Genomic DNA, 57,671 nt, shown 5'->3' on the forward strand with positions numbered 1-57,671 from the left:
TTTCAAATTTCTTCGTTTTTCAGAAGCAATTCCAAGTTCAGGCATATGCATATATTCAATATCAATATTGCTCACAGCTTTTTCTAATTGTCTTTTCGAAAATCCGTGTTTTCTACTTATTGGATTTTTACGAACATCACATAAAGTTTTGATATTGTTTTCTATGAGACAACTAAGATAATCCTCAAGGGACTTACCTTCATAGCCAATGGTAAAAAAACAAAATTCCTCATCTTTAGCAGGCTGTATGATAATATGTTTGGTGTTACACACGTTTAATTTCCTTGGTAAATGGGTGGGGGTGCTGGGAGGAGAGAGCACCCCCATAGGTTTAAGCGGCTTTTGCCAAAATCTTTTGCATCTCTTGTTCTATTTCCCCTAAAAAGATTTCGACCGCTTTATTGATCTCTTCAATGTGTTTCTCATCACGGTGGACGCGTTTGACTTTCATTCTCAAACCAGTAGATTTGCCTACAAAGTTTGGATTATAGCTCATGAAATCACACCATTTGCGTCCAGTGCATGCCATTTGGAATTGCACCTGTGCGATATATTCAGGCTTGATTTCGTCATAAATAAAAAAACGAAGATGGTTTGTTGATTGTGGACATTTGACTTCGATTAAACCGTCCTCTCCAATGAACCCATCAGGACTTGCACCAGCCATTTTCATTTTTGGGTGTGGGATAAACCCGCATCTTGTGACTTCTGCGTCATAAATGAATTCATATTCTCTTAAGGCATTCTCTTCATGTTCAATGCCCCATTGCATAGCAGGTGTTGTATAAGATTGGCTTATTTCCTCTATTAAGCGTTCTGTCATGAGTTTCGTTTTGTAGTCTTCATATTTGCTTGTAGGCAAACCTTTTGCTGTCTTACTGAGTATATTGTAAACGTTTGAAGCAGTGACTTTACCTAAGCGCGCTTGAAACCATTCTGCTGTTCTTTGTTCCATCTCACACCGCCGTTCCCTGTTCGTGTGGCGTTTCTATATCGGCATCTTGTATAGTAGAATCTGTTTCTGCCTTTTGCCTGTTTTGTTTATCTTTCAAAAGATGTAATACCGTTTGTGCTTGTCCTTCAGACATATCGTCGAGCTTTTTGACGTTGACATAAGCAAGTATTTTTTCTTCTTCTGTTTGGGTTTGTACGACAAGTCTTCTGATTTCATTGATCTGTTGTGGAAAAGCCTTTTTAATAGGTGTGTTCCCATCCGTATCGTCATCTTCACTCACGACATTAAGAAGCATACCTAACAGATATCTGCGTGCGTATGTGATTGCAGAACCAACTGATTGTATATTTGATTTGCATCCTTTAGTGTCATAAGGAAACTTTCCTTCTGTTGAGATTTTATTTCCAGACGGATGCGTCAAAGTCATTTCTATAATTATATTGTCTGAACTCTGTTCTTTGATACGAGAAAACAAAGCAAATCGGTGTTTTGCAAGAGTGTTTTTTACAGCATCAATGTACTGGTCAAGGGTTGCATATTGGCTGTTTGTATGGGTGTTTGTAGAGTTTTTTTGTATTTTTTGATATTCTATTTGCATATTCGAAAGATCACTGGCAAATCTTTCGTAGTTTTGTCGTTCTATTTCTTTTTCTCGTAAGGCAATGAGACGCTCGAGACGGTCCATATCGACGTCATTTCCTAAGGCTCTATTTAAAATGCGTTCCATAGCAGTTTGTTCGACGGCTAAATGATGTGTTTCTTCAATTTCTGTTAGGTTAGTGTTTTGTTCACTCATCTTGATTTCCTCCTATTTGAGCGCAATTCCCCCGTGGCGTGAATCACGCTTGTGTTTAAAAGTTGTTTGTGTGGTTAGAAACGGCTTATAGAGATACTATAAGATTAGTCGTTCGTATTTTTTCATCTGGTTTGTTCTCTAGTTGAGGTGAGGTCAGTATTATCAACATACCCATAAGCACCTGCATCATTGGTAATGTATATAGCATCGCAGTTACCAAAAACACGTACATCACCGTAAACTTCTATATATCCATAAAAATGTATACCCTCGTAAACTTCTGCATTACCAAAAACTTGAACATTATCAGAAATTTGTGCATCATCATAAACACGGGCGCCTTCATAAACCCATGCATTATCACCAACCCAGCAATCCCCTTCGTGACTTAAATTGCCCTCATGCTCTATAAACCCCCCTAAATCGCCTTTCTCGACGTTTCCAAAGTCTCGTAAGGCGCGAATGCGGTGGAGAGTTCTGCCATTAACTTCGATTGTTGCGTCTGTCAGTTCGTATTTCTTTTTTATCATAATAACCTCCTCTTAATGCATGCTTTGTCTTTTAAGCTCTTGAGACAGCACACCAATTCCTTTTGCTGTGACTTTTGCGCAAGGAATGACTTTTTCTATTCCATTTGCGGTTTTAAGTGTAATGGTTGGGCAATCCATAAGTTTCTTTTGGATTTTGTCTTGATAAGGAAGCAAATTTTCACCTGCTGCACGTCTATAAATCCACCCTTTTTGCTGTAAGAAGAGAATGAACTGTTTTGGTTGCATCTCGAGTATTTTAGCGGCTTCTGTAAGACCGAAGAGTCCATCATGGCGCTGTAAGCTTTCAAGAGCAGCTGCTTTTGGTTTAAGGATACTCACTTCACTTTTTAAGGTCTCTAATTGTGTGACGCTTTCTAAAAGAAGTTTCTTAACAAAGAGAGGATCTTCTAAAGCATTTGCAAGGTCTAAAGGTTTCTTTGCACGCCGTTCACATTCAATAAAATATTGACGGGCTTGTTTACCTTTTTCATTACGCTCTACCATGGCGAGCTCTTTTGCCATGTCTAATGTGAGGTGATAGTCTATAGCTGTAACAGCTCTAGATTTTGCGCTCCCCAATTTTGGGGACCGCAAATCTTGTGTTTTTATGAAATCATTTCCCTCTTCAAATTCATATTGATGAATACGGTCCTTAATCCAAGTAGAGAAATCTTTCCCAATTTCCAAAAATTCATGCAATTCACGAGCGTTGACCGTTTGAACGGTTTCGTGTTTGATTGTATTGTGCTGGATAGCAATAGGCTTTTCCATTACGAACCTCATGTTGATGGGATTGATGAATGAAAGGGGGCGCTTTTAAATGCGCCCTTCAGAATTTAAAGCACATCACAAGGACGCAAACGGTGTTGTTGTTCGTAAGTACCGTAAATCTCATCATTATATTTTTCGTCTGCGATCTCATCTAAAAGTCTATTGTAAACATCACTTTCACGTATAAAGTAATGAACCTCACTATCTTCATCGAGACGTTCAATATTTTCTTTTACATATGCCTCTGCGATCTCTTCAGAGATATCTTCACAGTTCTTTTCAGAAGGATTGATGCGAAAGATTTGGATTGCATCATCTGCCTCGTCAATAATTTTTAGAACTTGGCTTTCATCCAGTGGTCCAGACCGACCAATGTTTTGATCATCATCATAGACAACTAATAAAATTTCATTGGAATTTATAAGAATTGGCTTATCCATAATTTTTCCTCCCTAACGCCTCTTGGCGATTGTTTGTGCGTGGTTTATGGATACCAATGTAGCGATTTTAAAAACAAAGTCAACAAAAAAATGTAGCGATTTTAAAAATTTTTTAAAAGTAATAAACTAAAGGCTTGCTTGAAGAGAAGTATAAAAATATTAACTCATATTCTGGCTGGCTTAATCCAGTCGATAGGTGCACACCATTCTAATTCTACATCTACGATATCAGCATATTTTCCATTTATACTGGATAAAACCCATTTCCCTTTTTCTTTCCCTAGACGTAATACTTTGATGTAAACTTTTCCACATTTAGTTTTTATGATGGCGCGGTTGTTAATAAGATCCTCTGGTGGCAAATGATAGGAATAAAAAAGAAGGCTTCCTTCTTCAATGGCTGGAAACATAGAATCACCTACCACGCGAACAGCAACAGTTCCTTTAGGAGCAGATGGCGGGGCTTCTACTTCTTCTAGACAACCAGAATCTATTGCGATTATTTCTCCTCCGGCTCCTACAGATCCAATCAAAGGAACTAAGTGATTAGTAGGAATAGAAGCACCTGTAAGCTTTGATATTTCTAATAATTCTCGAGCAGAAATATCTCTTGTTCCTTTTAGCATTTTATTGACGGCAGCACGATCTATCGAGCGACCTAAAGAAGCGGTTAGCTGTCTTGAAAGCTCTGATTGGCTTAATCCAGCTTCAGATAAGGCATTTTGCAACCATTGTGAGATACTTATTGTCATATCTTTATTGTAGGTACGTTGTATACAATCGTCATTTTCTAATTTAGCAACATGTGGTTTCATTATTAATTTTCCTTCTTGACATTGTTTTTATAATCGCTACATAATGTGCTATGAAACAATTTTCGGAAATAATAAATCTATTAGGTGGGGTTCGTAGGGTATCTCAGTTGCTTGGGGTGCATAGAACACGCGTATATGTCTGGCTCCGTCCTATATCAAAAGGTGGAACTGGTGGGAGAATTCCAACAAAACATATCCCAATTCTTTTGAATGAAGCCAAAAGAATTGGAGCACCGATTAAGGCAGAAGACTTTTTCTCGTTTTTTTATAGGACGCAATCATGTGATTCTAAATTATCTTCACAATCTGCTTTTACTGCTGCTTCTACAGAAAAGAATGAACATCAACAGCATCATTCACACTCTTAAACAGGCAAAAATAAAGAGATCAAATAAATAGATTACGCGTCACCATGCGCACGCATAAATACGCAACAGCTTTAAGGGGGGATTATGATCACTAATTTATATTTAATGAAAGAAGGGGATGCGCATGTCTAATGGTATGCCATGGATAAGATTCCATTTGTATGACTGGATAAGTGGTACAAATGGAATGACATCTGAACAACGGGGGGTTTATATAACCCTTCTCGTTTGCATGTATGAAAAAAAAGAACCACTTAAAACAGATTTTCAAACGCTTGCACGCGTTTGTCATTGTTCGCAGAAAAAATTTGTAGCTATTGTCGAATATCTCATGAGAAATAATAAACTTGTTGAGACAGATAATGGATTGTGGAATACGCGCGTTGAAGAAGAGCTGAACGATTTTGCTGATAAAAAAGAGCACATATCGCAAGTTCGTAGTGAGGCTGGTAAAAAAGGTGCACAAGCAAAAAATAATACAAAACAACATGTTAATAATTTTGCTGAAGCAAATGACAAGCAAAACGTTTTTTTTGCTGAAGCAAACGCTAAGCAAAATCAAGCTATAAAGAATAAGAATAAGAATATATATAAAAAAACTAAAACTAACGTTTTAGCAAAAAAAGAAATTGGTTCTGAAAGTTTAGCAACAATCGATTTGGTTGACGAACCAACAGAGGTTGCTGCTGTTGAGACCACATCAGAGCAAATCACAACGGGTGTAGAAAACCAACCTCCCTTTCACGAGCAAGAGAACGTTTCCCAAAAAGCAAAACGAGCGCAAGCTAATCGCGGTTGTCGATTGCCTACGGATTTTGAACCCGATTACGATTTTGCAATCGAAGAGGGCTTGCCTCCAGAGCGCGTCAAAGTCGAAATTGCAAAGTTTCGAGATTATTGGCGTTCAAAAGCCGGAGCAAATGCAACCAAAATCGATTGGCAAGCAACATGGCGTAACTGGGTACGCAGGGCTATCGAGGGTTTAGAAAAAACGAAAAACACGAACAACAATGGTGGAAACAATGGAAACTTTTCAAAAGATCAAAGAACTCGTGGTGGTACCGGAGAGACAATCCGTAATCTTATCGGTGCAACACAGCTTAGTGACGCCTCTACAAGATACCGTGCAACAGATAGAGCAATGTGTAACTCTGGAGTTCCCATGGACCTTGAGAAATGGCATTCAATTGACAGCAACCCTAGAGAAACAAGCTTTAGAAGCCTATCAGACTGTTCAAAACTTACTTACCTTGAAAGCGTCTGTTGAAGATATTGCAGAGGCGCTTGATGTGCTTGAAGGCGGTTTGACAATGCAAAAAGTTTTGAATGTAGAAGCGCGTGCAAAGGCTTATATCGCAGCTCTTAACGGCATTTCACTCTGGTCTTTGTTGCAAGCTGTTAAAAATCTTATACGTGGAGAAGCTAAAGGCATGTCAACAACCTTTGTCCCCTCTTGTGCTGATCTTGCGCAGTATTGTCGTGATTTAGAAAGCAGGCTTTATGGTGTTGCTGAGAGAGTTTTTACAGCAGTTGAAAATACGCGTAACCTAGCCTTAGGAGGCAAGCGCATTTCATTCATGAGAATAGGCAAGCCTAGTGAAGAGTGTCATGACAGTAGCAATTCTAAAGCGGCTTAAAACAGCAAACTAGTGAAAAGTGCTGATCATTTTACGATTAGGTATGTGTTTAAATCGACAAAAAGGTACCGTACAAAGCGATTTAAAGATTTTACGATGAAAACCATATCCGCAATATAAAACGCTCTGTACGGTCAAATTTTAGGTAAATAGACCAATTGGTAAAATTATGGACTAAAAACATGAGAATATTAAAAGACCTGTTCTTAAAAAAGCGTAAACAACCCATGCAAAAAGAGTTTGTTGCAACAGCTGTTGGTTATGTTCCTTGGGGGGACGGAGCAGAGGAGTATTTTTACAACCTCTACGAATATGAAGATGGCACAAGAGAGTGTGAAAAGTTTGATGGCGGACAGTATTATACCACACCAGAAAATGCGGATTTTAGTACCAAAGCGCAAGTAAAAGCATGGGTTTACGGTGGGAATATTCCGAAAAGCGTTCTCAATTACGAACCTCTTATAGATGAGATCAATAAAGAGATCAAAAAATTATCGAAAACCGCAGGAAATAAATATGTTTACAGGTAAACAGCTAAGAGCCTTGTTTGGCATTATAACTTTTATATTTTTATGTTTTTTAGGAATTAAAAAAAATCCCTACTTTATTCAAAGTATTTTGATATTTGCATCTGTTTCTTTGGTAATAGTCACAGCGGTTTTTGCAATTTTATGCAATTCTCATATTCCTTTTGAGTTGCAGAACAATCCAAAATACAAACGCGGCAATACAACAGGTTGGAAAACATTAACACGTGATTTACAACAGTATATGCACAGACTTTTAAAGCTAATAAGTTTAGCGCTTGTCGTTTTAATTTTCCCAAATAGTTATAAGGAAACTGTTTCTTTACCTTTCATTTCTAAGTACGTGGAGTACAAGCTTTCTTTTCCATTGGATACTGTACTTTGGTACTCAGATATTGCTCTTTGGTATTCCTTTTTAGTCTGTGTATTTTTCCTTATGTTACGTACACGCAGTTTAATAAACATATCTATTTACACACTACAGTGCTCAGTTAAAAAGCTATAGTAAAATTTCCGATTTTATAAAACTGTTTAGATTAAATGGCGTTGTCTCTTCTTAACGTTCATAGATGAAATCAACAAGAGCATAAAAAACTATCGTGGGCTGCTTGATTTTAAAGAACATGACCTCTAGGTGTGAAGAAAGATGGGCTAAGTCTTTCTAAAGATGCCCTACTTGCTCTAAAGGTGAAATATGTGGGATTGGGCTGTTATGCCGAGCTTGCCACAAATCATGCTTTTGTTGCAATTTAAGCCAGAATTCCGCATCATTTAAACCCGCTTTTTCTAACCGTAAAGCTAAGTTAATACTAATCGCCGCATGGCAGTTTAAGACGCGGGATAAAGTTAAACGTGCAACGCCAAGACGATTTGCAGCTTCTGTTACTGTTAACCCTAATTCATCAAGCAATTCTTCTTTCAAAATGCCGCCAGGGTGTGGAGGATTGTACATCATAATAACACCTCAAAACTCAATGGTAATCTTGATAATCAACCAGTTCAACGTCTGTCCCAATGAAACGAAAAGTAACACGCCAATTTCCATTGACACGCATTGACCAGTAACCTTTTAAATCGCCCGTAAGCGCATGTAGACGATACGATTTAAGAGTAACTTGTTCAGGCGCGGATATTGTATCTAAAATTACTAAAATGTTTGCTAATTTTTTAGCATGCGCGGGTTGTATGCCTTTGCAGACTCCTCTTTCAAAGAATAATTTCAACCCTTTATGCTTAAAACTAACGATTGCCATATATACCCTCTTGATACTTGATACTATACACCATGCATTTATGTCAATTGATTATTTATCAAAGAGCATATTAAACATAATTTTATATGTTAAAAAACAATAATATCCTTTTGAAATAATTGTATAAATATGCAAATTATGCTAGGATTTTGTATGTATTAAAATACAAATTTAAGGTAAGAAAAAACATGCTAAATAAAGTGATGTTAATCGGGCGTTTAGGTGCTGATCCCGAAAGCAAAACAATGAATTCTGGAACAGAAGTAGTCAATTTTCGTATGGCAACTTCTGAGAGCTATACAGATAAAAATACTCATCAAAAAGTAGAGAAAACTGAATGGCATTCAGTTGTGATTTTTAATCCACATTTGGCAAAAATTGCACTTCAATATCTCAACAAAGGTTCAAAAGTTTACGTAGAAGGAAAATTACAGACACGCAAATGGCAAGATAAAAATGGGCATGACCGTTACACAACAGAGATTATTTTACCGCAATTCAAAGGCGAGTTAAAGCTCTTAGACGGAAAAAATAACGATAATCAAGAGCCATTATCTTCTTATGACAGAAGTTTCCAGCAACCTCTTGATACGCCTCATACTGTTATAAATGATGAGGTTCCTTTTTGATGTTAATGAGTCAATCCAATTCTTTGCAAATAATTATACAGAATAATATGCTTATGCAACAAGCGTTGTTAGGGAATAAGGGTAATGATGTACCTGCTACTGGTTTTGAAATAGCAATAATCATTGTATTTATGTTGACATTGGTTGTATTCGTTTGGGGGCTGGCTAATGATAAAATAAAGATAAGTGTATTAACTATAATTATAGGTCTCTCTTTATCCACGTGGTTATTTATTTTGGATAAAGAAACATGTTTAGCATCAGATGAAATTGGGCAAGATATTAGACAGACATTTGGGGGTATAAGTGAAAAAAAATAAAAAGAAAGATGCTTACATTTCACAAGTGAAAGTACGTCAAGATCCTGTTAATCAATTGGCAATTGAAATGCGTGCTAAACGCTTTGGTTTGACTATTGAAGAGGCTAAAAATCCGCTTGCTGGTACTTATGTTGGGCGGCTGTGTTTGCAAGGTGTGCTTACTCAAGACCAGTATGATGCTGCACAAAAATATCTTGAAGTGAAAAATGACTATTTGTGTGCAAAAGGTTTACCAAGCGCTGTTTATGATGAAATACCATCATCTTCTGATGACAAAGCAAGAGAAAAATGGGTTGAATTTGCAACAGGACAGTTTTCTAATATGCAAGAGGCGATAAAAGAAACACAACATCTCTATAGACAGTATAATCTTTATGCAGCAATACAATATATTGTTGTCGAAGACCGAACATTAGCACATCTTGTGAATTCATTGCGGGTCGCTCTTAACGCGCTTCATAAATATTTTGACAGAAAAACTAAATGGTAAATGTTTTATTGTTCTTTTTCCATACAATATGGAAAGTTATTGAAGGATAAGTTCTAGAGAGAGCATTTTATGTATATAACAAAATTACGTAAAGTTAGAGGGTCAGTTATGCTCTCTATACCGCCGGCATTGCTTGATGTTCTTCATCTTTCTGAAAACACGCAAGTGGGTTTGGTTGTTGACAATGGACGCTTAATTGTAAAGCCACAGGTATCGCCAAATGACACTCTTGAAGAATTGTTAGCACAATGTAACCCTTCAGATGATTTTGCGGATGATGATATGGAGTGGTTTGATGCCAAGCCTGTTGACAGAGAGCTCTTGTAATGAAGAGCGGGAAAGAGAATTGCGTTATGACGATATCTATTCGATTGCCTAGTGAACCCTATGATAAGGAGCTTGTCGTGTTAGTTTTGGCTGTTGGACATAGAAAAAATATATGTAAAGGCTAAGGAAAATCTTTTATAAAATATTTTGATTCTTAATCAAGGATTAAAAGGAGTAATACCGCGCAACTAATTAGAGCAGTTGTTAATAAAAAGAAATAAGCAGGAATTTTCAATTTAAAGCGCCAAAGTAAGTTAATGATGATGGACATTATACTAATAAATATGAATATTCCTGTTATAATGATGAATATAATGATGAAATCATCAAATGTTATGCGCCTCTGAGGTTTTTCATAATCAGAAACAGTGGAAAACGAAATGTTATATTGATTAATTCCACTATCTGATAAAATCTTGTTTGGGTGCTGTTCTACTACGTATTGCTTTTGCAAAACTTTAATTTTTTCATGTAAATTTTCATCAGTATTAGAAGACTTGTAATGAGTAAGAATCTGTTCACTGTTAGCATAATCAGAAAGAAAAAGCCCACTGATCACTATGATTAATAAGTAAATTATTTTTTTTGCTGATAAGTAATTCATTATTTCTTTTGTGGTTGGAGTTTAAGTATATATTAAAGATTAGGGAAAACGCTTAATAAATATTTTGATCGTTAGACAATTTTCCAAATAAATTTGATCAACGCTACCAGCGCTATAAGACAAATTAATATCAATGCTATAATCGCTACGATTCCTACAATTTTATCTAAATTTTCTATTATAGTAATAAAAATACCAATAAAAATTAACACTCCTAAAAATGCTATTCCTATTACAGGATAAAATACAAAAGCTGCCGACCCAGCCGCCCAAGCCGCTGTTTGGAATTGGAGGGACAAGAGCTCATAAAATGCGCTGTCAATATTTTCATCTTTTAAACTTAGCTTTTCTTCTCTTGCACATGCACTTAGTATCAAAAGATACGATACAAATGCTACAAATATTGGTACAATTAATTTATCTTGTTGTTGATTGTCTAATCCGAAGGGATTAAAAGCAAGTATCATAAGACTAATTATAGCAAAGAACGGTAAAAACAAAATTAGTGTAAATGTCTTTTTAATTCTGCATAAAGCAGCTTTTTTGAAAAATAACATTAATTCCCCCCCACTTTTTGCTAATCAATAATTTAGTGCTTCCGTATAATTGATTCGTTGAGATAATACAATTGTGAGTTATTGGGTGCTAAAGACACTAGATTTAGGTGAAAAAAATAAAAAATACACAATATCGTGATTTTTTTTGTTGACAGGATATGAAAAATAGTGTTTTATGGTGCTGCTGTACTAGTCGAATTGTGTCTAGAATTACGGTAAAGGTATAACCTTTCTTATAAGTTTATATGATTGTTCAGAACCCTGCTTTTGCGGGGTTTTTTTATTGTCTTGTTTACAAAAAGAAACACACATGAAAACCACTGAAAAACTTGCAAAAAGAACGCCCCCAAAGGCAGGTCAAGGGCGGGTAAAAGGTGTGCCAAATAAAACGACACGTATTTTGAAAGAAGCAGTGCTTAAGGCAGCAGAGCGCGCTGGTAAGAAATATGGTGATGATGGTTTGGTCTCTTATCTAGAAAAACAGGCAATCAAATGCCCCGCTGCTTATTTGGCATTGTTGGGGAAGATTTTGCCTCTTCAAGTGACAGGGGAAGATGGCGGGGCGATTAAGATGATAACGCGTGTGGAAATCGCGCCTTTAGTTCATGACAACACGACAGATTAATATTGTTCCAAAGCTTATACCGATTTTTACAGATAAGGCTTTGGTGCGTGCGGCTTGGGGTGGACGAGGGTCTGGAAAGACAAGATCATTTGCCTTGATGGCTGCTTTAAAAGGCTATCAATTTGGTAGGGAAGGAATATCAGGCACTATTCTTTGTGCACGTCAGTTTCAGAATTCTTTGGCAGAAAGTTCATTGGAGGAGATTAAACGCGCCATTGAAGCGCACGACTTTTTAAAGGACTATTACAAGGTTGGGGAGTCGTCGATTAAGTCGATTGATGGTCGTATAGCCTTTCAGTTTTCTGGTCTGGACCGGAATATAGCTAGTATCAAGTCTATGGGGCGTATTTTGCTTTGTTGGGTTGATGAGGCAGAGCCCGTTACAGAGACGGCTTGGCAGACGCTTATACCGACGTTGCGAGAAGAAGGAGAGGGATGGCGGGCAGAATTATGGGTGACATGGAACCCGTTGCGAGAGAATGCCCCCGTTGAGAAGCGGTTTCGCTTTTCAGACAATGCGGCAATTAAGCGTGTTGAGATCAACTGGTCAGACAACCCGAAGTTTCCCAAGATTTTGAATGAAGCGCGATTGGATGATCTGAGAAACCGTCCAGAGACCTATAAGCATATCTGGGAAGGGGATTATCTGAAAGCGGTTCAAGGCGCTTATTATCAAAAGGAAATGTTGGCAGCCGAGCAGGAGGGGCGGATAGGGCGCGTTGCTCGTGACCCCTTGATGCAAATACGTGCTTTTTGGGACATTGGGGGTACGGGCGCCAAGGCAGATGCAACAGCGATATGGATAGCACAGTTTGTGGGGCGAGAGATCAGAGTGCTTAATTATTACGAAGCACAGGGACAGCCGTTATCCGAACATATCGGTTGGTTACGTCAAAATGGTTATGAGAAGGCATTGATGGTTCTCCCCCATGACGGTGCGACCAGAGACCGTGTGCACAATGTGAGTTTTGAGAGTGCTTTAAATGATGCGGGCTTTGAAACACAGGTTGTTCCTAATCAAGGGGCTGGTGCGGTTAAGATGCGTATAGAGGCGGTGCGGCGTATTTTTCCTTCTGTTTGGTTTAATGAAGAGATGACGGTAGCAGGGCGCAAAGCACTGAATTGGTATCATGAGAAATGGGATGAGAAGCGCGGCATTGGTTTGGGTGCAGAGCATGATTGGTCGAGCCATGGGGCGGATGCCTTTGGTTTAATGTGCATTGTCTATGAAGCACCCAGTGTCAAACCCAAGCAAGAGCGTTATTGCACTATGGAAAGAGAAGCGGCATCATGGATGGCATTCTAGATCAAGACTTTCAAAAAACGACAATCCTTGATGAATATGAAATCTATAAGCGTTTAAAGTCTTGGTATGCAGAAGATATTGAACATGTTAATGAATGGCGTGAACAGGCGCGTGAAGATTTTGATTTTTATAATGGTCGTCAATGGGCAGAGGAAGATCTTGCGGTTTTAAAAGAGCAACGCCGTCCTGTCATGACTTTTAACCGCATTGCACCCCTTGTGAATGCTATTGTTGGAGCGGAGCGTAATAATAAGCGCGAAGTACAGTTTCAACCACGGCAAATGGGAGCAGCAATACCCAATGAATTGCTTACTGGAGCAGCAGAATGGTTTCGTGATGAGGCGGAGGCGGAATATGCCGATTCCGATGCTTTTCAGGATATGGTCATTTGCGGTATGGGCTGGACAGATACGCGGCTTGATTATGATACAGATCCCGAAGGGATACCTGCTGTTCAACGTTTAGATCCCTTAAAAATGGTTTGGGATGCCAATGCTGTAAGACCAAATCTCATTGACGCACAGCGTATGTGGTATGTTGATCGCAAATCCGTTGAGGATGCTAAAAGTCTTTTTCCTGATGTTGCTGTTGAAGATCTTAACGCCGATTGGGCTATCGATAGTACAACCGCTTCTGAGGATTCTCATGTGTCGCTTGATGCGTATCAAGATGACTCCAATGCGACTTCTCTCTCAGATCCGTATTCTGGGAAACGCTATGTTACGCTGGTTGAATGCCGTTGGTTTGAATATGAGACCACTTACAAGGCGCCTGATCTTCAAACCGGACAGATGCGCAACTATAGCAAACAGGAGTTTGAACAGCTTCAAAGGGTAATGCCACAATTACAAGGGGTGTGTTTTAATAAAAAAGTGGTGAGACGCGCTTTTCTGGGACGACGTCTTTTAGCAAAGCCCGATAAGCCATTAGCACCTGATGGGCAACTTGGGTGGGAGTGTATCACGGGCACGCTGGATAAGCTTAAAAACCAGTTTTACGGGATTGTTCGCCCCGCAAAAGATCCACAAAAATGGTCGAATAAATATTTTAGCCAAGTGATGTATATCCTTAATAGCCAGTCTAAGGGCGGCTTGATGGCAGAACGAGGCGCTTTCGATGATGATCGCCAAGCCATGGAAAGCTGGGCGCGAACGGATACGATTACTTGGGTTAAAAATGGCGCGCTTACAGGAGGGAAAATTCAACCAAAGCCAAGTGCACAATTTCCCAATGGATTTTTCCAGCTGTTTAATGAATCGCGTGAAGCGATAACGCATGTAACAGGGTTATCGGCTGAGTTTATCGGAACACGGGAGGTCAACCAAGCCAATGTGCTGGAAAATACACGCCGGCAATCAACGCTTAATTTGCTTGCGGGGCTGTTTGATAATCTCAAGCTTTATCGGTGTAGGCAGGGAAAGATTATCCTTTATCTTATCCAGAATTATCTCTCTGATGGGCGTTTGGTGCGTATTTCTGGACAAGAGAATGCGCAGTATGTTCCATTAACACGTGAAGCTGTCACAACGCTTGAATACGACATTATTGTTGATGATTCACCGACAAGCCCCAATGAAAAAGAGAAAACTTTTGCGACAATTACGCAGATGTTGCCATTGCTTGGTGGTTTCTTAACACCGGAGATGATTCCAGATCTTTTAAAGCTTTCCCCACTACCGGCAACATTGGTAGCAAATTTAACGGCAAAAGCACAGCAGGCACAACAAGAACAACAGCAACAGCAGATGATGCAACAAAGCCAAGGGGCGCAATTAACTCCAGAGCAACAAGCAAAGATTGCTGTTTTACAGCAAGAAGCGCAAGAAAAGAGCACACTCTATCAACTTGATGCGCAGCAGAAACAAGCGGCATTGCAGCAGAAAAATATCGAACTTTTCTTGAAACAAGAACAAGCGCGCATGCAGCTCGAACTTCAACAGGCAAAAAATGAGATAGCGCAGCGTGATTTAGAACGCAAAGCTTTACAGACACAGTTGGAACACTATCGAGTTTTGACAAAAAATATAATAGCACATTGAAGGGACAGAATATGGAAGAAGAGTTTACGCCTGAAGAACAAGCAATCTATGATGAACATTTTGCCAGTGATAATGCTGTTGAGTTGGTCGAGCCAGAACAAGTTGAGGAAGTTTTTGATGCAGAGGAAAGTTCTGAACAGCCAGCTGTAGAACCACTTCAAGAGCAGCCAAATTCTGATGTAATAGAATCTGATAAACTAGAGCAAGAGCGGCAAGCACGACAAAAGGCAGAACAAAGCGTCATTGAAGCGCGTGAATTGGCTATTGAACTTGCGCAAAAATATGCCGCAATGCAGGAAGAAATCACGCGCCGCCGTGAGGAAAATATTCCCTCCCTAGAAGACGACCCAAAAGCACATTTTGCATGGCTTAGTCATAAGGTACAAGAACAACAGAAATTGCTTGATGAGTTTTCTCATATGAGAGAGAGCCAAGAGCGCATGAGTCAAGAGGAATATGAACGCCAAAAGTTGGGGGATTATTTCGAGGAAGCTAAAGCGCAAGTACAAGATAAATATCCAGATTTAGACAGTATCACGGACTATCTCTATGAAAGAGCAGACAGTGTCTTACAAGCGCAAGCAAGCCTTTATCCGCAATGGAAAGATCCAGAGGCACGGCAACAACAAATTGGTGCTGAATTGCGCCAAATATGCCAGCAGTGTCAGAAAGCCGGTATAAACCCAATTGAGGTGCTGGTGCAAAAAGCAAAAGCTTTTGGCTATAGTGGAGCGCCCGTTAAGGACGAAGTAGGAGCCCTTCAAGAGCGCTCTCAAGCAGCGCGGACACTTACAGCGCGCGGCGGACAAGTTCCAACAGGCGGTATGGATGTGAGAACGCTCTTTTCCATGCCAGAAGCCGAATTTGCTGTATGGGTTGAGAAAAATCCCGAAAAATTTGAACAAATTATGAGCAGAGCGTGAGATGTGCGTGGTGACGCAACAGAGAGAACCAAGTGATTTTTATCGTTTGGTTATGCCGCAAGGCGAGTTTTAAAAACCAAGAAAGGCATTGATTGAAATGGCAGTAACACAGGTAAATCTTAATGACCCATTAGCCGTTGGCGTTTGGGCTAAGATGCTAAACACAGAAACTTCAAAAGCGTTGCCCATTGCACCGCTGATGGGAAAAGGAAAAAACAGCATTATTCAAGTATTGGATATGCTAGGAAAATCCGCTGGTGACTCTGTGACGAGCGGATTAAGAGTCCAACTTATGGGGGATGGCGTTAGCGAGGGACAAACGCTGGAAGGCAATGAAGAAGCACTCCAATTTATGAATGAAACGGTGCGTATTAACGAGCTTTCTCATGCTGTACGCGTAAAATATGAAGGCACCATTGATCAACAACGTGTTTTATTTAATTTACGAACAGAAGCAAAGGATGGGCTTGTTGATTGGTATGCAGATCGCTTAAGTTTGATGTTCTTCATTCAGGCAGCAGGTTATACAGCACCATGGATTCACTTCGAAGGACGCACCATAACCCTTAAACCCGTACATTATGGCTTTAATGCTCCATTAGAGCCAAGCAAATTGCGTATTATTCGCCCAGCTAAGAAAAAGACTGATGAAGAACTTACAAAAGACGATGTTTTTACATTAGATCTTATAGATCAGGCTGTTGAACGCGCTAAACTTGCTAATCCACGTTTGCGCCCTGTTCGTGTTGATGGAAAATCGGCATATGTGATGTATCTCCACCCAACACAGGTGACCCAATTGCGTACCAATACAAAGAGCGGGCAATGGTTAGACATTACCAAGGCAGCTTATGATGGCTCTGGAGCTAAGAACCCAATTTTTAATGGTTCTTTGGGGATGTATAACGGTGTCATTTTGCGTGAAGCTGAACATGTCCCCAATGGTATCAATTCAAAGACACAAGAGCCTGTAACATCTGTTCGCCGTGCTGTGTTGCTTGGTGCGCAAAGTGTTATCATGGCTTATGGGCGCGTTGGCAATGGAGCAACAGGAGGCGATGGGAAAGGGGGAACACGCTATAAACTTGTTGAAGAACTGTTTGATTATCAACGTGAATTTGGGGTTGCAGCTAAAACCATTATCGGCATGAAAAAATCACGCTATACCTTGCCGCATTCTGATCAAGGGGGGCAGGATTTTGGTACGATTGTTATCCCTTCTTTTGCCGAAGCAAGCTAATTATTAAAGGATGACAATTATGGCAGAAAAATCGCTAATTACACAGGAACCTGATGAAATCGTTGAAACCATTGAGACTATTGGCATGACAGATGAGGGATTGCCACCTGTTTTGCAGGGACGCAACAACTCTACGCAGCAGGTTAGTTTTTTACGGGCGCGTGTTAAATGTACAGACCAAGGGTTGATAACGAAAATTGGCGTTCTACCCCGAGGGGCTTTTATCAAAAGCATTACAGCTTATACTATGGAGGATTTTGAAGATGTAAAAGCTACATTTGGAAAAGAGCCTCATGGTAATGATTATGGAGATGTATGGCTTCGGCAATCTACCGATGGCAATGTGTACATACCCATGGAGGAACGAGATGTTCCATTAGAGGCTGAAAATACGATTTACATGACACGAGACAAGAAAAGCACCAAAGGTGATGCTGAGGTGATTGTTGAGTTTTACACTAATCGTTAAAGGCAAGGGGGCGTTTATTGCTTGCGTCCCCCTCCTATACAAGATGCCCCAATACATTTGGAAGAGGCTGATATGACAATAATAGTACAGACAGGTGGTCCGATTGGAGACAAACAGACCATTGCTCCTTGGGATAAAAATTTTATCCAGATGTTAAACGATATTCAGGATGAAATAGATGATCAAACAGATGAGTATGTTGATCAAGTGCAAAGGGCGATATTTTCGGCTATTCGCTTTTGTGAACGATTGCCTTTTTATTTCAATGAAAGCCGCGAAGTTGTTTTTACCACTCTAAAGGGCAAAAGCCGTTATGGCGCAGAGGAAAATCCAGTTATTCCGGCTGCTGTTCGCATTGTTGATGCTTACGTTTATGAAGATAATCACAGCAAAGCAAAGCTTTTGCAGGTAGATCCTCTTGTTATTGAGAATCTTGAGGATGATTGTAGCCATGGCATGCCTACACGCTATGCTTATTTTGAACAAAAGCTTGTCTTGTATCCAACACCAGAGCGCGTTTATTCTATCAGGCTTATTCTTGACCCTGTAAGAATAAAAGATATTGAGAGTGCACAAGAAGCGTCCATATGGTTTTTAGAAGCCTATGAACTGATCAAAACGCGTGCAAAATATGAAATTTATACCAATATTATTAAAGAACCACAGATGGCAGCGGCAGCTTTTGCCATGTTTCAAGAGCAACTCGATGCGCTTCAAATTGAAACATCACGGCGCAAGAATTTGTTAAAAATTCAACACACGGATTTCTGATGACCTTTATTCCTATTGCTGAGTATAGACCAGATGTTGCATTTATTAATAGTGGTTATTCTAGTGAGATCGTGAACGTTTTACCTGCACCAAATTCGTATATTCCGTTTCCCATTGTGGCGCCGGTCTCAGATCCTTTTCCGGATGTGATTTTGGGGGTCTATGCGGTGCGCTCATTGGGTGGTGTGCGCATCATTGTGGGGGCACCAACAAAACTTTATGAATATGACAACAGCACGCGCGGCTGGAAAGACATTAGCAAACCTCACACACAATATCACGCCAATGAGACTGCACTTTGGTCTTTTGCCTCCTTTGGTGATCATATCATTGCTGTTAATAGCAATGACCCACCACAAATGCTTTCGTTAAAAACGGATGAAAGGTTTTGTGATTTGAGTGGTAATCCCCCGCGTGCTGGACTTGTGCGTGTGTGGGGTGATTTTGTTTGCCTGATGCAATTAACAGATAAGCCAAACCGTGTTCAGTGGTCCGGTTTGAATGATGCGACACATTGGACGGTTGGGGAGAAAAGTTGCGATTATCAAGATTTTCCCGATGGAGAATATGTTCAAGGGTCTACGGAATCAACAAATCCACTTATTTTCATGCGCTCAGCCATTTATCATGCAACCTTTGTACCAGGCTCTAAAATTATATTCAGTTTTGCAAAAATAAAAGACAAAATAGGTGCGAAAAGCAGCACAGCAATTGCAAGCCGTGGAGACTGTACTTTCTTTGTCTCTGATGATGGTTTTTATCAAATCAACAGTGCTGGTGAAATGCTCCCTATAGGCTTTGGTAAAGTCGATAAAACCATCTTCACACTTTACAATAACTTTGCCATTGATGAGATGAGGGCATGTATTGATCCGGTCTATTCTCGTGTTTATTTTTCTATCAATGATAACACTGAAGGGATGCATATTTATGTTTATGATTGGCTTTTGCAAATATGGAGTGTCATTAAGGGGCAAAACCTTCTCTTATTTCCCCTTTTTGCAGCCGGTTATACATTAGAAGGCTTAGACGAAGTACAAGAGAGCTTGAAAGATTTACCAGCTTCTCTTGATAGTAAGATGTGGCAAAATGGTGCGCCTGTTTTGGGAGCCTTTACGCCAGACAACACATTTGGTTTTTTTGCAGGTCCTCCGATGGAAGCAGTTATTGCTTCACAAATTGTGGGGGATACGGGCAGGCAAATCAACTTGATGAGTGAGGCTTTTGTTCAAGCGGATACAACAAAAGGTTTTTTAAGTGTTGGGGCGGCTTTTATCATTGATAACAAGAACCAATTAAATTGGGCTAAAGAGCGTTATGCCGGCTATAATATTGGGATGTATAATATCCGCTCACGGGCGCGTTATCACGCTTTGCGTCTGAGAATACCAGAAGGCACGCCATGGACACATATAACAGGCTTTGATGTAACGCTGAAACCCGCGGGCATAAGATGAGTTTTAAGATCTATAATACAGAAAAATGGAGCGCTGAACAAATGGCGCCCTATTTTGAGAATGTCATAAAATCGATAGCTTATTTTAATCAAAAATTCCCTGATGATTATAATACAGAGACCATTTTAAACGATATTTTGAAGGGAGAAAAAGTTCTTTGGATTATCGTTGATGCGCATGAAAACTTTATGGCGCATGTCACAACACAGTTACAAGAACTCGTCACTGGAGCATTAAGGGCGGTTGTTGTCACGCTTGGTGGAAAGGGAGGAGCACCCTTAACAAAGCTTATCACTCAGATTGAGGCCTATTACAAGAAAAAAGGGGCAAAAGAGCTTGTCATCATAGGCAGGCGAGGGTGGGAAAAATCTCTTAAAACGCATGGATATCTCGTTAATCTTTTAGAATATAGAAAGCAGCTTTAACATGGGAAAAAGTTCTAAACCAATCCAGAATACCCAAAACACGACGCAAACAAATGAACCCCCTGCATGGGCAAAAGGTATTTTTGAACACGCAGCTCAAGATGCCATGACTTTTTATAACCAAGGCAGCGGAAAAGCCGTTTATGACGGGCAGCGTGTTGCGGATTTAAGTGATCAAACAAAGAATGCGATTAATGGGCTTAGCAATAATACGCATAACTATGATAACAACACTTTAAATGGATTAGCCACAGGGCAAAATTCAACAAGCCAAAACTTAAAGAACATGGCTTCAGGGCAACAAATAGGCAATAACCCTTACTTTAATGAAGCACTTCAAAACGCATTAAATAAAGCAACAAGCTCTATTAATAGTTCATTGGCAGGTGCTGGGCGTTATGGTTCGGGTGCGCATACCGGCGTTTTGGCTGATGAATTGGGGGGCATAGCAACACAAGCTTTATCACAGCAATATAACCAAGATGTCAACAACATGATGAATGCCAATGGTCTCATTGACCAAGCAAACCAAAATCAGTTGGCGGGCGCCAATAACTTCTTTCAAGGTCAAGGTCAGGCAAATCTTAATGCGTTGACGGGAGGGAGTGTGCTTGATGCCAATCATCAACGGCAATTGGATGAAGAGCGGCAAAAATGGGAACAGCAGAACAATCTTGATTGGGACCAGTTAAGTAAGTTGCTTACAGCTGGTGGAGCTGTTGCTGGAAATTATGGAACGCGAACAGGACAAATGACGACATTGACTCCACAGCCAAAACCTAATCCGTGGGAGATTGTTGGAAATGTTGGAACTATCCTTGGTACTTTTGCTGGGCTTAGTGATATCAGAGCAAAAGAAAACATCAGAGAAGCTGGGCAGAGAAATGGCTATAAACTCTATGAATACAACTACAAGGGGCACCCAGAGCGCTATCGCGGGGTGATGGCACAGGATGTTTTGAAGTCAAAGCCAGAAGCTGTTTTCTTGCATAAGGCGACAGGCTTTTTGCATGTGGATTATGGCAAGCTTGGCTTTGAGATGGAAAGGGTGCAGTGATGTTTTGGCGAGAAGAATTAAATGCATTAGAGCGTGAAAAAGCTTATAGAAAGCGTAAAGCGTTGGAACTTGCTGCTTTTAGCACAAACTCTTTTGATGTGAGCAATGGGGATAATACTCCACAAAAATTGAGTCCTACAGAGCTTATTCGTGGTTCTCAAGCAGGGACAGAACAAGCTGGGAAAAAAACGCCAGCAGAATTGATTATGTCTACAGATGATTTAAAGCGCCAAATGCCTCCATTGCCGGATGTTTCAAAGGATACTGTTAAGGTACAAGAGGCGCCAGAGCAACAAAAGTATGACTTCTCAGATCAGGGAGGTGTTGCATCAATGATTCCTCAATCTCCACTTGTTGGGAACATTGATCAGTCTAGTGGGGATGAAGCTGGGCGACAGCAAAAAAATGTGATGGATTATATTGCTCAACTTAATGAGAAATCTATAGCGGAAAACTCTTTGAAAAATGATTCTGGAAATGATGAGGAAAAGCTTTTTGATGCACCTATAGAAGAAGAAAAACATTTGAATGCACACTTACCAGAAGAGGAGCATTTAAAAGCAAGTGGTGATCTTGAACAAAAAACAGATTATATCAAGTCACTTGATAACTTTGTTCAGACAGGAGCAAATCCAAGTAGCTTATGGGAGCGTTTTAGAAAATCAGAATTTTCCGAGCATTTAATGGATTTTTTTGCAGGGCTTGCGTTAGGAAAGACACCACAAGAAAGTTTTTCAAATGCATCTATCCTTATGCGGCAGGGCAACAAGGAACGCGCACAATATAAACAAACTTTGCAATTTTTACGCTCTAAAGGGTATAGCGATGAAGATGCGCAAGCACTCACGCAATATCCAGATCTTGCCATGAAAATCATAGGCAACACGTTAAGCCCTCAAGAAGGCTATAGAACATTGACAGCGGAAGAAAAGGCAGAGCAGGGATTGCCTGAGGATATGACTTTCCAAGTCTCAACAAGCACAGGGAAAATTATACCTGTCCAAGGAGGACAGCGTTCCACTGCTTCTGGATTAGGGGGGAATACCGATGGCATGCTGTCAAAGCCTGAATCAGGTTATATGTATGTTAAGGATGAAAATGCACTTGGTGGCATACGTGCGGTGCCAATTGCAGGCAGTGGTTCAGAACATAAATTAATTCAAGAACAGAAGGAGGAGGAGCGTAAAAACCAACAAATGCAAATGCGAATTCTGGAAACAGCAGACAGGTCAAATCGTATACTCTCAGCATCTAAAGAATTGCTAAAAACTATTGAGGAACACCCGCATGTTGTTGGTTTCACTGGTCCTATAATGTCGTTCCTTCCTAATTCTAAGGCAAAAGATTTTGGGCATATGCTCGATTCATTGAAGGCAAGTATCGGGCTTGATGCCTTGAGAAAAGCAAAAGCATTTTCACCAAATGGCGCATCTGGCTTTGGGAATTTGTCTAATATGGAATTGCAAGCATTGCAAAACTCTGTAGCGGCGTTGTATCAAGATCTTTCTGCAGAGCAAATGAAGAAATCTTTAAAAACAGTTATTGACACTTTCAATAAATCCAATGCAGCAACGCGCGCAATTCTTTTTGGTGGTGCAGAAGCAACAAACGAGCTCGTTCGAGCCGCCTATGGGCAAGATGCTTATAAGGGAAATCATGCACAGTCAAATGATCCACTAGAAAAACAGATAGAAGCATTGCCGGAAGGCATGTTGTTCGTTGATAGTGACGGGCGTATTAAGGAGAAACAAACCAATGGCTGAAGTAATCCCCCCTCTTATTAATCGTAAAAACACAAGAGTCATTGGGCATATAAGTGACTATACACCAGAACAGCTTCAAGAGCTTTTCGCGAAGAATAAGGAAAGGCTAAGTGGTTCTGTTACAGGAAATAATGGTGCAACAGAGGAAGATGGTCCACATCCAAGTGCAGCGGGTGCTTTTGGATGGGGAGCTCTTCATGGGTTAACTATGGGGTATGATGATGAAATAGCTGGAGTATTCGCTTCGGGACCTCTGGGACCTATTAATTATTGGATGGGAGATGAAGAAGCAGTTAAAAAATATAATGAAGTGACAAAGCGATGGCGTGATTATCAAAGAGCGGCGAACCGAGATCATTTTTATGCATCTCTTGCGGGGAATTTAACGGGTGCTGCGGCACCCGTAATTGCTTCTGCCCTCTTTCCACCCGCGGCAGGGGCTACTGCTGCTGCTCGTGCGGCAATTGGGGCTGATGTTGTGCTGGGAGGTAGAGCTGGTGTTGCAGGAGCACAAATAACCAGTAAAGCTTTAGCAGCAGGAGAAAGGGCGGTGCAATCTGCTTTAGCAGAGGGTGCGGAACGGGCAGCGGCAAAAGCTGCAGGTGAAGCAGCAATGAAAGCAGTAGCAAGTAAAGAGGCAGCAAAATTTAGCTTGGGGCGTGCAGCAAAAACTGGAGCCATTTATGGTGGAATAGCAGGCAGTGGTGAAGGGGAAGGGCTTGCAGATACTCTAGTGTCTGCTGGGTTAGGTGCAGGGCTAGGCGTTGCAACACCATTTGTTGCCAGTGGTGTATCAAAAGCAACATCTTTTGCGACAAGATCACTTAAAAAAACGCCTGCTATTGTGAAAAAAACACCTGCGGCTCTCAAAAACACAGTTGGAAAATTGTTTGGTAAAACTGAACCAATAACACAAGGTGTAGAAAAAGAAGCATTTCAGATAAGCGATAGAGCGCTTAGGGATGTAAGCCAAACTTTAGGGGATGAAGGTGTTGATAAACTTGAAAGAGCATTAAAACAGCGAGGTCCTGATTCAATGATTATTGATCTTCATGATGAGCTTGCTAAAAGAGCTTTTAAGGCAGCAAAAAAAGACCATGATACATATTCGCTCATAAGTAATCGTTTGAATGAAAGACAAGATGCGAGTGCACTGCGGGTACAGGATGCGTTGACAGATGTGATGGGTCCAAAAGTAGATACGCTTAATTTAAAGCAAGAGATTATCAAACAAGCACAGAAAAAGGCTGAACCATTTTATGAGAGGGCGAAAGCTTCTCCCATTTCTAATGCTGTCAGTAAAGATTTATCGCGGTTGCAAGAAACTCCTGCCTTCCAAAAAGCCTATAAAAAAGCAATTGCGCAAATGCCAAATGAAGCGGATGCAACAGTTATAGGGAGCAATGGATATCCAAAGCTGAATATGCGAATTTTACATAAGATGAAAGAGGTTTTGGATGATCAAATTAATTCTGCGCGCATCAAAGGAAAATGGGGATATGCTCGAGATTTGACTGATTTCAAACAACGCATTCTGGACGTTTTGGATACGTCCTCTCCAGATTATGCTAAAGCACGGAAAATTTATTATGACGAGCGTACTATTGGTGATGCCCTCGAGCAGGGAGAGCAAGCGCTGAAGAAGAGCGTTAATCTCGACACAATCAACAGACAACTTTCAGATTTGGGGTTGATGGAAAAAGATGCGTTTCAAAAAGGTATACGGTCGCAACTAGAACATGCGGCAGGCAATGCACAGAATTTTGATCACAATCTTTTGAGTTTGTTTGACACAAAAAATGGTCAAGAAAAATTACAGCGTATTTTTGGTGAGGATAAAGCCAAGCAACTTATGAAAGTGTTGCGACCAGAAGTGGAAAGAACAAAGCTTTTTGCACGATTGCCAAACCATATGGGTGAAGTGGAAGAGAGGGGGGAACAACAGACTATGGGTATAGGAAAGATTGCTTTCATCAAGGCAGTTGTAAAAAATTTCGCAAGAGAATTTGGACGCAAACTCTTAGGAGTGCATAGAGAGACTGAGAGAGATATTGCGGCTCTCATCACAGCACGGGAAAAAGGGGAATTTGGGTTAGCAAGAGAAAAAGCTGTTGAATTAATTAAGAAGTTTCATGAAGCAGAAAAGAAACGCTTAATAACCAAAGAAGACCACACAAAATTCTTCAATTTTATTGGCATTCTTTTGAATAGCAGTGCTGATAGAACGGTTATAAACTAATGATCAATTTTCATCCCAATGTGAAGCGTGCTATCTCACAGGCAGCACAAAAATATGGTTTACCAGAAAGCTTTCTTGAACGTGTTGCTATGATAGAAAGTAATGGTAATCCAAATGCAAGAAATAAGAACAGCAGTGCAGGGGGGCTGTATCAATTTCTCGATTCAACAGCAAAACACTATCAACTCAATAACAAGTTTGATCCCTTTCAAGCAACCGATGCTATGGCACGGTTAACGAAGGATAATACACGTTATTTAGTCACAGCATTAGGCAGAGAGCCATCAGAGGCAGAGCTTTACCTCGCACACCAACAAGGACCAGCAGGGGCAGTAAAGCTTATCAAAAATCCACATATTCCAGCGAGCCAGCTTTTAGGTCGACAGGCAGTCACACTCAACGGTGGCAACATGGAAGCTACAGCAGGGGATTTTATGAATCATATTTATGGGCTTTATAATAAAACGGGAGATGCTTTGAAGAGAACGATACAGCAAAACCAAAGCAATGGACAAGCAGCACCAAACGAGGTGGGTCCTTTGCGTGGGTTTGAGAGGATTCAAAAGACACTTCAAGGTAATCAAGTGGGTCAAGGTAATCAAGGGGGCAACCAATTGATGGCATATGACACGCCATTTCCAAACAGAATGATGGCACCTGAAAGCAGAGACAATTTAACAGGACAGATTATGGAAACCACACCATTGCAAGCACAAGGTATTGATGCAGGTGCTCTTAAAAAGGGCTTTTCCGGTTTGCTTCATTTAATGAGAGAGAATGGAGAACGACAAAAACAGCAGGCACAGATGGTACAGCAACAAATGTTACAGCAACCAGTCATGGCGGGTTTCTCACAATCGACTGGGGGACCGACAGATTTAACACCTCTTATTGATCCCTCTAGGCGGCAATCTGTTGGTTCCTATGGGCGGCAAAAAGAAGAGCAATTGCGCGAAGAGCTATTAAGAAGAACGGGGGCTTATCATGTCTGATATTTATGACTGGTCACTCACAGCTGATCAAAATGCCAATTCCGATAGTATCATTAATTGGGCAGAAGGGCAGCCGCCTAGTTCTGTTAATGATAGTGCGCGGGTCATGATGCAGCGTATACGTGAATATCTTGCCGATAATGGTGGTTCTCTTGACTCAAAGTTTATTGTGAATGGAAAGGAACAAACAACATCAATTACGTTGACGACGGTTTCTCCAATAGCAAAATATAAAAACGATATCATTATCCGCTTTAAGGCGTGTGGTATAAATATTGGTACGACAACAATAAACATGAATAATATAGGAGCAAAGCCACTCTATAAAGCCACCAGCACGGGAATAGTATCATTGACAGGTGGTGAGTTACAAACAAATGGTATTTATGAAATAGTCTATAATGATGGCGTATCAACAAAAGGTCTTGATGGCTGGTATCTTTTAAACCCTACCCCCATTCCACCACCGAAGGTCGAAACCTTTCCTTGTGGTTTTATTGCGACCTTTGCTATGCAAGAAGTCCCAAACGGCTGGCTTTTATGTGATGGCGCTACTTATGAACGCAAGGATTATCCGCAATTATTCAAGGCGATAGGGGATAAATGGGGAAAAAACAGTGATACAACCTTTAAAGTTCCAGATTTTAGAGGAGTGTTTTTGCGCGGCTTTGATAATGGTCGCGGTTTAGACAGAAGTAGACAATTTGCCGATATACAGCAAGATTGCCTTAAATCGCATACACATATTTGTAGTGTTGAATCGGCGGGACAGCATACACACGAGTTTCAGTATAATGGAGTGGGATGGAGTGCCAATGATATTGGTAGAAGAAACCCCTCTTATCACTATCAAACCCTTTCAGGGATAACAGAACCTGCTGGAGTGCATACGCACAAGGTAACACTTTCTTCAACGGGTGAGGCAGAAACGCGCCCTATTAATGTACCGGTTGTTTATGCCATAAAATCATAAGGTTTTCAGATGATCAATAATCCGTCTGCTATTGATGATATTGCGGACGCGGAGCAAATCCGCGTCCTTTTTTATGCAAGCAATAGAATGGTTCACGCACCCTTAAATAAGGTGCTTGATCTTGTCAAAAACGATATACAGCATGATCTTTTAAGCGCTTTGGCAGAGTATCAAGAAGCAACAGATAAACGCATAGAGACCATGCAAAAACTTATTGATGAATTACAGTCTCTCATCCCCAAAAATCTCAAAAACAGACTTACTAAGGAATGAAACGCGATGCCATTACCCTATCATACGCACATATTTAAGCTTGAACCAGCAACAAAGAAAGAAGTCAAAGAAGGTATTTTAAATAGTAAGGCTCTTGCACCTGTTTCAGTAGGAAGTGCAGCAGCTTATCAGGTAGAATATTTTGCAACAGCTGCTCAAGGGAAAAAGGCTGATGATGCTGTTGCAAAGAGAGATATTGGAGCTCTTGCTTACAAAGATAAGGTCACAATCCACGATATTGAAGCAAGTGGTGAAGCTCGTGAGAATGCGATTTTATCAGGCGCTGGCTGGGTAAAAATATCGCCTTTAGGGATTGGCGATATGAAGGCTGCTACATATGATCCCGATAATGTGGGGGCAAATGTATTTTCTATGGAAAATATGAACGAGGGTCCTACCAAAAAGATCTTAACCACAGAGGAAAGATCAAAGCTACGATGGTTGAGTTCTACGCAGCCAACGATGGAAAAATGGCGGAGGGGAGATGAAGGTGTTTATTATCCCATATCTCCGGTAGATCTCAAAAATACCATTAGTTATTTTGTAGGATTAAAGTCTGTTGGTATGTCAAGATTAGTCTATGATCCAGATAAAATAGAAAAAGATGCCTTTGATATGGAGAATATGAAAGAGGGGAATACGCATTTTATTTTAACCCCTCAAGAACGTGCACAGGTTGCAAAAATTGATAAAATTGAAGATGTGGCACAACACGCACAGGAAAGCGCACAACAAGGGCTTTATGCAGCAAGTGAGGCAAGGAGTATAGGGAGTGCTGCATTCAATACAGCAAAAGATGCGCAAGATCACGCTGTAGATGCGAAAAATACCGCTGAGTCCGCACAAAAAACAGGAGACAGGGCACAAGCTGTGGCAAGTGTCGCACAAGAAACAGCGGATAGTGTACAGAAAAAAGTTGATCTCATTCAACCTCTTGCAAAAAAAGACTGGATTGATGGCATAAAGACAGTGGATGCACTTATCTCACCAGCCAAACTGATGGCTTCAATCAAAGCAAATAGTAGCAATAGCAGCGGCGCTGGTAGCGGCAACAATGGTGGCGGGGTTAGAAAACCTGTTGAAATTCTGATGACAGAAAGCGGAGATATTCCATTGCCTGATGGTATTACTGCTGACACCGATATCGAAGTATGGGCTTGGGGCGGTGGAGGTGGTGGCGTTAAGGATGGTGGCGGCGGCGGCGGTCAATGTGTGCATGTTAAAATGAAAGGTTCTGATTTAGATAAATTAAAAACAGCTTACATTGGTCGTGGTGGTAAAGGCAATGACAGTAACATTTTGTGCAATGGTGGTAGAACAATGATCAAAGGGCTTGTTACAGCAGAAGGAGGATATTCCGTTTCCATGACTCTCGTTAACTTTGGAGGGAAAGGTGGCGATGGAGGAGGAAACAGAGAGGGCATCAGTGGTGAGAGTTTTATTTTTTCTGGTGGGAATGGTGGAGGAAGTGGAGTCGACGGCAAGAGAGCTGGTACCGGTGGAAGTTCGTTTCTTGGCGGCGGCGGCGGCGGTGGTGGTCAATGCAAGGGTTCTATCATGGGGCAAGGTGGTGAGAGTTACAAAGGTGGTAACGGTGGTAGAGGTGGTAAAGAATGCGGCGGCGGCGGCGGTGGATATTTTGATGGGAAACACGGAAGCGACAAAATTGGCGGCGACGGCGGTGATGGAGCAGTACTCATAAAGGTATATTTATAAGGTGAATTGAACAATGGCACGGAAAATAAGTAAAGACTGTTTATACTGTTTAAAAAAGTGGGAAGGTTTGCGCTTGCAGGCTTATCAAGATGCTTCTGGCGTATGGACGATTGGTTATGGTCATACGAAAAAAGCTGGTCAACCAACAGTGGTTGAGGGCATGGTGATTACGGAAAAAAAAGCCGAAACCATGCTTTTAGCAGATTTGCGGCAATATGAGAGGGCGGTAGAAAAAGCAGTTTGTGTGAATTTAAGCGACGAGCAGTTCGGTGCTCTTGTTTCCTTTTGTTATAATGTGGGTATTGCAGCTTTCCAAAACTCTACACTGCTTAAAAGGCTTAATCGGGGGGATTATGAAGCCGTTCCCTTCGAATTACAAAAGTGGACTAAAGCGGGAGGCAAACGTTTACAAGGTCTTGTACACCGGCGTGTAGCAGAGGCAGGGTTGTGGGCGAAAGGGGCTTATGTTTCTTCTAATTATCAAACAGTAGAATCCAAAGAGCCAACAGGGTTTCTCAAAGCAGAAGCATTGGCACCGATTATTGGTTCTTTCTCAGGTCTTGGTGGGTTTTTAGTGGGCAATGGACCCATTCAATGGGCTTTAGCCGCCATTATGGTTTTAGCCGCATGTACTGGCATTTTCTTTGTTGCTAAACGCTTTCAGGAGCACCGCCTATGATCTTATGGATGAAAAGAAACTTGATGGTAACAGGTGCGGCTTTAGCCGCTTTTTTTATTGCCTTAGCAAGAGCTTTTACTCTTGGTAAAAAAGCAGAGCAACAAAAGCAAACAGAAAAAGCTTTAAAAGCAGCCACAACACGGCTGGAGGTGGAAAGTGAAGTTAATCAAAAAAGTGATGCTGATGTGCATGCTGCTCTCTCTGACTGGTTGCGCAACAAATAAATATGCTTCTTCTTGTGTTGGTTGGTTACCTATTTATTTAAGCCGGCAAGATCTGAACGCCATCAGTTCAAACTTAGCAAGAGAGATCTTAAAGCACAATAATCTAGGTGAACGCTTGTGTGGGTGGAAACATGGTTAGAAAAAAATCCAAAAAACACACAGAGCTTACAGAATCAGAAAAAGAAATGCTTCAAGAAATGATCATCACCTATCAAAGCGTGAAAATGATGTCTCGCTTGATGAAGTGGATAGCATTTTTTCTTTTTTTGTTTATCCTTGATTTTGCACGCCTCATGGATGCGCTAGATAATGTCATTGCACATTTAAAGCAGTGGTTCTCAAAAAATTAAAAAAACCATTATAGTAAAAAATCAGTTAACGAAAGCCTGAGAATTTCTGCTAGAATCACGAGAGAGCTTCTTTTTTAATAGGATTTTTTAGATGCCAACACCATTTGGTAAAACCTTACGCAAACTTCGCATTGATCATTCAGAACGCCTTTTAGATATGGCTAAAAAATTAGATATATCTGTAGCATTTTTATCATCTATAGAAATTGGCAAAAAGTCTGTTCCTGTAGGACTGGAGGAAAAGCTAATTGAACTCTATGCTTTAGATCAAGAGGTAGCAGAAATTTTGAGAAGAGAATCAGATGCTTGTCGTAAAAGTTTCACTATAAAGCCTTCTGATACATTCAGATGTGAAGCTGTTGGTATGTTCTCTAGACTGATAAACATTATTTCACAAGAAGATTTAGAACTATTAAAAAAATTATTAGAGAAAGCTGGCAAAAAGAATGCGCTTTGTAAAGGAAAGTGTGAAAATCCTATTCCCGAACCTAATTATATGGTCCCTAACCGTTAAAAAATATAAATAAAATCAATATCTTATTGCAATTAAATTTAAGATTCGAATTCAGGTACCCCAGCCAATTCTAGTGAAATTAGTTAATCAAAGTTCAGCTTGAGAGTGGATTAGCCCTCTTAACCATCTATTGCTATTCATAGCAAGTCTGGTAAGTTGAGAAACACTTATTTATAGTGGGTTAGCTCTAAATATGGTAAGGTTCTCTTGCTATAGCTATCGCTCAAAGAACTCTTTTAAAAGATTCTTTTCTATAAGACGAGGGGTAAATGATTTATGCGCACTTGCTTTAGAAAAACTATTTGGCTGGATTTTGCGCTCTATAGCAACACCAGCGTGCAATTTTTCGTATTCCACCATCTTCATTACGTCGAACAGCGTAGCAATAACGCTGATCAGGAAATATATTTCGTTGCATATCGCGTACAATATGAGCAGTATGGCCATAGGGTGCTACACAATCAATAAACCATACGTATTTTCCATTCTGCCAATTGACATCGGGTAAAAGCTCTCCCTTTTCAAGCATAGATTGATGATTTTTCTCATCTAAAAAAGCCCAAGTGATAAAGGCACAAAATTCTCCACGTTCATTTTTATAGAGTTTATATTGCCCAGTCTGTAAGGCGGGTCCTATGTTGCGTTCAATATCCCAGATTCGCCAGCGGCGGTATAAGGGAGATGTAAGCATTAAAACAACCATGGCACCCAAAGCCGTAAGAGGATCTATGAGTGATGGTGATGGATTTTCATTTACAGACATCATCTTTCCTTTAGAGATTGTTCTAAAATTTTGGTGATAGGTTCAAAGAAATAAGAAATGAGACGTCGTTTTGAGGTAATGACATCCGTTGTTACAGTCATGCCAGGGATAAATTTAAGTTGTTTGTTATTCAAAGTGATGTGATCTTGGTCAATTTTGATTAAAACAGCGTAGACACCATTAATTTCTTTATTATAGCGCGCTGTAGCGCCTACATTAACGACTGTACCGTGGATAACACCGAAACGTTCAGGAGGAAAGGCAGAAAACTTGATGTAAGCACGTTGGCCCTTTTCTAAAAAACCAATATCTCGATTATCAAAAAATGCTTCAATAATGAGACCACCCGCACCAGGGACAATGCGCATGAGAGTTTTACCAGCCTCTACAAAGCCGCCCAAAGTATGGATACTTAAATCATCGATACGTCCATCAACAGGTGCATAGAGTGATAAGTGGTCAAGATGGTATTGAGTGCTATCAAGCTTTGCTTTTAATCCTTGAAGATTCAGTTCTGTTTCACGCGAAAGTTGCCGATAGCGGGCGATTTCATCGGAAATGAGACTTTTCCGTTGTTGGCGTAGGGTGTTTATTTCGGCGGCATTTTCTTCCAAACGCCTTTGATTGGTTAAAATTTCATGCTCGACATTTTTAAAGTCATGTAAACGCTCTAAATAAACGGCTTGGCTAATGACTTTTGTTTCCATCAGGCTTTTTGCAGCTTTTAATTTTCCTTGGCTTAATTGACGATCATCTTCCAACCTATCTAATTGCGCATGTTGTGTTGCACCGCTGCGCTCGACGCGGTCCGCCTGTGCTTTTAGCGCTCTTAATTTATCTTGGAGAGATTGAAGGGTAGCGCTAATGAGTTTTTCCCCTTCTATTCTTGCAGTTTTATTGCCAGAAGGAGGAGCAGGCAGATAGGCAAGCCCTTTGGTTACAAAATCTTTATCCAAAGGATCACTTTCATGCAAAGCTGTTAAAATAGCTGTTGCAATTTGTGCTTGAAGGGTTTGTTGCGCGATATCTGCTTGAACACGTGCGCACTCATTGAGGGCTTCACGGGGATCTAATTGAATAAGGAGATCACCTTGATGAACAAATTGCCCTTCTTTTACAAGAATTTTCTCAATGCGTCCTGTATTTTGCGCTTGGACCAGCTGAACGTAAGCGGTGGGAATAACACTTCCTTGCCCCCGTGCAACAATCTCTGTTTTTGCGATAAAGCTGCCGATTACAATAAAGAGAAATAAGGTGACCAAAACAGCAACCACCATATGAAGCGTTGGTGACAAAGGGCGCAAATAGGGAGCTTTATCTGCCATTTGTTGCCTCCAAATCAGTACAGTTTAAGACGGTTGCATGCTGAGGAAAGAGGTCGCTTTTGTGGGTAATAACAAGAACAATACGTTCTTGCGAAAGTTTATATAAATGCTCAACAATTTGTGCACTGACAGTGTCATCCAATGCGGAAGTAGGTTCATCCAAAATAAGAAGGCTTGGGTTTATCAGAAAGAAACAAGCCAAAGCCAAGCGTTGGCGCTGACCACCTGATAAAAAACCACCTTGCTCTCCTACTTGAGTATTGAGTCCTAAAGGCAACTGAGCAATCAAATCATGGCAAGCACTAACATATAGTGCAGCGTCGATTTCATCTTTAGTGGCATCTGGTTTAGCAAGAAGCATATTCTCAAGAATGGTTCCGGAAAAAAGGCAAGGATTTTGAGGAAAATACGCGATTGTTTCACGCACGCTACGGACATCAAAATTCTGTAAAGGTTGGGCGTTAATCAATATCTTTCCGCTTGTTGGGGGGTAGAGTCCACAAAGGAGCTTCGCCAAGGTTGTTTTTCCGCACCCTGAAGGACCAAGTAACATAATTGGTTGCCCAGGTTGTAAACAGACATCAAGATGATTGATAATGGATTTATCTCCATAAGAAAAACAGAGATCGTTGGCTTCAAGATGAGGAGGAGCGCTAAGTTGAAGAGGCGGCTTTTCTTCTTCCCATTCTGGAGGGGAATTAAGAATATCGCCCAAACGAAGACGAGAGATTTTCAAATGCTGCCATTCTTCCCATAGGGATGCAAGGCTTAAGATAGGACCAGAAACATTTCCAGCGAGGAGATGAAAGGCAATAAGTTGCCCTAGTGTAATCTGGTTTTGAAGAACTGCCTGAGCACCAAAAAAGATAATAAAAATAGTGAAAAGATCACCAAAAATATGGCTCATGGCTCCATTGAGAAGATGTAATTTACTGGTTGTAAGGCTTTGATCTAAACTACGGGCTAAAGTTTCTTGCATGCGTATTGTATGAGCAGCTTCTTTTACGTGTGCTTTTATGGCTTCAAGATTGGTAAAACTTTCAATAAGGCGCGATTTATGGACAGCTTGCAGAGTAAAAGCACGGCGTAATTGGCGGCGCAAGAAGGGACCGACCAACGCTAAAGAGCCCATTTGTAAAGGTAAAATGATAAGGACAATGAAGGTAAGTTTTGGACTAATGGAAAAGAGTGCAGCAATATAAATAATGGCAAACAGAACATTCAGTACGGTTGTGGCGATGGTTCCTGTTAAAAAACCGCGAATTGTATCAACTTCCCCAATACGTGAAAACAATTCTCCTACTTGCCAACGGCGTAAAGTGGGCAAGGAGAGACTTAAAAGATGGGTGTAAATGCGCCGTCCAAATTCTAGCGTAAGCCGATTGGCTAAATAGGCACCTAAGTAGCCTGATAGAGTGCTAAGAGCTGTGCTAAACAGCATGATAGCAACCATCAAGACAACGATAGCATAGAGACTTTCAATACGCTGAAAAGGGAGAATACGGTCGATAATCGCTTGAAAAATAAAAGGATTCACCAAGCCCAGCAAACGCAAAACAACAGCAACGCAACTGAGTTCGATAACATAATAGATATATTTCTTTGTTGTTCTTGTAAACCAAGAGAATGATACAGGTTTTTCTTGTGAATGACTCATTTGAATTTATGATTTTATTTAATAGAAAGAGCGATTGATGTCGCATATTTAAACAGTATTGTAAATAGTATTATATTCATACAAAATATACATTTTGTATGAATATAATATAAACATAATGTATTTATTGTTTATACAGTATTTTTATTGTTATTTATACAAATTATATTTGACATTTGCTAAAATGAACAATAATCAAATTCCCACTGTATCGTTGTGATACAGTTATTTTTAATAATAAAAGGAGGATTTAAATGGGTAGTTCAAGCTCATCAAATGATTCAAGTAGTAACTCACATCCAAAAAGTTGGCTTTTTCCAGAAGATGATTATAGTACAGACGCTTATGCCCAAGCAGCAGGTACAGGTGGCATTGTAGGAGCAATATTAGGAGGTGGTGCTGGTGCAGCTGGAGGTTCTATTGCTGGACCAGGAGGTGCAGGTGCTGGCTTACTCGGTGGAGCAGTAAGCGGCGGAATAGGAGGAGCTGGTGATTCAAGTAGTAACTCACATCCAAAAAGTTGGCTTTTTCCAGAAGAAGATGATTGTAGCCCAGGCGCTCATGCCCAAGCAGCAGGTGCAGGCGGCATCATAGGAGACGTAATAGGAGGTATTGCTGGTGCAGTTGGAGGTCTTTTTTCTGGACCGGGAGGTGTCAGTTCTGGCTTTGTCAATGGAGCAATAGGAGGTGGACTAGCAGGAGCTGGTGACGCTGTGGTAGATAAATACAATGCATGCTATACGGCACCAAGTTGTGAAACAAGCGATTATGTTGAAGCAGCTGCCATACACGGCGGTATAGGAGCAGCATCTGGTGCATTATTTGGTCTGGGAGGAGCAGCAATAGGCGGATTAGAAGGAGCTGCTGACGGTTTGATAGATAAGTACAATGAATGCCATCCGAATCCAAGTTGTGAAGTAAGCGATTATGTTGTATCAACAGCCATAAAGGGAGGCGCAGGAGCATTAATTGGTTTATTAGGTGGTCCGGAAACAGCAGTAGCAGGCGGATTAGGAGGAGCTATTAACGGTTTTAAAGATAAGTACAATCAATGTCATCCGTAAAGTAGAGGGACACTGTTTCTAATTTATTTAGAAAATAGCTAGTAAGATATTTCTGAGATCAGTGATATTGTAAACATACTTTAAAGCTATGGCTAAACTGATTTCAGGGATATTTTTGTGTGTGATAATAGATATTTTATTTTGGATTTTTTTGTTATGAATACTTTTACTCGCTCCTTAGTAACAGCAATTGGATTTGGATTTTGCATGTTTTTTTACAATAGATTTAAAGGTGAGAACTGGAGTATAAAAAGGACAATATTATCAACAATTATGTTTTTTATATTATATTATTCTGGAAATTTATTAGTTAAATATATGGGAATTTTATAAAAATTATTTATATATAAAATTATAATTATTTGAGTTAAGTTTATTATTTGAATTATACTCTATTGCTCTCTCTATTAAATCATTCATAAAGTAGATGAAATTTCAGTCTGGATTTTTTGTTATGCATACTTTTACTGGCTCCTTATTGGCAACGTTTATATATGGATTTTTAATGTTTTTTTACAATAGATTTAAAGGTAAGAACTGGAGTATAAAAATGGAAATATTATCAACAATTAGGTTTTTTATATTATATTATGCTGCAAATTTATTAATTGAATATATGGGAATTTTAAAATAATATAAATCAAGTTGTTATATTATTTTAAAATATAATTATAAGGTGTTATTTGTAGAGTTATTTATAAAAAATAAGTTATTATTTTTATATAATATTTATCTTTAAAAAAATGTTTACTGATTACATTGGGATAGATACTTTAAAATCAGTATTATCATAAATAATTCTGTTTTTTACTTCCTATTTTAAATCTTTTTAATTATTTCAAGCATGGGTTATTTTGAGATTATTATCTTTTGTATAAGGATTATCAGTTTATAGTTTTTGAAAAGTGATTGTTTGCTTATGTATCATGATTTATTGAAAAATAAGCAATTTTTATGAAATAAAGTGCTTTATCTCTCTTGATTTTTATCCATCATCTTGAGAAAGAGGGAGAGAAGCGATTTCTGTATCAAGTGCATCCATAAAATTGATAATAAAAGCAGCATTCGTTCCCAAATCTCTTGGTAAATAACGAGAAGCAGAACGCATATTAACAAAAGTAGTATCCCCTTCATCAGTTAAGCGTATCACGATATCCGAAATAAACCCAAGGTAAAAAGTTTTAGCTCTCGTTTCAATATACAGTTCATTCTCTTCACCTTTAAACTTTCTTTGAGCCACAACAGGGCAATCATAGGCTGCTAAAACATTAAGAACAGATTCGCGAATACGATCAGGTGAACCATCATAACGGCGCCCCGACATTTCTGGCCATTGTGACATCTGTAATGTTGCTTGTTCAGTCAAAACACTTTTGAGCGGTAAAGCAATGAACAAGCTTGTAGGCATAATTATGTGTCTACAAACTTGACAGGAAGGTTTAGGTGCATAATTCTACAAAATTATATATTTAATTTGGATTTTTTTTATGAATGAGCTTATTAGTATTATTGTAGAATTATTATTTTCTATAGGTGCTTTAGTTATATTTTTCTATACATTGTTTTCATATTATAAATCTAAAGGTTATAGTAAAAAAGAAATTTGGAAAAAAATTTTGTTAAGAATATTTTTTTTCTTTATATTATTTTCTATAATATTTTTTATTTATATACGTTATTTCTATGAACAATGATTATTCATTATTAATTTATAATTATAGATTAATTTGGAAATTTTATTTGTTATATATATTTTTAATATACTTTATGAATTGTTTTTTGCATTTTTTGTTTAATTATATTTATTTAAATTGTATTATGTATCTAAGGTATGTAATGAAAAAAATATTAAAATTAAATCATTAATTAAGAATAAATTCGTTTTTTATATTATTTTAAATTATTAAGTTTTATATGATATAATATATATTAATGTTTATTGTTTTTATATATTTTTAATTTGGATTTTTTATGAGTGATATTATTCGTATTATTGCAAAATTATTATCTTCTACATGTTTTTTCTTTATATTTTTCTATGCAATGTTTTTACGGTATAAATTTAAAGGTTATAGTAACAAAGAAATTGTGAAAAAAATGTTTTTAAGCACATTTTTGTTCATTATATTTGTTATATTACTTTCTATAACATTTTTTATTTGTATACGTTATTTATATGAAAAATGATTATTTATTATCTTTATATAATAATGTTTTTGATATGAGTTTTATAATAATTTATTTAATATTAAACTTTAAAAAATATTTACTGATTACAGTTAGACAGAGACTTTAATATTTTTCATTATTTCAAGAATGGTTAGGTTTGAGAATATTATCTTTTGTATAAGAATTTTTAGTTTATAGCTTTTGAAAAGTGATTGTTTGCTTATGTATCATGTTTATTGAAAAATAAGCAATTTTTGTGAAATAAAGTGTCTTCTCTCTCGCTCTTGATCGTTATTCATCTTCTTGTGAAAGAGGAAGGGAAGCGATTTCCGTATCAAGGGCATCCATAAAATCGATAATAAAAGCAGCATTTGTCCCCAAATCTCTTGGCAAATAACGAGAAGCAGAACGCATATCAACAAAAGTTGTATCCCCTTCATCAGTTAAGCGTATCACGATATCCGAAATAAATCCAAGGTAAAAAGTTTTAGCTCTCGTTTCAATATAAAGCGCATTTTCTTCACCTTTAAACTCTCGTTGAGCCACAACAGGCCAATCATAGGCTGCTAAAACATTGAGAACAGATTCGCGAATACGATCAGGTGAACCATCATAACGGCGCCCCGATATTTCTGGCCATTGTGACATCTGTAATGTTTCTTGTTCAGTCAAAACACTTTTGAGCGGTAAAGCATCGCTGGGACGTATTGTGCGAAAAAAAGCCGGCGGGCTTTGTGTATCGGTAGAAATATCGTAAAGAGCCGGTAAGGTAAACCAAAGTCCAAAAAATAACATCAGTGGTGTAGCCGTTATTACCGAATAAATGATCCCTTTTAAAGCTTTCATTCCCCCTAGGGCTCCATAGACCCATAAGCTGTAAAGTGCTTTTAAAGCAAGAAAAAGAGAAATAATCACACAGCCGGTAGAGATTCCGATCAAAATTATGAAGTCGGTTACGTTAATGACGGAAAAACGTTGTAAAATGAATGAAAATAATAAAACAAAGAACGACAATCCACCAAATCGAGGGGACCATACTGCTGCTCTTGAAATGAACCGAACATATCTCTTCTTCATGAAGTTTTTCCCCTCAATTGTAAACTATAAGCCAAGTTTTTTCAGAGTGCATATCTTACAAAAAGCTTATGCTCATAAAACAAAAATAAAGCACTTATTTTTGAGGTCAAGGATGCATAATGTCTTATAAGTCTCCAGCGATTATTTTTGCACTTCATTGAAGGTAATCAGTATTTCTTCTATAGTTTATCATGTCATTGATGCGAATTTTATGGGAATGTTTGTAAATAAAAAGAAATAAACTCAAATAACAAGTTTTACGGTTGTTAGCAGCATATTTTTCTAGAACTTTACTCTTGATTTTCTCTTCTGATTGCTGGGAGTTTTTTCTGTCAGATAATGCGTAATCAAATAGGATATGATGATGTGCAATAGAGATTTCATTCTATCTCAATAAAAAATTGAGGGATTTATAATCAGATAAATCTGAATTCGAAGATTCAATTAATAGAGAAAAAAGATAACCATTTTGATAGGCTTCATGTATTTTGTATAGAAAGTAAGGTATTGTACAAATGAGAGGTTACTCCGTTTTTATTCATAAAATATGCGGCAGGTCGCAGATGAAAGAAAAGCTTCATTTTCTTTTTTTGCAAGTGAAGAAGGGGCAAAAATACGTAAAATGACAAAACCTTCATTCAAATTTTTAGCAACCAAAACTGAATTGGCATTTTTTTTAGGTTTTGATTTTTTGAGTTCTATGATTTGTATTGGTTTTCCAATAATAAGATCGAGTGTATTATCAGGGGCTGTTCGGTCATTAAGGCTATAGAAAATAATTCCTTTGTGTGTGTAGGCTGCTAGTGACCAAAATTGTCGTGTTTTCAAAGCTTTTAAATGAACAGGTCCATTTTCAAGATTAAATCTGCAGACTTTAAGAAGAAAGAGTGGATCAGCAGATTGTTGAATAGGATTATCGGGAGTAAAAGCAACAAATTGATAAGGGGCTCCGGATTTTTTAAGTGTTGTCCATATATTATTTTGTGCCCAATAGGGGATCAGAAAGAGAACGCAAATATGAACGATAATAGCGCCAATGATTGCAAGAAGTGCGATATAAATGAATCTAGTCACAATTTATTTGTCCTGATGGGATTTGTTCTATTGATGGCATTGTAAGCTTTTGTAATGCCGTTGCAGAGATGATTGAGGTATCGTATAAGGTAAGAATAAGCCCGAATTCTTTTTGACTAACTGTTGCAAGCCAATTGCCGGCTTGCGGTGTAGGTGAAATATTGATGCGCAATGAGCCATCATGCTCATAAATAATAGCGTTCGTGTGGAGTTCAAAAGGTATTTCTTTGGATGAAGTATAGGGTTTTAGGGATTTGTCAGCTGTATAAAGGGTGAAAAGACGAGTTTCAGGGATGGTGCCTTTGAGTAAATAATGACAGTGGGGGTGGAGTGGACGCCCTTGGTTGTCTTGCCAAATCTGGAATTGAAGACCTTCAGTGCGTCCGAGTGAAACAATGCCTCGTTTGGTCGTGCGGGCGCGGGTATAAGGATCCATATTGGCGGTTCCCATTTTTGGATAAGCACTCCATTTTCCAATTCTAAAGCGTTCAAAATGAGGAAAGGAATTGAGCACATAATCGACACTCAGTTTTCCACATAAAATGGAAAAAGCGAAGATAAAAAAGAAAATGGTGATATTAAAAAACATCAGTGAATATCTTGAATTCAAAATGTTGAATCTCCAGTTGTTTTCACCTTCAAAGAAATTGCAGATGGTTTTTTCAGATCTTTGTTAATCAATCGCACAATATTCAATGTTTCAGGAGAAAGCGTAGAGGGTATTGGGGAAAAAAATTCAGAATCTGCATGGGAGGAAAGTATTGGGGGATGATAAGGAAGAAGAGAATCTTTAACACCATAGAGTTGTTTGAGCATAATATTTTGGTGTGCAGCAAGCATGATGCGTTGCCATATCATGGCAGGGACTCCACCCCCAAAAGCACGATTCATCGGTGAAAAGTTATCATTTCCCATCCATACCGCTCCAGTATAATTGCCAGTAAAGCCAACAAACCAAGCATCACGATAGGATTGTGATGTTCCAGTTTTCCCAGCGACAAGAGTCATGGGCAGAGCAGCACGCTTACCAGACCCTCGTGTTGTGACACCCACCATCATTTGGTTCATATAAGCAGCTGATTGTCTGCTGAGAACTCGGTGTAACTTATTTCCGTTATGCTCGAAATCCCATACCACATGTCCATCGATTGTTCTGATTTGCGTGAACCCATGACGATTACCAGCTATCCCGCCATTCGCAAAGACATTAAAGCCAGTTGCTTGATCCATGGGGGTCATGTTGGAAGTGCCCAGAACCATCGTTTTGTGTGATAAAATATGCGCGTTAATCCCCATATTCTTGATGAGATCTATGATAGGTTGGGTATCGCGGTGAAGATATTGATAGGTGAGATACACAGGGACTGTATTAATAGAAAAAGCTAAAGCTGTTGCTAAATCAATTTTCCCCAAATAACGGCCAGAATTATTTTTTGGTGTCCAACCTCCCCAATTGATCGGAGCATCTAAAACGATTGTCGAGGGAGAAAGTCCGTGTTCCAGTGCGGTTGCGTAAACATAAGGTTTGAATGAAGAACCAGTTTGCCGTCCGCCTTGTGTTGCTCTGTTAAATTGACTCTTTTTATAATCTTGTCCTCCAACAATTGCGCATACGGCACCGTTATTATCGAGTATAACAGTGGAAGCTTGTGTTACGCGATATTGTTGACCATACTGATGTAAATGATATGCAATTGATTCTTCTGCTGCTTTTTGAATATTTGGATCAAGAGTCGTTTGAATAATTAAACTATGGCTTGGAAGTTGATTGCGCATTTTTTTGACTTCCTCGAATGCCCAATCAAGAAAATAATCAGGCTGATTATTTTCTATTTGGGGAAGTGCCCTAGCAGGGTGGCGATGCGCATTGATAATCTGGCTCTTCGTCATAAAGCCACTATTAACAAGATTAGAAAGGACGATATTGGCACGTGTTTGAGCCGCAAAGAGATGACTATGAGGAGCATATTTTGTTGGAGCTTTAAAGAGTCCTGCTAACATAGCAGATTCACTTAAAGAGACATGACGTATGTTTTTTCCAAAATAAAATTTTGCTGCTGCGGCAATACCAAAATTGTTTCCTCCCATATAGGCCCGGTCAAGGTAAAGTTGTAAAATCTGCTTTTTGCTAAAATTTGCTTCTAGCCAAAGAGCAAGATAAGCTTCTTTGATTTTACGTGTTATGGTTCTTTCGTTTGTTAAAAATAAATTTTTAGCCAATTGTTGTGTGAGAGTTGAACCACCTTGCACCACACCTTTAGCTTGCATATTTTGTGAAATTGCCCGTGTAAGTCCTTGAAAATCAATGCCCCAATGATCAAAAAAACGACGGTCTTCTGTAGCGAGAACCGCTTTAATAACAGTGTCAGGCATTTCTTCAACGGGGACAGAGATCGCCGGCAGTGCACCACGGTGCCCAATGGAATTTCCATAGCGATCTAGAAAAAGAATGGAAAAGTTTTTAGGAGAAGACCAATCTGTTTTGGTCACTTCAAAAACAGAAATGCCCAAAATAGTGAAAAGAGTAAATCCCATCAACCCTAATGTCAGTATTTCATCGAGAACTTCAACGATAAAACGTTTCCATCCTTGAAGATGAAAATTTTGTGAGACGATTTTTGCCTTTTTCCAGAAAAAACTGTTAGCAGAACGAATGTGATAAAGCGCTGTGTCTAATCGTGCGTCTAATTCAATGAGAGCAGGACTGTGAAATGGCTTACGATGTTGCCCTTTCTTTTTTTTAAAAAAATCAAACATTTAAAGAGAGCCTATGGCAAAGAAATACAACCAAACAAATCTACAATAATTATATGGAGTAGAAGTATTTTTTTGCTATAGTGCTAACAGAGAAAGAGTTTATTTTAGAATTATTCATTTTTCGTAAGATAGTGTATTAATATTTTATTATTTTATTGAATAAATTTTATTCTCATTATTAAAAATATTTTTTGATTTTTTAAAAATTTGGAGTAATGTTAATATGTTCTTCTGTAAGATAGAGGATAAATTATTTCCATTTGTGATTTTTAAATCGACTAAAAAAAACCATTATTTCTTTTATCCTTTATCAAGGAGAAGAGATGGGTTATTGAAATATTTATGATGAAAAAAAAATTCTTGTTCGTAATAATAGCAGCTTTTTTAGGAGCAGATTCTGTTCTAGCTTCTGGGTGTGCTGAAGTAGGTAAGAAGGCTGCCGCGCAAGAGAGCGGGGTTCTCGTCCGTTCAAAACCGGTTGTTCAGGATGGAAAGGACATGTGTGCAATTGTAGTTGTTGTACCAGCCCGTAATGGTGAAAAGTTACGTCGTGTTGAGTTTTTTGTTCCTGCTGATTAGTTTTTGGCAGATGGTGTTGTGATGCGTATCTTAATCGTTGAAGATGATCGGAATCTTCACCATCAATTAGTAGAAGCTGTAAGACGTGCAGGATATGTTTCCGATAGTGCTTTCGATGGTGAAGAGGCTTATTTTTTAGGGAGCACAGAGTCTTACGACGCGGTGATACTTGATATAGGTTTACCGCAGATTGATGGTATTAGTGTTGTTGAAAAGTGGCGTCAAGAAGGGCTCTCCATGCCTGTTTTAATGCTAACGGCGCGAGACCGTTGGTCTGATAAGGTGCACGGTATTGATGCTGGAGCTGACGATTATGTTGTGAAGCCATTTCATTTGGAGGAAGTGATGGCACGTTTGCGAGCATTAATTCGTCGCACTACGGGACATGCGACAAGTGCATTATGTTGCGGAAATGTTTTGTTGGATACAAAGACGTCTCGTGTTTTTGTAGATGGTCAATTGATTAAACTAACATCTTATGAATTCAGACTGCTTTCGTATCTCATGCATCATTGTGACAGGGTCATTTCAAGAACAGAGCTTACAGAACATCTTTATGATCAGGATTTTGATAAGGACTCGAATACGGTGGAAGTCTTTGTAGGTCGGTTACGGAAAAAGCTTGGAGTGGATTTGATTGAAACTATTCGAGGAATGGGGTATCGCGTGAGAATGCTAGGTGATTAATGAATGTTTTTGAAGAGAATAATTGGTGTAGGAGGTTCTTTTTTGTAATTACTCGATCTCTCAGTTTACGTGTTATGATCTTATCAACATTATGGGTTGTTATTTCTCTTTTATCGATTTCTGCAGTAAGTATTTTATTTTATAAGCGTTCAACTGAACAAAGCCTAGAGCGTATCCTTTCTGCTCAACTCTACAGTCTTATTGCAACAGTGACGGTGTCATCGGAAGGTACTTTGATAGGAGGGGCTGGGATTGATGATATTCGTTATTCTGATCCAACAACAGGATGGTATTGGGAAGTTGTTGCGATATCCCATAATTTAAAAGGAAGATTGACATCCCCCTCATTGGGAACAGGCGAGATATTTACACCAAGTGATGTTGATATACCTTTTGACAATAAATTCTTTCGCTCTTATCGGATAACGGGGAACAATGGTCAAAAGTTACAAGTGATTGAGAGTGATGTTGTTCTTGATAATAAAAATCATATTGCACGTTTTCGGCTTGTTGGGAATATCGATGAAGCTCATGCCCAGGTAAAGGAATTTACGCGAACTTTGCAAATTTTTCTTTGGAGTTTCGGTATCGGGAGTGTTCTTATTAATATTGCTATTATTTTCTTTAGTTTTCAACCGTTGAAGCTTATTCGACGCGCATTGAATGATATTCGCGAAGGAAGAGTTCATTATGTGAATACGGATTTAGTAAGCGAAGTGATGCCGCTTGTACAAGAGATGAATGCTCTCATTAATAATAATCAGCGTATTATTGAGCGATTTCGCACACAAGTTGGTAATCTCGCGCATTCATTGAAGACGCCTCTATCCGTGATTATGAATGAGACAGATAAGATGCGCGGAGAAAAGGCTTGTTTGTTGAGAGAGCAAACGCAAATAATGCAAGCTCAAATCAATCATTATCTTCAGCGTGCACGGATTGCAGCACAATGCGATAGTATTGTCTATCATACGTCTGTTCGCAGTGTGCTTGAACGTTTGGTGCGGGTTATGAAAAAGCTTAATCCTGAAAAACAAATTCAATTTATTATGGATGTTGATGATATTGTTTTTTCTGGAGAGAAGGAAGATTTAGAAGAAATTGTAGGGAATTTGATTGAAAATGCTACTCAGTGGTCTCGAGCAAAGGTTTTGATCTCTTGTTGTTTAGAAGAAAATGTTGAAGAAAAAGAATATTTTAGTATCTTTGTAGAAGATGATGGTCCTGGTTTAACAGAAGACAAAATTGATGAAGCATTAAAAAGAGGGCGGCGGTTTAATGAAAGTAAACTAGGGGCAGGCTTAGGGTTAGCAATTGTTTCAGATATGGTCAGTGAATATGGTGGCAATCTCTTTTTATCACGTTCTGATTTGGGTGGATTGTATGCAAAAGTTTTGTTACCTAAGATGGGAGAATAACATATTTTCTTCTTAAGCAAGAAATGTCTATAAAGTTTATAAAGCAGTATTTTAGACAATACATAAAGAGTAGGGAAACATTGTTTTTAGTTTCTTTGCTTAATTGATATATATGATAGATATTTATAATATTCTCCATGAAAAAATGAATTTTTATTAATTCACATCACTCTTCTTATGAAGAGGATAAAATGTAAGCGAGTTATTCTCTGTTCGTATTGGAAAAAAACGATATGCTCTTATTAATTTTTGCAGCATTTTTTCTGACTTTTCTGGCAAGTATTCTTTTTCTTTCACTACGTTTTGACGATGAGATAAAGAAAGAATGGACAATTGAAACCGTAGATGGTTATAGAAGCCATAAGCGTATGATTGAGTTTAACAAGCTTTATATGAATTATAAAAAAAGAAATATTCTTAAGGCTTTGAGTATTTTGTTTGTTCTTCTGATGACATGGAGTATTTATGGGCTGACAGGCAATCCAGAAGTGAAAAGTTATTTTTTTAGCGAATTAATGGATAAGGATCCTAAAACTCTCAGTAAGCAAGAAAAGCTTATTCGTTTACAAGTGCTTTTTTTCCGTGCACCTCACGATGGCAAGCTAGCAGATGCGTTAGCGGTAGGGTATCTCGAAGAAAGCCTTTTTCAAGAAGCTGTGAATACTTATTTAGATGCACTTCGTTTGAATGGAGAAACAGCTCCAAGGCTTGTCGGATACGGTTTAGCATTGGTTGGTTATGAAGGGGGGGTGATAACGCAAGAAGCGCAAAATGCCTTTCAAAAAGCAGCAGATTTAGCCCCAACAGATTTTTATCCACGTTTGTTGTTGGCCGATGCATTGCATCAAGCAGGAAAAACTGCGCAGGCAGTGCAATTTTTACAAAGCTTTCTTGATACAATGCCTGAAAATTTTTCAGGACAATCACGTGTTAAAAAAATGATGATTCAGTTACGTGATTTATCGAGTGAGCATACAGAGAAAAGAAATCTTGCACCTATGTAGAAGATGTGCAAAGCTCTTAAAAAATAAAATATTGATACTTAATTATAACGTATTTAAACTTTTTTCGCAGAGTGTCTATGAACAGTCAATCTTTAAAGAGTTCTGCCTCATGGAAGGTTATTTTAGAGCAGCGAAAAAAAAGGCGCTTACTGATCATATTATTATGTTGTTTGGTTATGACAATTGCAGCAAGTCTCATAGTGTATGCAATGCGTCATGCGGTCAGTTTTTTTAGAATGCCCTCTGAAATTACAAGAGAAGATATTTTAACGGAGCGCCCTTTGCGTTTGGGTGGCTTTGTTGAAAAGGGAACCGTTCAATATGTTGGAGAGAGAGGAGTTATTTTTTTTGTAACGGATAACAAAAAACATGAAAAAGTGGTTTTCAATGGTGCCTTACCGGATCTTTTTCGTGAAGGTCAGGGGGTGATTGTAGAAGGGCATTTCGATAAACAGGGCGTTTTTATAGGGATGCGTATTTTAGCAAAACATGATGAAACTTATATGCCTAAAGAAACAGCTGATCGTTTGAAAAAACATTACATTATGGAGAAATAATTCGATTGTGCTTGTCGAACTGGGTCATATTTTTTTAGCTGCAGCATTTTCAGTAAGCTTATTAGGGGCGTTTTTACCTGCTTTAGGTTTTTGGTGGAGAGAGCGTTTGTTAATGCAAACAGCTGTTCCTCTAACATATATCACTTTTACATTACTACTTTTATCTTTTTTAGTGATAATTTATGCTTATGTCGTATCTGATTTTTCTGTTTTGAACGTTGTTGAGAATTCTCATTCAGAAAAACCGATGCTCTATAAAATTACAGGTGTTTGGGGAAATCACGAAGGCTCTATGTTGTTATGGGTTTTAAGTCTTGCTTTTTTTAGCGCATTGATGGCTTTTTTTAGCCAACATTTGCCAGAAGATTTTAAGACGCTTGTTTTAATTTGCCAAAGTTGGATTACAACTGCTTTTCTTTTATTTATTCTTTTTGTATCCAATCCATTTTTACGCGTGAATCCACCAGCATTGCAGGGAAATGGTCTCAATCCTCTTTTACAAGATATCGCATTAGCAATTCATCCACCGCTGCTTTATTTAGGTTATGTTGGTTTTTCACTTTGTTTTTCTTTTGCCGTTGCGGCATTGATTATGGGACATGTTGATAGAATTTGGGCGCGTGGAATTCGTCCGTGGCTTTTACTTTCTTGGTGTTTTTTGACATTGGGTATTATGGTTGGCTCCTATTGGGCTTATTATGAGCTAGGATGGGGCGGCTATTGGTTTTGGGATCCTGTTGAAAATGTTTCGTTTATGCCTTGGCTTTCAGGAACGGCTCTTTTACATTCTGCTCTTGTTCTCGAAAAACGAGAAATATTGAAAAGTTGGACTTTGTTTTTAGCGCTGCTTACTTTTTCCCTTTCTCTGATGGGAACTTTTCTTGTGCGTTCTGGGCTTTTAATTTCTGTTCATAGTTTTGCTGTTGATCCAGCACGGGGGCAGGCAATGCTTGCGCTTTTCTTTTTTTTTACAGGAGCGGCTTTTTTTCTTTTTGCTTTGCGCACCCCTATTTTAAAAACAGAAAGATTTTTTCAACCAATTTCACGTGAAGGGTTTATTATTTTAAATAATTTGTTACTTACAACAATAACAGCAACAGTATTGATTGGTACGCTTTATCCTTATTTTATTGAGATATTAACTGGGCAAAAAATTTCTGTAGGGGCTGCTTTTTTTAACCTTACCTGTGGACCGCTAATGGTTTTGCTATTGTTGTTTGTTCCGTTTGGGACAATGATGGCATGGAAACGCGGTGATTTTCTTGCAGTTTTTGAACGGTTATGGTTTGTTTTTGTATTCGTTGGTATCGTCTGTTTTATAATATTCTATGCGGCATCTGTGCGTGATATTTTTGCAGTTTTAGGGATTGGGCTTTCAGCGTTTGTTTTTTTAGGCAGTTTAGCGGATCTATGGGGAAAGAGTGGATATGGCAAGAGAGCTTTTTCAGTACGCGTTAAGCGATTTCTTGGATTGCCATGGTCTACTTTTGGTGCAGCAATAGCACATATGGGATTAGGCGTTACACTATTTGGTATTGTTTGTGTGGCAAGTTTTGGGCAAGAACGTATTTTAATCATGAACATAGGGGATAGGGTGACGATAGCGGATAAAACGCTTCATTTTGATGCAGTGTATGATGGTGTTGGTTCGAATTATTCGACAATGGAGTTTTATTTTAAAATATATGAAAATAAAAACATTGTGGGTCATGTAACAGCCTCAAAGCGATTTTACTCAAGTCAAAATACATCAACAACAGAAGTTGGTCTGAAAAATCATGGCTTATCGCAGCTATATATTGTACCGGGACATATCGATAATCGGGGTCTTGTTGTGCACGTATGGTGGAAGCCTTATGTAATATGTATTTGGTTAGGGGCATTCATGATGGCTATGGGGGGATGTCTTTCTCTTCTGGGGTATTGGTTTCGCATTGGCATGTACAATAGGGTAGTGCTTGCTTTAAATTTTTGGAAAAGACATTGAGATGAAAAAAATTCTTTGGATTGTATTTTTTTTAATTGCAACGTTTCCTTTTCAATTAGCAATAGCAGTAGAGCCGGATGAGATTTTAAAGGATAAGATTCTTGAAGCGCGAGCACGCCATATTTCATCGCATTTACGTTGTCCGGTTTGTCAAAATCAATCAATTGATGATTCAGATGCTGCTTTAGCACGTGATTTACGGCTTTTAATTCGGGAAAGGCTAAAAATGGGCTATAGTAATCAGCAAGTCACTGACTTTCTTGTTGAGCGATATGGTGAATTTATTCTCTTGAAGCCACCATTGAATAAAATAACTTGGTTTTTATGGTTCTCGCCTTTGATCATTATTATCATTGGCATAAGTATCATATTTTTCCACTTCAAACGGAATAATCATGCGTTATGTGAATGAAAAAGAACAGTCAAAAATGTCATTGCATTAAAAAAGATGTTACATAAAAGAAATCAGATCATTTGCAATGAGCATACAATCTTATTGTAATTATATTAGGGAATACTGAAACCTTACAAAACTTTAATAATTTAGACAGAAAACGGTAAGGTCTGGTATTTTATAAGTGGTCGGAATTGGAATAAAGGTATGATTGAATAGGAGCATAGAGTAAATGGTTAAAAAGGCTTTCTTTAAAACATTTGTCGCAGTGAGTTTTTCTGCGATATTGGAAAGTGCACTGTTTTTTAGTGGATGTACATCAAGCTTGTGGATGACAAAGGCTCATGCAAGTTCTGTATTTACTTCGTTAATGCAACAACAGGGATTTGCCGATATTGTTGCTCAAGTGAAACCAGCCGTTGTAGCAGTACAAGTAAAGAGCAATAAAAAGAAAGAAGATAGGTTCTTTAGCAACTTTTTTAGTGGTCCAGGACTTGATCAATTACCAGATCAGCATCCTTTAAAAAGATTTTTTAAAGAGTTTTATGATTTTGATAAACCTAAAAATAAATTTCCGCACCAATCGCAGAGACTCCGTCCTGTTGCTTTTGGATCGGGTTTTTTTATTTCATCTGATGGTTACATTGTGACCAATGATCATGTGATTTCTGATGGAACAAGTTATACTGTTGTTCTTGATGATGGTACAGAATTGAATGCAAAGCTCATTGGGAAAGACCCCAAAACCGATCTTGCCGTACTAAAAGTGAATGATAAAAGAAAATTTTCCTATGTTGATTTTGGTGATGATTCAAAGCTTCGTGTTGGGGATTGGGTTGTTGCCATTGGGAATCCATTTGGTCTTGGTGGAACTGTGACAGCAGGTATTGTTTCTGCACGTGGACGTGATATTGGCACTGGTGTGTACGATGATTTTATTCAGATTGATGCTGCTGTTAATAGAGGAAACTCTGGTGGTCCAACGTTTGATCTTAATGGAAAGGTTGTTGGGGTTAATACAGCAATTTTTTCTCCTTCTGGAGGAAATGTTGGGATTGCTTTTGCTATTCCGGCTGCGACTGTAAAACAGGTTGTACAACAACTTATTGAAAAAGGTTCAGTTCAACGTGGTTGGTTAGGTGTTCAGATTCAGCCGGTAACAAAGGAGATTTCCGATTCAATAGGTTTGAAAGAAGCCAAAGGTGCTTTAGTTACTGATCCGTTAAAAGGACCGGCAGAAAAGGCTGGTATTAAAGCGGGTGATGTAATTATTTCAGTGAATAATGAAAAAATTGCTGATGCGCGTGAGCTGGCGAAACGTATTGCAAATATTAAACCAGGAGAAATGGTAACCATAGGGATTTGGAGATCAGGTAAGGAGGAGAGCATCAAGGTTAAACTCGCTTCAATGTCTGAAGATGAAAGTAAGAAAGAGACTTCAAAATATTCAAATGGACAGAGTGATTTAGATGAAACATTGGAAGATTATGGTCTGATTGTTATGCCTTCTGATGATGGTGTAGGGGTTGTCGTAACGGATGTCGATACCGATTCAGATGCTGCAGATAAAGGGATACGCCCTGGTGATGTCATTGTGACAGTAAATAATAAACCGGTTAAACGAGTCTCTGATATTATTAACACAATCAAAAATGCTCAGCAGTTAGGACGAAAGGCTATACTCTTACAAGTGCGGACAAATGATCAAAATCGTTTTGTTGCTCTTCCAATTTTCAAAAAGTAAGGCTTTAGTTTGTAGGACAAATGTTTATTAAATATTTGTCCTACAACATAATAAAATAATGGAGATACGTTTTATGAAGATACTCGTTATTGAAGATGATCATGAGACGGGGCATTATCTCGAAAAAGCTTTTTTGGAAGTAGGGCATTCCGTTGATGTTGCTTATGATGGGGATACGGGATATGCTTTAGCAACCACGGAAAATTATGACGTTATGGTTGTTGACCGAATGCTTTTACATCGTGATGGTCTTTCTATTATTGCTGAATTGCGCGCTAAAGGCAATGAAACACCGGTTCTTATCCTGTCTGCTTTAGGGCAAGTTAATGATCGTGTAACGGGGCTGCGTGCAGGGGGAGATGATTATTTGACAAAGCCTTATGCTTTTTCTGAACTTCTTGCGCGTGTTGAAGTTTTACAACGGCGGAAAAATCCTAAAGAAGCAGAAACTGTTTACTGTGTAGGTAATCTTGAGCTTGATCGGCTAGCACATACGGTAAAACGAGGTGATAGAAACATTCTATTGCAACCACGAGAGTTTCGTTTACTTGAATATTTGATGCGTTATGCCGGGCAGGTTGTTACACGCACTATGCTTTTGGAAAATGTTTGGAATTACCATTTTGATCCACAAACGAATGTCATTGATGTCCATATCTCCCGTTTGAGAGCCAAAATTGAAAAAGATTTTGATGTTCCCCTTCTCCATACAGTGCGTGGAGCTGGATATATGCTAAAAGTACCAGATAACAAAGCATGAATCGTTTGATTAATATAATGCGCACGACGGCGCTAAGGCTTTCAGCACTTTACATTTTATTGTTTGGATTGGTGGCAACAGGACTTTCTATTTATATGACGGCATTTTCTGCTTCATTGTTAACAGAGCAAACTGAACAGGCTTTACATGAAGAATTAAAGTATATTGAAAATGCTTATAATTATGGGGGATTATCCTTATTAATGCGCACTATTGATTATCGTTCAAGACAACCAGGAGCATTTCTTTATCTTGTCACGGATTCTATGGGGCGTATTTTAGCAGGAAATGTAGCACGTATTGAATTAGGTCTTTTGAATCAGAGTGGTTTTATTTCTACCTCTTTTTTATATTCCCGTTTTGGAGAACATGGCAAAACAAGTGAACATCGCGCTTTGGCGGTTATTGTTGATTTACCTAATGCTATGAAGATTCTTATAGGACGTGATTTGGATGAGCCAGAACGTTTTGCTGTTGTTATTCGCAAAGCTGTGATCATTGCACTTGCTGCAATGGTTGGAGGCGCTTTACTCATATGGTTTTTTGTTGGCAGGAGAGCTTTACAAAGGATTGATCATGTAACGGCTGCATCACAGCGCTTGATGGATGGTGACTTCAGTGGGCGTTTACCTGTCTCTGGAGTAGGGGATGAGTTTGATCGATTGTCAACCAATCTTAATGTTATGTTAGACCGCATTGAAGAGTTAAATATTGGTTTACGTCAAGTATCAGATAATATTGCTCATGACCTGAAAACGCCGTTAACGCGTCTTAGAAATCGTGCTGAAGAAGCGCTTTCAGGAAATAAGACAAAGCTTGAATATCGTCAGGTCCTTGATAGGGTTATTGCAGAATCAGATCAACTTATTTGTACGTTCAATGCAATTTTAATGATTTCACGTATTGAGGCCAGCAGTGCAATTGAGCATCTTGAAATGATGAATATGAAACTGATCCTTGAGGATGCTGTTGAGATTTACGAACCTTTTGCTGAAGAGTCAGGTGTTTTACTTCGGTTGGGGAATATATTTGATAAAGAGCTTAAGTTGAATCGTGAGCTTGTTGCACAATCAATTTTTAATCTTATAGATAATGCCATTAAATATGCCTCTAAAGGTGAAAGGAAAGCGGAGGTTTGCTTATCAATGGAATATCGTGATGAACATTTATTAGTTGTTGTGAGCGATAATGGACCAGGAATAGCAGAGGATAAACGTGAAAAAGTGACAGAACGATTTGTTCGTCTTGAAGAAAGCCGCACACAACCTGGGTTTGGGATTGGTTTAAGTATAGCAAAAGCAGTTATGAAGCTTCACGGGGGTGAATTGTTACTTGAAAATGCAAATCCAGGGCTTAGGGCTATTTTGTTATTTCCTTAAAGATATTTTTCTTCACTTTTCTCTTTTCATACGTAACAACTATTTTAAAAGTATAAAGCAATAGAAAGGAAAGCAAAATGCTTTTCAAGGGAGCGCAGACGAAACAAGCTTTTTTAAAAACACAGCTTCTCCCTTTATGCCCTCTCGATAAAAGTAGTTCCCAATGGTTAAAAGACATGGAAGAACAAGCAAGGAAAGAAGGTTTAGAATCGCTTATTTCCATCATTTCAGAGAGTGGAACGCAGATTGATTTTATCAGTTCGGTTATGACCTTATCTCCTTTTTTGCGTGAGGTTTTAATTGCCAATCCATCATATCTTAGTGCTTTATTAAATGTTGATATAGAAACAAGGCTGAGCGAAATTATAGATGATATTACGGCTATCGATAAGGATGAAACTATAAATGAAACTTCATTGATGGCTGCTTTAAGGCGCAAAAAACGAGAAGCGCATGTTCTCATTGCTTTAGCTGATTTGGGAGGTGTTTTTACTTACGAAGTTTCATGTGCTTGGTTGACACGTTTGGGCGAAGCAGCATTAAGTGTAGCACTACGTTTTCTATTAAGAGAAGCGCATGATCATGGTAAGATCAATTTATTAAGCCGTGAGAATCCAGAAAAAGACTGTGGTTTAATTATTTTAGGGATGGGAAAGTTAGGAGCAGGGGAACTTAATTATTCTTCTGATATTGATCTTATTGTTTTCATTGATGAAACATCACCTCATATTGGTAATCTTTCTGAAAGTGTTGACGTATTTTCTAAAATGGTACGCCGATTAATCCGTATCATTCAAGAACGCACTGCGGAAGGATATGTTTTTCGTCTTGATTTTCGTCTTCGTCCAGATCCAGGATCAACCCCTTTGGCCTTACCAGTAAGGACTGCATTGCGTTATTACGAAGGGCGTGGGCAAAATTGGGAACGAGCAGCCATGATTAAAGCACGTCCAGTTGCTGGTGATAAGAGGGCAGGTTTTAACTTTCTCAAAGAGCTTTTTCCCTATGTATGGCGGAAATATTTAGATTACGCTGCTATTGCTGATATTCATTCGATCAAACGTCAAATTCATGCGCATAAAAATTACGGTCAAATTGCAGCTTATGGGCATAATATAAAGTTAGGTCGTGGTGGTATTCGTGAGATTGAGTTTTTTGTTCAGACACAGCAGCTCATTGCTGGTGGACGTTTTCCTCAATTACGTGGACGTCAGACAGTTGCAATGTTAGCAGAACTTCACACGCTTGGTTGGATCAGTGAGAAAACGAGAAATAGCCTTATAAAAAGTTATGCTTTTCTTCGAAATGTGGAACATCGTATTCAAATGCTTTTCGATGAACAAACACATCTTCTTCCAAATGATACTGCTCAATTCACAAGTGTTGCCTATTTAATGGGTTATCAAGACAGTAGCAGTTTTATCCGTGATTTATTAAAAACACTTCAGGTTGTTGAAAAACATTATGCAGCACTGTTTGAGAATGAGCAAGAACTTGGTTTAGAAATTGGTAATTTAGTTTTTACCGGTGAAGAAGATGATCCGGAGACATTAATAACGTTAAGCCGTTTAGGCTTCGAAAGAGCAAGTGATATTTGTCGTATTATGCGCACGCTCCATTTTGGTCGTTATAAAGCAACGCAATCAGCCGAAGCACGCGAGAGATTAACGGAATTAACACCAGCTCTTTTGAAAGCTTTTGGTGGGACAAAACGAGCTGATGAGGCGATGTTGCGTTTTGATGGTTTTTTACAGGGCTTACCTTCAGGAATTCAGCTTTTTAGTCTTTTGCAGTCTAATCCCTCTCTTTTGGATATGCTTGTCCTTATTATGGGTGCTGCTCCACGTCTTGCAGAAATTATTACACGCAGATCCCACGTTTTTGATGGAATGTTAGACCCAAATATTCTTTCAGAATTACCAACAAAAACGTATTTAGAAAAACGGCTTGAATATTTTCTTGAAAATGTTCTTTCTTATGAGGAGATTCTTGACCATTTAAGGATTTTTGCAGATGAACAACGTTTTTTGATTGGTATTCGAATTTTGAATGGTGCAATTACAGGAGAAAGAGCGGGTTTTGCTTTTACTGCACTTGCTGATCTTATGATTACAAAAACATTTGCTACCGTTCAAGAGGAATTTTCTCGTCTTCATGGTCGTATTAAAGGGGGGCGTGTTGGCATATTGGGTATGGGGAAACTTGGAAGTCGTGAATTAACAGCAGATTCCGATGTTGACCTCGTTTTGCTTTATGAACATGATGATGATGCAGAAATATCTGATGGAGAAAAGCCTCTTTATATTTCTCAATATTATACGCGTTTAGCACAGCGCCTCGTTTCTGCTTTATCCACTCTTACAAGCCAAGGTGTTCTTTATGTCGTTGATTTAAGGTTACGGCCGTTAGGCAATAAAGGACCTATTGCTGTTTCTTTTCCATTTTTTAAAAAGTATTATCGCCAAGAAGCATGGATATGGGAATATCTTGCTTTAACAAGGGCTCGAGGCATTGCAGGAGATCCTGATTTTTTACAAAAGCTAGAAAATGAAGTGTGTGCAATTATTGCTATTTCTCGTGATAAGAAGGAAGTTGCAAAAGAAGTGTGTGAAATGCGTTCCTTGATTGCAAAAGAAAAGCCGCCAAAAAATCAATGGGATTTAAAAACGATGTCTGGTGGCATTATGGATTTGGAGTTTATTGCTCAATTTTCTCTTATTACGCATGTCATTGAGTTTCAAATTGGAGCGACGACAGCGGATATTTTAGATCACTTACCAAACAGTTTTCTTAATCAGTCATGTATTGCTGATTTACATTATGCCTATCGTCTTTATACAAATTTGAGTCAAATTATACGGCTTTGCTTAAATGATTCTCTTGATCCCAATGACATGCCACCTGGATTAAGTGACCTTTTGTTAAATAGTGTTGGGGAACCTGATTTGCTTCGTGTTGAAAAATTAATTGCAGAAACTGGGCAATTGGTCTGTTCAGTTTTTACAAAAATCATGAAACATTAAAATAATTCTATAAGAATAATAAAAATTATTAATTCCATTTTTATATTAATTTTTGTCTTTTATTTCATTACACGCTTGAGAGGGTTAGAGTGAAGTTCTCTAGTGGTTTTTCAAGTGTGATGAAAAAATTTCTCTGTTAAATGTGCTATTCTAGGTATTATTCTTTATACAAAAAGCGATGAGTGACTAGTTTAGTGAATGATATGCTTTATGAGCCTTATCTCATTCTTTTCAAAAAATTGATATTATAATTATTTATATAATTCTGGATAATAATGATCAATATGAAGCTATAAAAGCTACTATAGATTAATAGTTTTAGGAAATTATAAATAAGATTTTAATTTTTCAACTGTGTCATTTTTGCTATAGATTTTTTGAAAAAAGTGTGAAACGATTTATTATTATTTATGTATCACATTAGCTTTTAGGGGAGCAATTATGATTACAAAGTATTTAGCCTCAACATCTATATTTTCTTTAATTTCAATTTCTGTAGTACAGGCGTCGGATATCGCTATTCCTGAACAGCCTGTTCCTGTCATTGCAGCGCCTGCTTTTTCTTGGACAGGATTTTATCTTGGAGGACAGATTGGTAACTTTTCAGGTAAAACAACTGCAAGTTATTTAAAAGATGAGACAAGGATATGGAATCCAATTGGAAAGGAGAATTTACCTAAACTTTCTGGTTTTATAGGGGGAGTTTATGCAGGTTCCAATATTGATATCGATAATAGTTTTATTATAGGTATTGATACGGATATTATGTGGTCTGGTAAAAAGGATTCTAAAGATGTCGATCTACCGGAAAAAAGTCCAACTGAAGAAAAACCACAACCTACAGAAGAAAAAAGTCTAACAAGAGATTTGCATGAGAATGATTCAACAAGGCGTATTAAAGCTGTACGTCATACCTTAAAACAAAAATGGGCTGGTGCTACACGGGTGAGAGTTGGTTTTGCGATTGAGCGTATGATGCCTTATATTTCCGGAGGGGTTGCTTATACGCAGCTTCAGAATATTTTTGGGTTAGTTACTGATAGCAAAAATGGAGAAGTTGATTTTTCTGATTGGTTGCATGATGAAAAAAAGACCATGATTGGTTACACCTTTGGAGGTGGTATTGATTTTGCAATGACTGATAATGTTATTGTGCGTGCAGAATATCGTTATTCAGATTTTGGCAAAAAAAAGTTCAT

Annotated in this window: 60 protein-coding genes and 1 pseudogene (1 of these 61 running past the window's edge); 43 read left to right on the forward strand and 18 right to left on the reverse strand. The window is 38.7% G+C overall.

The genetic code is table 11. The annotated features are described in order from the left end of the window. The 7 genes from ACFILN_RS01305 to ACFILN_RS01335 form a co-directional block, all read right to left on the reverse strand. A partial coding sequence (locus ACFILN_RS01305; RefSeq protein ID WP_375670693.1) for a DUF488 family protein occupies positions 1–273 on the reverse strand: 273 nt, incomplete at its 3' end. A gap of 58 nt (positions 274–331) precedes the next feature. Next, positions 332–955, reverse strand: a complete 624-nt coding sequence (locus ACFILN_RS01310) for a lambda exonuclease family protein (RefSeq protein WP_375654555.1) — start codon at positions 953–955, stop codon at positions 332–334. A gap of 1 nt (position 956) precedes the next feature. Then, a complete protein-coding gene (locus ACFILN_RS01315; RefSeq protein ID WP_375654556.1) occupies positions 957–1,751 on the reverse strand; it encodes an ERF family protein in 795 nt (264 codons plus the stop codon). 122 nt (positions 1,752–1,873) lie between these two features. After that, entirely contained in the window at positions 1,874–2,281 is a 408-nt protein-coding gene (locus ACFILN_RS01320; protein WP_375658149.1) for a hypothetical protein, read from the reverse strand. Between the two features lie 12 nt (positions 2,282–2,293). Further along, positions 2,294–3,052 (reverse strand): antA/AntB antirepressor family protein, encoded by a 759-nt coding sequence (locus ACFILN_RS01325; RefSeq protein ID WP_375670695.1) that lies wholly within the window; start codon positions 3,050–3,052, stop codon positions 2,294–2,296. Between the two features lie 65 nt (positions 3,053–3,117). Next, a complete protein-coding gene (locus tag ACFILN_RS01330; protein WP_375664852.1) occupies positions 3,118–3,492 on the reverse strand; it encodes a hypothetical protein in 375 nt (124 codons plus the stop codon). Positions 3,493–3,656: 164 nt separating this feature from the next. After that, entirely contained in the window at positions 3,657–4,307 is a 651-nt protein-coding gene (locus ACFILN_RS01335) for a S24 family peptidase (RefSeq protein WP_004854224.1), read from the reverse strand. A gap of 50 nt (positions 4,308–4,357) precedes the next feature. Here ACFILN_RS01335 and ACFILN_RS01340 point away from each other — a divergent pair, with 50 nt between their 5' ends. The 5 genes from ACFILN_RS01340 to ACFILN_RS01360 all read left to right on the forward strand — a co-directional run bounded on the left by ACFILN_RS01340 (position 4,358) and on the right by ACFILN_RS01360 (position 7,344). Then, positions 4,358–4,675 carry a hypothetical protein gene (locus ACFILN_RS01340; RefSeq protein WP_375638701.1) on the forward strand — a complete coding sequence of 106 codons (318 nt, stop codon included), beginning with the start codon at positions 4,358–4,360 and terminating at the stop codon, positions 4,673–4,675. A 124-nt stretch (positions 4,676–4,799) separates the two neighbouring features. Next, the gene (locus ACFILN_RS01345; protein ID WP_375667076.1) at positions 4,800–5,942 is read left to right on the forward strand and encodes a YdaU family protein; all 1,143 of its coding nucleotides are present in this window, start codon (positions 4,800–4,802) and stop codon (positions 5,940–5,942) included. Continuing rightward, positions 5,926–6,312, forward strand: coding sequence for a hypothetical protein (locus ACFILN_RS01350; RefSeq protein ID WP_375654727.1), 387 nt, complete (start codon positions 5,926–5,928; stop codon positions 6,310–6,312). Before ACFILN_RS01345 ends, ACFILN_RS01350 begins: the two co-directional genes overlap by 17 nt. Positions 6,313–6,494: 182 nt before the next feature. After that, entirely contained in the window at positions 6,495–6,842 is a 348-nt protein-coding gene (locus ACFILN_RS01355) for a hypothetical protein (protein WP_375624113.1), read from the forward strand. Next, on the forward strand, positions 6,829–7,344 hold the full coding sequence (locus ACFILN_RS01360) for a hypothetical protein (RefSeq protein WP_375670697.1): 516 nt from the start codon (positions 6,829–6,831) through the stop codon (positions 7,342–7,344). The genes ACFILN_RS01355 and ACFILN_RS01360 overlap by 14 nt, the downstream gene beginning before the upstream one ends. Positions 7,345–7,500: 156 nt before the next feature. On the opposite strand, the gene ACFILN_RS01365 is transcribed toward ACFILN_RS01360, so the two are convergent. Next, positions 7,501–7,794, reverse strand: a complete 294-nt coding sequence (locus ACFILN_RS01365) for a HigA family addiction module antitoxin (RefSeq protein ID WP_004856691.1) — start codon at positions 7,792–7,794, stop codon at positions 7,501–7,503. Positions 7,795–7,810: 16 nt separating this feature from the next. Further along, complete coding sequence (locus ACFILN_RS01370; protein ID WP_252619286.1) at positions 7,811–8,092, reverse strand: type II toxin-antitoxin system RelE/ParE family toxin; 282 nt, start codon at positions 8,090–8,092, stop codon at positions 7,811–7,813. Positions 8,093–8,280: 188 nt separating this feature from the next. Here ACFILN_RS01370 and ssb point away from each other — a divergent pair, with 188 nt between their 5' ends. From ssb to ACFILN_RS01390, 4 genes are all read left to right on the forward strand, one after another. Next, positions 8,281–8,721, forward strand: coding sequence for a single-stranded DNA-binding protein (gene ssb / locus ACFILN_RS01375; protein ID WP_375630890.1), 441 nt, complete (start codon positions 8,281–8,283; stop codon positions 8,719–8,721). Next, entirely contained in the window at positions 8,721–9,041 is a 321-nt protein-coding gene (locus tag ACFILN_RS01380; RefSeq protein ID WP_375654634.1) for a hypothetical protein, read from the forward strand. The genes ssb and ACFILN_RS01380 overlap by 1 nt, the downstream gene beginning before the upstream one ends. Further along, the gene (locus tag ACFILN_RS01385; protein WP_375630888.1) at positions 9,028–9,531 is read left to right on the forward strand and encodes a hypothetical protein; all 504 of its coding nucleotides are present in this window, start codon (positions 9,028–9,030) and stop codon (positions 9,529–9,531) included. The genes ACFILN_RS01380 and ACFILN_RS01385 overlap by 14 nt, the downstream gene beginning before the upstream one ends. 69 nt (positions 9,532–9,600) lie before the next feature. Further along, positions 9,601–9,858: an AbrB/MazE/SpoVT family DNA-binding domain-containing protein gene (locus ACFILN_RS01390; protein ID WP_375630887.1), complete on the forward strand. Its 258-nt coding sequence runs from the start codon at positions 9,601–9,603 to the stop codon at positions 9,856–9,858. A 675-nt stretch (positions 9,859–10,533) separates the two neighbouring features. On the opposite strand, the gene ACFILN_RS01395 is transcribed toward ACFILN_RS01390, so the two are convergent. Beyond that, complete coding sequence (locus tag ACFILN_RS01395; RefSeq protein ID WP_375630886.1) at positions 10,534–11,019, reverse strand: hypothetical protein; 486 nt, start codon at positions 11,017–11,019, stop codon at positions 10,534–10,536. Positions 11,020–11,329: 310 nt separating this feature from the next. On the opposite strand from ACFILN_RS01395, the gene ACFILN_RS01400 reads away from it, so the two are divergent. The 21 genes from ACFILN_RS01400 (at position 11,330) to ACFILN_RS01500 (ending at position 31,054) form a co-directional block, all read left to right on the forward strand. Then, complete coding sequence (locus ACFILN_RS01400) at positions 11,330–11,644, forward strand: hypothetical protein (RefSeq protein ID WP_273724397.1); 315 nt, start codon at positions 11,330–11,332, stop codon at positions 11,642–11,644. After that, complete coding sequence (locus ACFILN_RS01405) at positions 11,625–12,950, forward strand: PBSX family phage terminase large subunit (RefSeq protein ID WP_375630885.1); 1,326 nt, start codon at positions 11,625–11,627, stop codon at positions 12,948–12,950. The genes ACFILN_RS01400 and ACFILN_RS01405 overlap by 20 nt, the downstream gene beginning before the upstream one ends. Then, on the forward strand, positions 12,935–14,989 hold the full coding sequence (locus ACFILN_RS01410; RefSeq protein ID WP_375630884.1) for a portal protein: 2,055 nt from the start codon (positions 12,935–12,937) through the stop codon (positions 14,987–14,989). Before ACFILN_RS01405 ends, ACFILN_RS01410 begins: the two co-directional genes overlap by 16 nt. Before the next feature lie 11 nt (positions 14,990–15,000). Further along, the gene (locus ACFILN_RS01415; protein ID WP_375630883.1) at positions 15,001–15,912 is read left to right on the forward strand and encodes a hypothetical protein; all 912 of its coding nucleotides are present in this window, start codon (positions 15,001–15,003) and stop codon (positions 15,910–15,912) included. 97 nt (positions 15,913–16,009) lie between these two features. Then, complete coding sequence (locus ACFILN_RS01420) at positions 16,010–17,152, forward strand: N4-gp56 family major capsid protein (protein WP_375630882.1); 1,143 nt, start codon at positions 16,010–16,012, stop codon at positions 17,150–17,152. A gap of 19 nt (positions 17,153–17,171) precedes the next feature. Beyond that, a complete protein-coding gene (locus ACFILN_RS01425; protein ID WP_375670700.1) occupies positions 17,172–17,621 on the forward strand; it encodes a hypothetical protein in 450 nt (149 codons plus the stop codon). 72 nt (positions 17,622–17,693) lie between these two features. After that, the gene (locus ACFILN_RS01430; RefSeq protein WP_375612494.1) at positions 17,694–18,392 is read left to right on the forward strand and encodes a hypothetical protein; all 699 of its coding nucleotides are present in this window, start codon (positions 17,694–17,696) and stop codon (positions 18,390–18,392) included. Next, on the forward strand, positions 18,392–19,849 hold the full coding sequence (locus ACFILN_RS01435) for a hypothetical protein (RefSeq protein ID WP_375627859.1): 1,458 nt from the start codon (positions 18,392–18,394) through the stop codon (positions 19,847–19,849). The genes ACFILN_RS01430 and ACFILN_RS01435 overlap by 1 nt, the downstream gene beginning before the upstream one ends. 41 nt (positions 19,850–19,890) lie before the next feature. After that, positions 19,891–20,274 carry a hypothetical protein gene (locus ACFILN_RS01440; protein WP_375610794.1) on the forward strand — a complete coding sequence of 128 codons (384 nt, stop codon included), beginning with the start codon at positions 19,891–19,893 and terminating at the stop codon, positions 20,272–20,274. Between the two features lies 1 nt (position 20,275). Continuing rightward, a complete protein-coding gene (locus ACFILN_RS01445) occupies positions 20,276–21,331 on the forward strand; it encodes a tail fiber domain-containing protein (RefSeq protein ID WP_375630879.1) in 1,056 nt (351 codons plus the stop codon). Further along, positions 21,331–23,094 carry a hypothetical protein gene (locus tag ACFILN_RS01450; RefSeq protein ID WP_375670702.1) on the forward strand — a complete coding sequence of 588 codons (1,764 nt, stop codon included), beginning with the start codon at positions 21,331–21,333 and terminating at the stop codon, positions 23,092–23,094. Before ACFILN_RS01445 ends, ACFILN_RS01450 begins: the two co-directional genes overlap by 1 nt. Then, positions 23,087–25,333 carry a hypothetical protein gene (locus ACFILN_RS01455; protein WP_375654415.1) on the forward strand — a complete coding sequence of 749 codons (2,247 nt, stop codon included), beginning with the start codon at positions 23,087–23,089 and terminating at the stop codon, positions 25,331–25,333. Before ACFILN_RS01450 ends, ACFILN_RS01455 begins: the two co-directional genes overlap by 8 nt. Next, positions 25,333–26,325: a transglycosylase SLT domain-containing protein gene (locus tag ACFILN_RS01460; protein ID WP_375654414.1), complete on the forward strand. Its 993-nt coding sequence runs from the start codon at positions 25,333–25,335 to the stop codon at positions 26,323–26,325. The genes ACFILN_RS01455 and ACFILN_RS01460 overlap by 1 nt, the downstream gene beginning before the upstream one ends. Then, positions 26,318–27,298 carry a tail fiber protein gene (locus tag ACFILN_RS01465; RefSeq protein WP_375654413.1) on the forward strand — a complete coding sequence of 327 codons (981 nt, stop codon included), beginning with the start codon at positions 26,318–26,320 and terminating at the stop codon, positions 27,296–27,298. Before ACFILN_RS01460 ends, ACFILN_RS01465 begins: the two co-directional genes overlap by 8 nt. Before the next feature lie 9 nt (positions 27,299–27,307). Beyond that, positions 27,308–27,571, forward strand: coding sequence for a hypothetical protein (locus ACFILN_RS01470; RefSeq protein WP_375654412.1), 264 nt, complete (start codon positions 27,308–27,310; stop codon positions 27,569–27,571). 6 nt (positions 27,572–27,577) lie between these two features. Continuing rightward, entirely contained in the window at positions 27,578–29,287 is a 1,710-nt protein-coding gene (locus ACFILN_RS01475) for a hypothetical protein (protein WP_375657939.1), read from the forward strand. Between the two features lie 13 nt (positions 29,288–29,300). Beyond that, entirely contained in the window at positions 29,301–29,966 is a 666-nt protein-coding gene (locus ACFILN_RS01480; protein WP_375670704.1) for a lysozyme, read from the forward strand. After that, the gene (locus ACFILN_RS01485) at positions 29,963–30,190 is read left to right on the forward strand and encodes a hypothetical protein (protein ID WP_375630871.1); all 228 of its coding nucleotides are present in this window, start codon (positions 29,963–29,965) and stop codon (positions 30,188–30,190) included. The genes ACFILN_RS01480 and ACFILN_RS01485 overlap by 4 nt, the downstream gene beginning before the upstream one ends. Continuing rightward, a complete protein-coding gene (locus ACFILN_RS01490; protein WP_375630870.1) occupies positions 30,123–30,329 on the forward strand; it encodes a hypothetical protein in 207 nt (68 codons plus the stop codon). Before ACFILN_RS01485 ends, ACFILN_RS01490 begins: the two co-directional genes overlap by 68 nt. Continuing rightward, positions 30,322–30,540, forward strand: a complete 219-nt coding sequence (locus ACFILN_RS01495; RefSeq protein ID WP_375630869.1) for a hypothetical protein — start codon at positions 30,322–30,324, stop codon at positions 30,538–30,540. The genes ACFILN_RS01490 and ACFILN_RS01495 overlap by 8 nt, the downstream gene beginning before the upstream one ends. Before the next feature lie 91 nt (positions 30,541–30,631). Continuing rightward, entirely contained in the window at positions 30,632–31,054 is a 423-nt protein-coding gene (locus ACFILN_RS01500) for a helix-turn-helix domain-containing protein (RefSeq protein WP_375630868.1), read from the forward strand. A 298-nt stretch (positions 31,055–31,352) separates the two neighbouring features. On the opposite strand, the gene ACFILN_RS01505 is transcribed toward ACFILN_RS01500, so the two are convergent. The 3 genes from ACFILN_RS01505 to ACFILN_RS01515 are packed head-to-tail and all read right to left on the reverse strand — an operon-like array spanning position 31,353 to position 34,799. Then, positions 31,353–31,817, reverse strand: coding sequence for a toxin-activating lysine-acyltransferase (locus ACFILN_RS01505; protein WP_375637418.1), 465 nt, complete (start codon positions 31,815–31,817; stop codon positions 31,353–31,355). Next, positions 31,817–33,142 (reverse strand): HlyD family type I secretion periplasmic adaptor subunit, encoded by a 1,326-nt coding sequence (locus tag ACFILN_RS01510; RefSeq protein WP_375637417.1) that lies wholly within the window; start codon positions 33,140–33,142, stop codon positions 31,817–31,819. The genes ACFILN_RS01505 and ACFILN_RS01510 overlap by 1 nt, the downstream gene beginning before the upstream one ends. Continuing rightward, on the reverse strand, positions 33,132–34,799 hold the full coding sequence (locus ACFILN_RS01515; RefSeq protein WP_375670706.1) for a peptidase domain-containing ABC transporter: 1,668 nt from the start codon (positions 34,797–34,799) through the stop codon (positions 33,132–33,134). Before ACFILN_RS01515 ends, ACFILN_RS01510 begins: the two co-directional genes overlap by 11 nt. 254 nt (positions 34,800–35,053) lie before the next feature. Here ACFILN_RS01515 and ACFILN_RS01520 point away from each other — a divergent pair, with 254 nt between their 5' ends. After that, the gene (locus tag ACFILN_RS01520; protein ID WP_375668229.1) at positions 35,054–35,863 is read left to right on the forward strand and encodes a hypothetical protein; all 810 of its coding nucleotides are present in this window, start codon (positions 35,054–35,056) and stop codon (positions 35,861–35,863) included. A gap of 985 nt (positions 35,864–36,848) precedes the next feature. Here ACFILN_RS01520 and ACFILN_RS01525 read toward each other — a convergent pair. From ACFILN_RS01525 to ACFILN_RS01545, 5 genes and pseudogenes are all read right to left on the reverse strand, one after another. Further along, positions 36,849–37,250, reverse strand: a pseudogene (locus ACFILN_RS01525) (DUF1499 domain-containing protein); the annotation flags it as partial. 1,073 nt (positions 37,251–38,323) lie between these two features. Further along, on the reverse strand, positions 38,324–39,109 hold the full coding sequence (locus ACFILN_RS01530; protein ID WP_375663377.1) for a DUF1499 domain-containing protein: 786 nt from the start codon (positions 39,107–39,109) through the stop codon (positions 38,324–38,326). Between the two features lie 534 nt (positions 39,110–39,643). Continuing rightward, positions 39,644–40,183 carry a hypothetical protein gene (locus ACFILN_RS01535; RefSeq protein WP_375670708.1) on the reverse strand — a complete coding sequence of 180 codons (540 nt, stop codon included), beginning with the start codon at positions 40,181–40,183 and terminating at the stop codon, positions 39,644–39,646. Continuing rightward, positions 40,176–40,772 (reverse strand): DUF1214 domain-containing protein, encoded by a 597-nt coding sequence (locus ACFILN_RS01540; RefSeq protein WP_273791544.1) that lies wholly within the window; start codon positions 40,770–40,772, stop codon positions 40,176–40,178. The genes ACFILN_RS01535 and ACFILN_RS01540 overlap by 8 nt, the downstream gene beginning before the upstream one ends. A 17-nt stretch (positions 40,773–40,789) precedes the next feature. Continuing rightward, a complete protein-coding gene (locus ACFILN_RS01545) occupies positions 40,790–42,940 on the reverse strand; it encodes a transglycosylase domain-containing protein (protein WP_375630862.1) in 2,151 nt (716 codons plus the stop codon). Between the two features lie 342 nt (positions 42,941–43,282). Between ACFILN_RS01545 and ACFILN_RS01550 the strand changes: the two genes are divergently transcribed. The 12 genes from ACFILN_RS01550 to ACFILN_RS01605 all read left to right on the forward strand — a co-directional run. Then, the gene (locus tag ACFILN_RS01550) at positions 43,283–43,519 is read left to right on the forward strand and encodes a hypothetical protein (protein WP_273723886.1); all 237 of its coding nucleotides are present in this window, start codon (positions 43,283–43,285) and stop codon (positions 43,517–43,519) included. 21 nt (positions 43,520–43,540) lie between these two features. Next, positions 43,541–44,206 (forward strand): response regulator transcription factor, encoded by a 666-nt coding sequence (locus ACFILN_RS01555; protein WP_273791556.1) that lies wholly within the window; start codon positions 43,541–43,543, stop codon positions 44,204–44,206. Further along, the gene (locus ACFILN_RS01560) at positions 44,206–45,624 is read left to right on the forward strand and encodes an ATP-binding protein (RefSeq protein WP_375637412.1); all 1,419 of its coding nucleotides are present in this window, start codon (positions 44,206–44,208) and stop codon (positions 45,622–45,624) included. The genes ACFILN_RS01555 and ACFILN_RS01560 overlap by 1 nt, the downstream gene beginning before the upstream one ends. Positions 45,625–45,857: 233 nt before the next feature. After that, positions 45,858–46,628, forward strand: coding sequence for a tetratricopeptide repeat protein (locus ACFILN_RS01565; RefSeq protein ID WP_375670710.1), 771 nt, complete (start codon positions 45,858–45,860; stop codon positions 46,626–46,628). A gap of 77 nt (positions 46,629–46,705) precedes the next feature. Beyond that, complete coding sequence (ccmE, locus tag ACFILN_RS01570; protein ID WP_375670711.1) at positions 46,706–47,185, forward strand: cytochrome c maturation protein CcmE; 480 nt, start codon at positions 46,706–46,708, stop codon at positions 47,183–47,185. Positions 47,186–47,192: 7 nt separating this feature from the next. Beyond that, entirely contained in the window at positions 47,193–49,172 is a 1,980-nt protein-coding gene (locus ACFILN_RS01575) for a heme lyase CcmF/NrfE family subunit (RefSeq protein ID WP_375670713.1), read from the forward strand. Between the two features lies 1 nt (position 49,173). Beyond that, positions 49,174–49,584 carry a cytochrome c-type biogenesis protein CcmH gene (locus ACFILN_RS01580; protein WP_375654403.1) on the forward strand — a complete coding sequence of 137 codons (411 nt, stop codon included), beginning with the start codon at positions 49,174–49,176 and terminating at the stop codon, positions 49,582–49,584. Between the two features lie 214 nt (positions 49,585–49,798). Further along, on the forward strand, positions 49,799–51,310 hold the full coding sequence (locus tag ACFILN_RS01585; RefSeq protein WP_273791551.1) for a Do family serine endopeptidase: 1,512 nt from the start codon (positions 49,799–49,801) through the stop codon (positions 51,308–51,310). A 73-nt stretch (positions 51,311–51,383) separates the two neighbouring features. Then, positions 51,384–52,070 carry a response regulator transcription factor gene (locus tag ACFILN_RS01590; RefSeq protein WP_273791552.1) on the forward strand — a complete coding sequence of 229 codons (687 nt, stop codon included), beginning with the start codon at positions 51,384–51,386 and terminating at the stop codon, positions 52,068–52,070. Beyond that, a complete protein-coding gene (locus tag ACFILN_RS01595) occupies positions 52,067–53,449 on the forward strand; it encodes an ATP-binding protein (RefSeq protein ID WP_375637409.1) in 1,383 nt (460 codons plus the stop codon). The genes ACFILN_RS01590 and ACFILN_RS01595 overlap by 4 nt, the downstream gene beginning before the upstream one ends. Before the next feature lie 77 nt (positions 53,450–53,526). Beyond that, the gene (locus ACFILN_RS01600) at positions 53,527–56,472 is read left to right on the forward strand and encodes a bifunctional [glutamine synthetase] adenylyltransferase/[glutamine synthetase]-adenylyl-L-tyrosine phosphorylase (protein WP_375666867.1); all 2,946 of its coding nucleotides are present in this window, start codon (positions 53,527–53,529) and stop codon (positions 56,470–56,472) included. Positions 56,473–56,913: 441 nt separating this feature from the next. Then, positions 56,914–57,671, forward strand: partial view of an outer membrane protein gene (locus ACFILN_RS01605; protein ID WP_375654400.1) — the 5' portion only. The gene runs 67 nt beyond the window's last position; only the first 758 of its 825 coding nucleotides appear in the window; it begins with the start codon at positions 56,914–56,916; the stop codon falls past the right edge of the window.

It is taken from the genome of Bartonella sp. CL434QHHD (assembly GCF_042195145.1).
Lineage (GTDB): Bacteria > Pseudomonadota > Alphaproteobacteria > Rhizobiales > Rhizobiaceae > Bartonella.

Coding starts and splice junctions, on each gene's coding strand:
- ACFILN_RS01340 (WP_375638701.1), top strand. CDS start 4,358: ATGAAACAATTTTCGGAAATAATAAATCTATTAGGTGGGGTTCGTAGG.
- ACFILN_RS01405 (WP_375630885.1), top strand. CDS start 11,625: ATGACAACACGACAGATTAATATTGTTCCAAAGCTTATACCGATTTTT.
- ACFILN_RS01520 (WP_375668229.1), top strand. CDS start 35,054: ATGGGTAGTTCAAGCTCATCAAATGATTCAAGTAGTAACTCACATCCA.
- ACFILN_RS01545 (WP_375630862.1), bottom strand. CDS start 42,940: ATGTTTGATTTTTTTAAAAAAAAGAAAGGGCAACATCGTAAGCCATTT.
- ACFILN_RS01540 (WP_273791544.1), bottom strand. CDS start 40,772: ATGTTTTTTAATATCACCATTTTCTTTTTTATCTTCGCTTTTTCCATT.
- ACFILN_RS01485 (WP_375630871.1), top strand. CDS start 29,963: ATGATCTTATGGATGAAAAGAAACTTGATGGTAACAGGTGCGGCTTTA.
- ssb (WP_375630890.1), top strand. CDS start 8,281: ATGCTAAATAAAGTGATGTTAATCGGGCGTTTAGGTGCTGATCCCGAA.
- ACFILN_RS01390 (WP_375630887.1), top strand. CDS start 9,601: ATGTATATAACAAAATTACGTAAAGTTAGAGGGTCAGTTATGCTCTCT.
- ACFILN_RS01425 (WP_375670700.1), top strand. CDS start 17,172: ATGGCAGAAAAATCGCTAATTACACAGGAACCTGATGAAATCGTTGAA.
- ACFILN_RS01310 (WP_375654555.1), bottom strand. CDS start 955: ATGGAACAAAGAACAGCAGAATGGTTTCAAGCGCGCTTAGGTAAAGTC.
- ACFILN_RS01415 (WP_375630883.1), top strand. CDS start 15,001: ATGGAAGAAGAGTTTACGCCTGAAGAACAAGCAATCTATGATGAACAT.
- ACFILN_RS01355 (WP_375624113.1), top strand. CDS start 6,495: ATGAGAATATTAAAAGACCTGTTCTTAAAAAAGCGTAAACAACCCATG.
- ACFILN_RS01560 (WP_375637412.1), top strand. CDS start 44,206: ATGAATGTTTTTGAAGAGAATAATTGGTGTAGGAGGTTCTTTTTTGTA.
- ACFILN_RS01480 (WP_375670704.1), top strand. CDS start 29,301: ATGGCACGGAAAATAAGTAAAGACTGTTTATACTGTTTAAAAAAGTGG.
- ACFILN_RS01430 (WP_375612494.1), top strand. CDS start 17,694: ATGACAATAATAGTACAGACAGGTGGTCCGATTGGAGACAAACAGACC.
- ACFILN_RS01320 (WP_375658149.1), bottom strand. CDS start 2,281: ATGATAAAAAAGAAATACGAACTGACAGACGCAACAATCGAAGTTAAT.
- ACFILN_RS01450 (WP_375670702.1), top strand. CDS start 21,331: ATGTTTTGGCGAGAAGAATTAAATGCATTAGAGCGTGAAAAAGCTTAT.
- ACFILN_RS01565 (WP_375670710.1), top strand. CDS start 45,858: ATGCTCTTATTAATTTTTGCAGCATTTTTTCTGACTTTTCTGGCAAGT.
- ACFILN_RS01435 (WP_375627859.1), top strand. CDS start 18,392: ATGACCTTTATTCCTATTGCTGAGTATAGACCAGATGTTGCATTTATT.
- ACFILN_RS01495 (WP_375630869.1), top strand. CDS start 30,322: ATGGTTAGAAAAAAATCCAAAAAACACACAGAGCTTACAGAATCAGAA.
- ACFILN_RS01335 (WP_004854224.1), bottom strand. CDS start 4,307: ATGAAACCACATGTTGCTAAATTAGAAAATGACGATTGTATACAACGT.
- ACFILN_RS01345 (WP_375667076.1), top strand. CDS start 4,800: ATGTCTAATGGTATGCCATGGATAAGATTCCATTTGTATGACTGGATA.
- ACFILN_RS01555 (WP_273791556.1), top strand. CDS start 43,541: ATGCGTATCTTAATCGTTGAAGATGATCGGAATCTTCACCATCAATTA.
- ACFILN_RS01550 (WP_273723886.1), top strand. CDS start 43,283: ATGATGAAAAAAAAATTCTTGTTCGTAATAATAGCAGCTTTTTTAGGA.
- ACFILN_RS01330 (WP_375664852.1), bottom strand. CDS start 3,492: ATGGATAAGCCAATTCTTATAAATTCCAATGAAATTTTATTAGTTGTC.
- ACFILN_RS01440 (WP_375610794.1), top strand. CDS start 19,891: ATGGCGCCCTATTTTGAGAATGTCATAAAATCGATAGCTTATTTTAAT.
- ACFILN_RS01510 (WP_375637417.1), bottom strand. CDS start 33,142: ATGGCAGATAAAGCTCCCTATTTGCGCCCTTTGTCACCAACGCTTCAT.
- ACFILN_RS01595 (WP_375637409.1), top strand. CDS start 52,067: ATGAATCGTTTGATTAATATAATGCGCACGACGGCGCTAAGGCTTTCA.
- ACFILN_RS01420 (WP_375630882.1), top strand. CDS start 16,010: ATGGCAGTAACACAGGTAAATCTTAATGACCCATTAGCCGTTGGCGTT.
- ACFILN_RS01585 (WP_273791551.1), top strand. CDS start 49,799: ATGGTTAAAAAGGCTTTCTTTAAAACATTTGTCGCAGTGAGTTTTTCT.
- ACFILN_RS01465 (WP_375654413.1), top strand. CDS start 26,318: ATGTCTGATATTTATGACTGGTCACTCACAGCTGATCAAAATGCCAAT.
- ACFILN_RS01400 (WP_273724397.1), top strand. CDS start 11,330: ATGAAAACCACTGAAAAACTTGCAAAAAGAACGCCCCCAAAGGCAGGT.
- ACFILN_RS01410 (WP_375630884.1), top strand. CDS start 12,935: ATGGATGGCATTCTAGATCAAGACTTTCAAAAAACGACAATCCTTGAT.
- ACFILN_RS01515 (WP_375670706.1), bottom strand. CDS start 34,799: ATGAGTCATTCACAAGAAAAACCTGTATCATTCTCTTGGTTTACAAGA.
- ACFILN_RS01600 (WP_375666867.1), top strand. CDS start 53,527: ATGCTTTTCAAGGGAGCGCAGACGAAACAAGCTTTTTTAAAAACACAG.
- ACFILN_RS01460 (WP_375654414.1), top strand. CDS start 25,333: ATGATCAATTTTCATCCCAATGTGAAGCGTGCTATCTCACAGGCAGCA.
- ACFILN_RS01455 (WP_375654415.1), top strand. CDS start 23,087: ATGGCTGAAGTAATCCCCCCTCTTATTAATCGTAAAAACACAAGAGTC.
- ACFILN_RS01470 (WP_375654412.1), top strand. CDS start 27,308: ATGATCAATAATCCGTCTGCTATTGATGATATTGCGGACGCGGAGCAA.
- ACFILN_RS01360 (WP_375670697.1), top strand. CDS start 6,829: ATGTTTACAGGTAAACAGCTAAGAGCCTTGTTTGGCATTATAACTTTT.
- ACFILN_RS01500 (WP_375630868.1), top strand. CDS start 30,632: ATGCCAACACCATTTGGTAAAACCTTACGCAAACTTCGCATTGATCAT.
- ACFILN_RS01580 (WP_375654403.1), top strand. CDS start 49,174: ATGAAAAAAATTCTTTGGATTGTATTTTTTTTAATTGCAACGTTTCCT.
- ACFILN_RS01590 (WP_273791552.1), top strand. CDS start 51,384: ATGAAGATACTCGTTATTGAAGATGATCATGAGACGGGGCATTATCTC.
- ACFILN_RS01365 (WP_004856691.1), bottom strand. CDS start 7,794: ATGATGTACAATCCTCCACACCCTGGCGGCATTTTGAAAGAAGAATTG.
- ACFILN_RS01395 (WP_375630886.1), bottom strand. CDS start 11,019: ATGTTATTTTTCAAAAAAGCTGCTTTATGCAGAATTAAAAAGACATTT.
- ACFILN_RS01370 (WP_252619286.1), bottom strand. CDS start 8,092: ATGGCAATCGTTAGTTTTAAGCATAAAGGGTTGAAATTATTCTTTGAA.
- ACFILN_RS01445 (WP_375630879.1), top strand. CDS start 20,276: ATGGGAAAAAGTTCTAAACCAATCCAGAATACCCAAAACACGACGCAA.
- ACFILN_RS01530 (WP_375663377.1), bottom strand. CDS start 39,109: ATGAAGAAGAGATATGTTCGGTTCATTTCAAGAGCAGCAGTATGGTCC.
- ccmE (WP_375670711.1), top strand. CDS start 46,706: ATGAACAGTCAATCTTTAAAGAGTTCTGCCTCATGGAAGGTTATTTTA.
- ACFILN_RS01380 (WP_375654634.1), top strand. CDS start 8,721: ATGTTAATGAGTCAATCCAATTCTTTGCAAATAATTATACAGAATAAT.
- ACFILN_RS01315 (WP_375654556.1), bottom strand. CDS start 1,751: ATGAGTGAACAAAACACTAACCTAACAGAAATTGAAGAAACACATCAT.
- ACFILN_RS01505 (WP_375637418.1), bottom strand. CDS start 31,817: ATGTCTGTAAATGAAAATCCATCACCATCACTCATAGATCCTCTTACG.
- ACFILN_RS01325 (WP_375670695.1), bottom strand. CDS start 3,052: ATGGAAAAGCCTATTGCTATCCAGCACAATACAATCAAACACGAAACC.
- ACFILN_RS01475 (WP_375657939.1), top strand. CDS start 27,578: ATGCCATTACCCTATCATACGCACATATTTAAGCTTGAACCAGCAACA.